This window comes from Rhodococcus koreensis (assembly GCF_017068375.1).
Taxonomy (GTDB): domain Bacteria; phylum Actinomycetota; class Actinomycetes; order Mycobacteriales; family Mycobacteriaceae; genus Rhodococcus_F; species Rhodococcus_F koreensis.
Genome location: NZ_CP070609.1, coordinates 1,023,498 through 1,080,000, shown reverse-complemented (window position 1 = coordinate 1,080,000; position 56,503 = coordinate 1,023,498). Strand labels below are relative to the sequence as shown.

Sequence of the window (56,503 nt, the reverse complement as noted above, 5' to 3'; positions counted from 1 at the left end):
GTTAACCCGTGTGGGGTAGCCGTAGCGAAAGCGAGTCCGAATAGGGCGTTTTAGTGGCATGTTCTAGACCCGAAGCGGAGTGATCTACCCATGGCCAGGTTGAAGCGACGGTAAGACGTCGTGGAGGACCGAACCCACTTAGGTTGAAAACTGAGGGGATGAGCTGTGGGTAGGGGTGAAAGGCCAATCAAACTCCGTGATAGCTGGTTCTCCCCGAAATGCATTTAGGTGCAGCGTCGCGTGTTTCTCACCGGAGGTAGAGCTACTGGATGGTCTAGGGGGCCCACAAGCTTACCGAAATCAGCCAAACTCCGAATGCCGGTGAGTGAGAGCGCGGCAGTGAGACTGCGGGCGATAAGGTTCGTAGTCGAGAGGGAAACAGCCCAGATCGCCAGCTAAGGTCCCTAAGCGTGTACTAAGTGGAAAAGGATGTGGGGTCGCGAAGACAACCAGGAGGTTGGCTTAGAAGCAGCCACCCTTGAAAGAGTGCGTAATAGCTCACTGGTCAAGTGATCCTGCGCCGACAATGTAGCGGGGCTCAAGTACACCACCGAAGCTGCGGCATTCACACAATGCACCCCTGCGATTCTGCGGAGTCGTGGGCAGTGGTGTGGATGGGTAGGGGAGCGTCGTGTGGCCATGGAAGCGGCGGGGTGACCCAGCCGTGGAGGCCACACGAGTGAGAATGCAGGCATGAGTAGCGAAAGACGAGTGAGAAACTCGTCCGCCGAATGACCAAGGGTTCCTGGGCCAGGTTAATCCGCCCAGGGTGAGTCGGGACCTAAGACGAGGCCGACAGGCGTAGCCGATGGACAACGGGTTGATATTCCCGTACCCGTGTGAACGCGCCCCTGGTGAATCAGTGATACTAACCATCCTGAAGCGTCCTTACGTCCCTTCGGGGGCCCTGGATGTGGATGCATGGGACCTGATCTGGTAGTAGCCAAGCGATGGGGTGACGCAGGAAGGTAGCTGAGCCAGTCAGTGGTAATACTGGTGTAAGCCTGTAGGGCGAATGGTAGGCAAATCCGCCATTCACACAGCCTGAGAGGTGACGCATAGCCGAATGAGGCGAATTCAGTGATCCTATGCTGCCGAGAAAAGCCTCTAGCGAGCTTTCACACGGCCCGTACCCCAAACCGACACAGGTGGTCAGGTAGAGAATACTAAGGCGATCGAGATAACTATGGTTAAGGAACTCGGCAAAATGCCCCCGTAACTTCGGGAGAAGGGGGGCCTCGTCCGGTGATCACTCTTGCAGTGTGAGCTGGGTGGGGCCGCAGAGACCAGTGAGAAGCGACTGTTTACTAAAAACACAGGTCCGTGCGAAGTCGTAAGACGATGTATACGGACTGACGCCTGCCCGGTGCTGGAAGGTTAAGAGGACCGGTTAGCTCTTCGGAGCGAAGCTGAGAATTTAAGCCCCAGTAAACGGCGGTGGTAACTATAACCATCCTAAGGTAGCGAAATTCCTTGTCGGGTAAGTTCCGACCTGCACGAATGGCGTAACGACTTCTCAGCTGTCTCAACCATAGACTCGGCGAAATTGCATTACGAGTAAAGATGCTCGTTACGCGCGGCAGGACGAAAAGACCCCGGGACCTTCACTACAGCTTGGTATTGGTGTTCGGTTCGGTTTGTGTAGGATAGGTGGGAGACTGTGAAGCGCTCACGCCAGTGAGTGTGGAGTCGTTGTTGAAATACCACTCTGATCGTATTGGACCTCTAACCTCGGACCATGATCTGGTTCAGGGACAGTGCCTGGTGGGTAGTTTAACTGGGGCGGTTGCCTCCCAAAATGTAACGGAGGCGCCCAAAGGTTCCCTCAGCCTGGTTGGCAATCAGGTGTCGAGTGCAAGTGCACAAGGGAGCTTGACTGTGAGACTGACAGGTCGAGCAGGGACGAAAGTCGGGACTAGTGATCCGGCACCGGCAAGTGGAAGCGGTGTCGCTCAACGGATAAAAGGTACCCCGGGGATAACAGGCTGATCTTCCCCAAGAGTCCATATCGACGGGATGGTTTGGCACCTCGATGTCGGCTCGTCGCATCCTGGGGCTGGAGTAGGTCCCAAGGGTTGGGCTGTTCGCCCATTAAAGCGGCACGCGAGCTGGGTTTAGAACGTCGTGAGACAGTTCGGTCTCTATCCGCCGCGCGCGTTAGAAACTTGAGGAAGGCTGTCCCTAGTACGAGAGGACCGGGACGGACGAACCTCTGGTGTGCCAGTTGTTCCACCAGGAGCACCGCTGGTTAGCTACGTTCGGAAGGGATAACCGCTGAAAGCATCTAAGCGGGAAGCCTGTTCCAAGATGAGGTTTCTCACCCCCTCGAGGGGGTAAGGCCCCCGGCAGACCACCGGGTTGATAGGCCAGAACTGGAAGTCCGGTAACGGATGCAGGTGACTGGTACTAATAGGCCGAGGACTTACCACAAAGAAGCTACGCGTCCACTGTGCAGTATCTGAAACAACACACGTTTCGGAACTGAAGAAGAAGAACCACCACCACCATCGGTCCAACGATGTGTGGTTGTGTCTTCGCTGATGTTCCGTGTGACAGTTTCATAGAGTTACGGCGGCCATAGCGGAGGGGAAACGCCCGGTCCCATTCCGAACCCGGAAGCTAAGCCCTCCAGCGCCGATGGTACTGCACCCGACAGGGTGTGGGAGAGTAGGACACCGCCGAACATCCGTTACCGAAAGGGGACCCAATATACTGGGTCCCCTTTCGTGGTTTGTGTGAAAGGAATGACTGTGTCGGAGAGTGACGACGGACGTCGGTCCTTCCGCGGAGGCAATGCCTCCAACAGCAATCGTGGCGGTGCGTCCAGCGGCGACCGTGGCGGCGCCGGCGGTTCGGGTCGTGGTGGCTCGTCCGGTGGTCCCCGTCGCGATTCGCGCGACAACCGTGGCGGTGCCGGCGGCGATCGTCGCGGTGGCGGACCCCGTCGTGGCGGTGAGGGCGGCTTCGCGCCTCGCGGACGTGAAGGTGACCGTCCGCAGCGGCAGCAGGCCCGTCCGGACGAACCGGATCTGCCCGAGAACGTCGAGGCCGGTGAGCTCGATCCCGCGGTACGTCGCGATCTGCTGAGCTTGGACAAGACGAACGCGAACACGGTTGCGCGCCACCTGGTGATGGCCGGCAAACTCGTCGACGATGATCCGCGACTTGCGCTCGCGCATGCGCGAGCGGCGCGCCAGCGTGCGGGCCGCATCGCCATCGTCCGTGAGGCCGCGGGTATCACCGCGTACCACGCCGGCGAATGGGCGGAGGCGCTGTCGGAGTTGCGCGCTGCTCGTCGCATGGCAGGCGGTCCCGGACTGCTCGCGGTGATGGCGGACTGCGAACGTGGACTGGGTCGCCCGGAGCGTGCGATCGAACTCGGGCGAAGCGAGGAAGCTGCTGCGCTGTCCGGTGACGAGGCTGCCGAACTGCGCATGGTGGTCGCCGGAGCGCGCATGGACCTCGGTCAGTTCGATCAGGCCGTGGTCACGCTGCAGACCCCCGATCTCGACGCCGCGCGGACCGGTCCCGGTGCCGCCCGTCTGTTCTACGCGTATGCCGATGCGCTGGTGGCGGCCGGTCGCATCGAGGACGGACTCAAGTGGTTCCTCAACGCCGCTGCGGCGGATCTCGAGGGTGACACCGACGCGGAGGAGCGTGTGGCCGAGCTGACCGGAGACGATCAGTGACGACCCTGCGAGAGGATTACGACGCTCTGCTGCTCGACCTGGACGGCACGCTGTACCAGGGGCCGCAGGAAATCCCCGGTGCGCGTGAGGCTTTGGCGACCGGGACGCAGCCCTGCTACTACGTGACCAACAACGCCAGTCGCAGTCCCGGCGACGTCGCGGAGCACCTGACCGAACTCGGCTTCGCCGCCGACGAGTCGACGGTGGTGACGAGTTCGCAGTCCGCGGCCAGGCTCCTCGCGGAGAACGTGGCACCGGGCTCGGCGGTGCTGGTCGTGGGCACGGAAGCGCTCGCCGACGAGGTCCGGAACGTCGGACTGCGTCCGGTGCGGTCGTTCGAGGACGCACCCGCCGCCGTCGTCCAGGGACATTCGCCGACCACGGACTGGGCGATCCTCGCCGAGGCGACCCTCGCGATCCGTGCGGGCGCCGTCTGGGTGGCGGCGAACCTGGACTCGACCCTCCCCACCGAGCGGGGTCTCGTCCTCGGCAACGGTTCGATGGTCGCGGCCCTGCGCGCGGCGACATCCCGCGAACCACTCGTGGCGGGCAAGCCGGCAGCACCGCTGATGGAAGACGCGATGCGCCGCAGCGGTTGTGTGCGGCCCCTGGTGGTCGGCGACAGGCTGGACACCGACATCGAAGGCGCCAGCAACGTCGGTCTCGACTCGCTACTGGTCCTCACCGGCGTGAGCACCGCGATCGACGTCCTGCGTGCCGCCCCGGAGCAGCGCCCCACCTACCTGGCATCCGCACTGGACGCACTCAACCGGCCCGCCGACGAGTCGCTGGTCGGTGAGGACAGCCGGTGGTCCGTCGAGTTCGACGGCACCGATCTGGTGATCGAACCGACCGCGGATTCGGCCGAGCCGGTGGATTCGACTGAGTTGCTGCGAGTGGTGGCCGTCGGTGCGTGGAAATTCCCCGACTTCGTGCGGATCACATCGACGACGCCCGCGGTGAGCGCGGTCGTGTCCGGCTGGGGTGCCTGAAAGCCGCCCGACCCGCGTTGTTCGTCACGCGATTCGCTGTATGCGTATCGGAACGCGATGGACTAGCGTTGTGCCCGATGAGCACGCCAATACCGCGCCCGGGAGCCCATCTACCTGGGCCTCCTCAGAGTGTCGACCCCGAGAAGATCCACACGGAGGTCGACGGATTGTTGTCGCGGCTCGGAGCCGTCGAACCTGATCCCGACGACGAGCACGGCGTCGGGGTCATTCCACGCAAAGCCCACCTTCTCGAGAAGGCGCACGACGTGCTGGTGGAGGCCCTGGCCACCGTGGACAAGATCTGACGTGGCCCGTCGAGCACGGGTGGATGCCGAACTCGTTCGGCGGGGGCTGGCCCGGTCCCGAGAACACGCGCAAGAACTCATCGCCTCCGGCCGAGTGCTGATCTCGGGTGCGGCAGCGACCAAACCGGCCACCGCCATCGAAGCGGGAACCCCGTTGCGGGTCGTCGAGGTCGACAACGAAGTGTCCTGGGCATCCCGTGGCGCGCACAAACTCCTCGGCGCTCTCGAGGCGTTCGGCCCCCGCGGACTCGAAGTCGACGGCAAGCGTTGCCTCGACGCCGGCGCATCGACCGGCGGCTTCACCGATGTGCTGCTGCACCACGGCGCGCGGGAGGTCGTGGCGGTGGACGTCGGGTACGGACAGTTGGTGTGGCGGCTGCAGTCCGACGACCGCGTGCACGTCGTGGACCGCACCAACGTGCGATCCATCGATGCCGAGCAGATCGGCGGCCCGGTCGAACTGGTGGTCGCGGACCTGTCGTTCATCTCCCTGAAGCTGGTTCTCCCGGCGTTCGTCGCCTGCGTGGGCGAGGGCGCAGACCTGATTCCGATGGTGAAGCCGCAGTTCGAGGTCGGCAAGGATCACGTGGGCTCCGGTGGGGTGGTGCGTGACCCGGAGTTGCGGGTCGCCGCGATACTGGATGTCGCGAAGACGGCGGCCTCGCTCGGACTACGTACCGTCGGTGCGGTGGCCAGCCCGCTGCCGGGACCGTCGGGGAACGTCGAATACTTCCTGTGGCTCCGCGCGGATGTCACACCCGGGACGGATGATGTACCGGTCGAGTCGGTAGAAGAGTTGATCCGCACCGCGGTGCAGGAGGGACCACAGTGAGCGGGGGAAGCAGCGGCGCCCAGCAACGCGAGCGGGAGATCCTGCTCGTGGCGCACCCGGGTCGCGCGGAGATCACGGAGACGGCGCGGCGCGTCGGCAAGATCTTCGAGCGGGCCGGGATCGGACTGCGCGTCCTCGTCGACGAGGTCGACAGCACTCGCATCGAACCGATGGACGGCATGGCGGCCGACGAATTCCTGGTTCCCGGGCTCGAAGTCACCATCGTGCAGGCAGGCCCCGACGCGGCCCTCGGGTGCGAGATGGTGCTCGTCCTCGGTGGGGACGGGACGTTCCTCCGGGCGGCGGAACTCGCCCAGGCCGCGTCCATTCCGGTCCTCGGCATCAATCTGGGCCGGATCGGGTTCCTCGCGGAAACGGAGGCCGAGCACCTCGACGAGGCGCTCGGACAGGTGGTGCGCCGGGAATACCGCATCGAACACCGCATGACGCTGGACGTGCTCGTCCGGGTGGACGACGAGATCATCGAACGAGGCTGGGCGCTCAACGAGGCGAGCATCGAGAACCGGTCCCGGCTCGGTGTCCTCGAGGTGGTGCTCGAGGTGGACGGGCGGCCGGTGTCGGCGTTCGGCTGCGACGGCGTGCTCATCTCCACACCCACCGGGTCGACGGCATACGCGTTCTCCGCGGGTGGCCCTGTGGTGTGGCCGGAGCTCGAGGCGCTGCTGGTCGTCCCGAGCAACGCGCATGCCTTGTTCGCGCGCCCCCTCGTGACGAGCCCGGAATCGCTGATCGCGGTGGAGACGGTGGCAGGCAGCCACGACGGCCTGGTGTTCTGCGACGGTCGCCGGACCCTCGAATTGCCTGCGGGCGCCCGCGTCGAAGTGGTGCGTGGCAAGGAACCCGTTCGCTGGGTACGACTGGATTCGGCGCCGTTCGCGGACCGGATGGTGCGAAAGTTCGAGCTGCCCGTCACCGGGTGGCGAGGAAGGAAGCCCTAGACGTGCTGGCAGAGATCAGGATCGACAACCTCGGTGTGATCTCCGAGGCGTCGGCGCAATTCCACGAAGGTTTGACGGTGCTCACGGGTGAGACCGGTGCGGGCAAGACGATGGTGGTGACGAGCCTGCACCTGCTCAGCGGTGCGCGAGCAGACGCGGGACGGGTTCGCCTCGGTGCGCCCCGCGCCGTCGTCGAGGGCCGGTTCATGACCGACGAAGGCTCGGAGCACGTCGAACGCGCCGTGTCCCGGCTGCTCGAATCGACCGGTGCCGAGCGCGACGAGGACGGCACCATCATCGCGGTCCGCACCGTCGGCAGCGACGGCCGGTCCCGTGCCCACCTGGGTGGGCGCAGCGTTCCGGCGGGCGTGTTGTCCGAGTTCACCGATCCGCTGCTCACCGTGCACGGGCAGAACGACCAGCTGCGGCTGCTCCGCCCGGACCAGCAGTGCGCCGCACTCGACCGATTCGCGGACAAGACGGTCGGTCCGCTGGTCGCGCGGTACCGCAAGCACCGCGACGAGTGGATGACCGCGCGATCCGAACTCATCGAACGGACCGGTCGTACGCGGGAACTCGCGCAGGAAGCCGACCAACTGACATTCGCCCTCAACGAGATCGACGGCGTCGCCCCGGCCCCGGGCGAGGACGAGTCGATCGTCTCCGAGGTCCGCAGGCTCAGCGAACTCGACTCGCTGCGGTCGGCGGCGGAGGAAGCACACGCCGCGCTCGCAGGCGGCGACGACATGGACGGCGACGGTGTGGCCGCGCCCGCGCTGGACCTGCTGTCCGAGGCGCGGGCCCGGATCGAATCGGCCACCGACCCCGAACTCGACGGACTCGGACCCCGCCTCGCCGAGGTGATCGCGGTGGTCACCGACGTCTCCGCCGACCTCACCACATACCTCGCCGGACTGCCCGCGGACCCGGGGGCACTGGACTCCCTGCTGTCCCGGCAGGCGGAGCTGAAGAACCTCATCCGCAAGTACGCCGCCGACGTCGACGGCGTCCTGGAATGGGCCGACAACGCCCGTGCGCGGCTCGAGAAGATCGACGTGTCCTCCGACGCGCTGGCCGCGCTGACGAAACAGGTGGAGGAGTCGGCGGCGTCGACCGCGGAGGCCGCGTCCAAACTGACCGCCGCCCGCGTCAAGGCCGCGACCAAACTCGCCAAGGCCGTCAGCTCCGAACTCGCCGGTCTGGCAATGGGCCGGGCGGCGCTCGAGGTGACAGTCCGGCCCCGAATCGCCGGACCCCAGGACACGGCCCCGCTCACCGTCGACGGCACCGAACTCCATGCGGGATCGTCCGGCGTCGACGAAGTGGAGTTCCGGCTGTCGGCGCACAGCGGCGCGCAGTCGCTGCCCATCAGCAAGAGCGCGTCCGGCGGTGAGCTCTCACGCGTGATGCTCGCCCTCGAGGTGGTGCTCGCCGGGTCCGACTCGGGCGCGACGATGGTGTTCGACGAGGTCGACGCCGGTGTCGGCGGACGGGCAGCGGTCGAGATCGGCAGGCGGCTGGCCCGGCTGGCCCGCACGCACCAGGTCATCGTCGTCACGCACCTGCCGCAGGTCGCGGCGTTCGCGGACACCCACCTAGTGGTCGACAAGGTCGACGACGAGGACGGCGTCGTCAGCAGTGGCGTGCACACACTCACCGACGACGAACGGGTCGTGGAACTGGCCCGGATGCTCGCCGGCCTCGACGACACCGAGACCGGACGCGCCCACGCGGAGGAGCTGTTGGCGACCGCCAGCGCCGAGCGTTCCGCCTGACCCGGCCCGGCGGGCCGTCCGTGGTAATGGTGTGACTGATGTGGTAAACGGTTCGGCGCGCCTCCACAGGTCGGTCCGGCTTCCGGTCCATCATCGAATCCATGAAGATGCCGGCACTGCTGTCACGTAACACCGAAACTTTGCCTGGGGTCAGCGGCATCGCCAGGGTGGATCGCAACACGGCCAAGTTGCTGCGCCGCGTCGGACCCGGTGACATCGTTGTTCTCGACGAGCTCGACCTCGATCGTGGAACCGCGGATGCCCTGGTGAAGGCGGGCGTCCTCGCAGTGATCAACGCGTCACCCTCGATCTCGGGGCGCTATCCCAATCTCGGCCCGGAGGTGATCGTCGCCAACGGGATCCTCCTGGTGGATTCGGCGGGCGCCGAGGTCTTCAAGAGCATCAAGGACGGCAGCAAGGTCCGGGTGAACGGGGGAGGTGTCTACTCCGGGGAACGGCGCATCGCCAAGGGCGACGAACAGACCGAGGCGGAGATCTCCGACCGGATGATCGAGGCGAAGACCGGTCTGGTCGACCACCTCGAGGCGTTCTCCGGCAACACCATCGAGTTCATCCGCACCGAGAGTCCGTTGCTGATCGACGGTGTCGGGGTCCCCGACGTCGACGTCGACATGAAGGAACGGCACGTCGTGATCGTGTCCGACGGCCCGGACCACGCGTCCGACCTGAAGAACCTCAAGCCGTTCATCAAGGAGTACTCGCCGATCCTCATCGGTGTCGGGGCAGGTGCCGACGTCCTGAAGTCGGCGGGCTATCGCCCGGATCTCATCGTCGGCGACCCCGAGGACATCACGAGCGCCACGTTGAAGTCGGGCGCCGAGGTGGTTCTCCCCGCCGATCAGGACGGCCACGCACCCGGTCTGTCGCGCATCCAGGACCTCGGCATCGGAGCGATGACGTTCCCCGCGTCCGGATCCCCGTCCGACCTGGCGCTGCTGCTGGCCGATCATCACGGCGCGTCGCTGATCGTCACGGTCGGGAGCACCGTCTCCCTCGACGAGTTCTTCGACCGCGGCCGCCGCGACAGCAATCCGTCGGCGTTCATGACCCGCCTGAAGGTCGGGCCGAAACTGGTGGACGCGAAGGCTGTCGCGACCCTGTACCGCAGCCGGGTGTCGGGCGGCGCGATCGCGCTGCTCGTCCTCGCCGCGCTCGTGGCGGTGATCGTGGCTCTGGTCGTGTCCAACGTGGGTGGTGAGGCACTCGATTGGGCTGTCGCGACGTGGAACAGCTTCGCGTTGTGGGTGCAGGGGTTCTTCAAGTGATTTCTCTGCGTCAACATGCCATTTCCATAGCGGCGATCTTTCTGGCTCTGGCAATCGGCGTGGTGATGGGCTCCGGCCTGTTGTCGAGTGGTCTCGTGTCGGGGCTGCGCGACGACAAGGCCGACTTGCAGACCGACATGGAGAACGCGACAGAACGCAACAACCAACTGACCGAGCAGTTGAACTCGGCCGACGGATTCGATTCCGCGGTGGGCGGCCGCGTGGTCGCCGACTCGCTCGCGCAGCGCACCGTGATGGTCGTGACGACCCCCGATGCCGACCCCGCCGACCTCGACGGGGTCAACCGGATGATCGCGCAAGCAGGAGGTTCGGTGACCGGGCGGGTGTCGTTGACCGACTCGTTCGTCGACGCCACCGGCGGCGACCGGTTGCGGACGGTCGTCAACAATGTGATCCCCGCGGGCGTCACGTTGAAGACCGGGGCCGTCGACCAGGGCAGCCTCGCAGGCGACCTGCTGGGTTCGGTCCTCATGCTCGGCAAGGAGACGGGTCAGCCGCAGAGTTCCGCCCAGGAGATGGCGCTTGCCCTCGAGACCCTGCGCGGCGCCGGATTCGTCAGCTACGACGACGGGGCCGTCCAGCCTGCGCAGGTCGCGGTGGTGCTGACCGGAGATCGGGACGTGGAGGACGGCGTCAGCGGCAACCGCGGTGCGGTCGTGGCCCGGTTCGCGGGCGCGCTGGACGCGCGCGGTGCCGGGGCGGTGCTCGCCGGACGTCCGGCCTCCGCCCAGGGCAACGGCGCGGTCGCCGTGGCACGCGCCGACGCCGCCCTCTCTGCGGCGCTCACGACGATCGACAACATCGACCGGGAAGCGGGCAAGATCACCGTTCCGCTGGCGCTGCAGGAGCAACTGAACGGCGGCGCAGGCCGGTACGGCACGGGACCCGGCACCACCGGAGTCACCGTGGGGGCCACCCCGGCGTAGCGCGCGTCACATCGGGGCGGGCAATCGCGGCGCGTTGTTTCCGGGACGTCCGCCGAGGTGTTACCGTGAAGTCCCGTGGGTCGGCAGGCCCCAGCATTGCTCGAACAGACCAAGCCCTGCACAGTCGTCACGGGAGCCCCTTTGCCACAGTCACGCACTCATTCGCGTACCGCCACCAAGCACATCTTCGTGAGCGGCGGCGTCGCCTCCTCACTCGGCAAGGGCCTCACAGCCTCGAGCCTCGGGCAATTGCTGACCGCGCGGGGAATGCGCGTGACCATGCAGAAACTGGATCCGTACCTCAACGTCGATCCGGGCACGATGAACCCCTTCCAGCACGGTGAGGTCTTCGTCACCGAGGACGGCGCCGAGACCGACCTCGACGTCGGCCACTACGAGCGCTTCCTCGACCGCGACCTGTCCGGTCAGGCGAATGTGACCACCGGCCAGGTGTATTCGACGGTCATCGCCAAGGAGCGGCGCGGCGAATACCTCGGCGACACCGTCCAGGTCATTCCGCACATCACGGACGAGATCAAGAGCCGGATCCTCGCGATGAGCGGGCCGGATCTGCAGGGACACCGCCCCGACGTCGTCATCACGGAGATCGGCGGCACCGTCGGCGACATCGAGTCGCAGCCGTTCCTCGAGGCCGCCCGTCAGGTGCGCCACGACGTCGGCCGGGACAACGTCTTCTTCCTCCACGTCTCCCTGGTCCCGTACCTGGCGCCGTCGGGTGAGCTCAAGACGAAGCCCACCCAGCACTCGGTCGCCGCGCTGCGGAACATCGGCATCCAGCCCGACGCGCTGATCCTGCGCTGCGATCGCGAGGTCCCCCCGGCGCTGAAGAACAAGATCGCTCTCATGTGCGACGTCGACGTCGACGGCTGCATCTCGACCCCCGACGCGCCGTCGATCTACGACATCCCGAAGGTGCTGCACAGCGAGGGCCTCGACGCGTACGTCGTCCGTCAGCTGGGACTGCCGTTCCGCGACGTGGACTGGACCGTATGGGGAAACCTGCTCGAGCGCGTCCACCAGCCGCGCGAGACCGTGCGGATCGCCCTGGTCGGAAAATACGTCGACCTGCCGGACGCGTACCTGTCCGTCACCGAGGCGCTGCGTGCAGGCGGGTTCGCGAACCGCTCGAAGGTGGAGATCTCGTGGGTGCCGTCCGACGCATGTGAGACCGAGGCGGGCGCGCAGGCCGCGCTCGGCGACGTCGACGGCGTGCTGATCCCCGGTGGCTTCGGCATCCGCGGCATCGAGGGCAAACTCGGCGCGATCCGGTACGCCCGCCACCGGAAGATCCCCCTGCTCGGACTGTGCCTGGGTCTGCAGTGCGTCGTGATCGAGGCCGCGCGCAGCGTGGGTCTGGACGACGCCAACTCCGCCGAGTTCGAACCCGAGACCACCCACCCCGTGATCTCCACGATGGCCGACCAGGAAGACGTCATCGCCGGTGAGGCCGACCTCGGTGGCACGATGCGCCTCGGCGCGTACCCCGCAGTCCTGGCGAAGGGGTCCGTCGTGGCGCGGGCGTACGGCAGCGAAGAGGTGTCGGAGCGGCACCGTCACCGCTACGAGGTCAACAACGCGTACCGGGACCGGATCGCCAAGAGCGGACTCCGGTTCAGCGGCACCTCTCCCGACGGTCACCTCGTCGAGTTCGTCGAGTACCCGGCCGACCAGCACCCGTTCTTCGTCGCCACGCAGGCCCACCCCGAGCTGAAGAGCCGTCCGACGCGCCCGCATCCTCTGTTCGCGGCGTTCGTCGACGCGGCGCTGAGGCACAAGCTCGAGGAGCGCCTCCCCGTCGACGTGCACGGTGAGGAGCGTGCGGCGGCCGCCGACGCCGAGATCGCCGATTCCGCCGACCGCGACGAGGTCGCGTCGGTCGACAGCGCGGGATAGGGCGAGACGGACCATGCCCGACATCGGCCGGCACGAATTCGAGACCCTCGACTCGCGCGCCGTCTACAGCGGCGCGATCCTCGCCCTGCGGGTGGATCACGTCGCAATGCCGGACGGCCGGACCGCCGAACGTGAGGTGGTCGAGCACCACGGCGCCGTCGCAGTCGTGGTGCTCGACGAGGAGGACCGGGTCGTCCTGATCCACCAGTACCGGCACCCGGTGGGGCGCCGGTTGTGGGAGATCCCGGCGGGTCTGCTGGACGAGCCGGGGGAGGACCCCGTCGACGCCGCGCGACGCGAACTGGCGGAAGAGACCGGCCTCGCGGCCCGGCGCTGGTCCGTCCTCGTGGATGTCGTTCTCTCACCGGGGTTCACGGACGAGTCGGTGCGCGTGTTCCTCGCCGAGGACCTGTACGAGGTGGACCGGCCCGACCCGGAGGACGAGGAAGCCGACCTCGAGATCGAGCGGATTCCGTTCGACGAGGTCGTGTCGATGGTGCTGAACGGGACCATCGTCAACGCCACGGCCGCATCCGGCGTCATGGCCCTCGCCGCCGCCCGGTCCCGGCCGGGCGGTCTCGGCGAACTCCGCGACGTGAGCGCCCCCTGGGTCGATCGCCCCGAACGGTTCAGCGAGCGGAAGCGCACACGTGCCGCTGGGGACGAAGCCGCGCGGACATGACGTGGTGATCGCCCTGCGGACGGGTGATCCGAACCGTGAACTGCCGCCGCTGGCGGCGAGTTCGGTGGCCCGGGCGCTGTTCGACGGGGGCCCGCTCCGAGGCCGGCGACCCACCTGCTCGACGGCGGCACCGACGTCCGCGTCGTCGAGGAGTTGCTGGGACACGCGTCGATGACGACCACGCAGATATATACGCTGCTGACAGTGGGTGCGCTGCGCGAGGTCTGGGCGGGAGCACATCCCCGGGCGCGGTAGCGGAAAGCGTGTCGAGGGGAAAATTCACGGTACGAGGCGGTAGCGTTCGTATAACGATGTGGGATCGACAGCGATCATCGAGAGAACAGGGGATCATCGGACCGTGGTGACACCGCAGCCGCCAGCGGCGGAGTCAGAGCACTCGCAACCGGAGGGCGACATGTTCGACGTGCGGCAAACCGACACCGCAGACTTGTTCGACGACGCTGCCGTGGTCGTGGAGGAGGAACTCGGCCCCACGGGTCGGCCGACGCGTGAGGTGCCGGAACCCGCCCCGTTGCCCTCGCACGGTCCGGCCAAGATCGTCGCGATGTGCAACCAGAAGGGCGGCGTCGGCAAGACGACGTCGACGATCAATCTGGGTGCGTCGCTGGCCGAATACGGCCGGCGGGTCCTGCTCGTCGACCTCGATCCCCAGGGGGCGCTGTCCGCGGGCCTCGGAGTCGCGCACAACGACCTCGAACTGACCGTCCACAATCTGCTCGTCGAACCGCGCGTCTCCATCGACGACGTCCTGATGCGGACGCGCGTCGAGGGCCTCGACCTTCTGCCGAGCAACATCGACCTGTCGGCGGCGGAGATCCAGCTCGTCACCGAGGTAGGCCGTGAGCAGACGCTCGGTCGCGTGCTGCATCCCGTGCTCGACCGCTACGACTACGTCCTCATCGACTGCCAGCCGTCCCTCGGTCTGCTCACGGTCAACGCGCTGGCCTGCGCGGACTCGGTGATCATCCCGATGGAATGCGAGTACTTCAGCCTGCGCGGCCTGGCGCTGCTCAACGACACGGTCGAGAAGGTCCACGACAGGCTCAACCCGCGTCTCGAACTCGCCGGCATCGTCGTGACGATGTTCGACTCGCGTACCCTGCACGCGCGCGAGGTGATGGCTCGCGTGGTGGAGGTGTTCGGGGATCTGGTCTACGACACTGTGATCAACCGGACCGTGCGATTCCCCGAGACCTCCGTCGCCGGGGAACCGATCACCACCTGGGCGCCCAAGTCGACCGGCGCCGAGGCGTACCGTGCGCTGGCACGCGAGGTCATTCACCGGTCCGGCCGGTAAGTGGTGAATACGCAAGACATTCCGGCACCACCGCAGACCGAGGGTTCGAACACCGAGGACCCGCAGGCGCCCGCCGTCAAGCCCGGCTTCCGGGTGACGCTGCGCAACTTCGAGGGACCGTTCGATCTGCTCCTCACCCTGATCAACCAGCGACAGCTGGACGTCACGGAAGTCGCGCTGCACCAGGTGACGGACGACTTCATCGCCTACACCCGCACGCTCGGCGCGGAGATGGGACTCGACCAGACGACGGAATTCCTGGTCGTCGCCGCGACGCTGCTCGATCTGAAGGCGGCGCGTCTGCTCCCGGCGGGGCAGGTGGAGGACGCCGAGGACCTGGCGCTTCTCGAGGCGCGCGACCTGCTGTTCGCCCGGCTGCTGCAGTACCGCGCGTACAAGCAGGTTGCGCAACTGTTCGGTGAGCTCGAGGCGGCCGCGCTGCGCCGGTATCCGCGGTCGGCGGCACTGGAGGACCAGTTCACCCAGTTGCTGCCGGAAGTGTTGCTCGGCGTCGACCCGCAGCGGTTCGCGGAGATCGCCGCGACCGTGTTCACACCCCGCCCGAAGCCCACTGTGGGACTCGACCACCTGCACGACATGCACGCGGTGTCGGTCCCCGACCAGGCGGCGCGGATGCTGGAACTGCTCCGCGAGCGAGGCGCCGGGGAGTGGGCGACCTTCGGCGACCTCGTCTCGGAGTGCGAACTCACCGCCCTGATCGTGGCAAGATTCCTCGCGCTGCTCGAGCTGTACCGCGAGCAGTCGGTGTTGTTCGAACAGCCCGAGCCACTCGGGGAATTGCTGGTGAGCTGGACCGGGGAACGCACAGACGCCCCGGTGACCGAGGAGGATTACGGATGAGTTCGGCCCCGCTCGACGAGCCGGACGACGAGGGCGCCGTCGACGCGGAACCCGAGCTGTCGGACACGGAACCCGAGTTGTCGGACACGGAACCCGAGTTGTCGGACACCGAACTCGCTGCGGTTCTCGAGTCGTTGCTGCTGATCGTCGACTCTCCGGCCGGTGCGGAGCAGCTCGCGTCCGCGACGGGTGCTTCTGTGAATCGCATCACGGAGACGCTGAACCGCATGTCCGCCGAGCTCACCGCCCGGGGAAGCGGGATGGACCTCCGATATGCCGGTGACGGTTGGCGTCTCTACACCCGCACCGCGTACGCGCCCTACGTGGAACGGCTCCTGCTCGACGGAGCCCGCTCCAAACTGACGAGGGCGGCGTTGGAAACTCTGGCCGTGGTGGCATACCGTCAACCGTTGACCCGCGCACGGATCAGTGCGGTGCGCGGCGTCAACGTGGATGGTGTGGTGCGCACACTTCTCGCTCGCGGGTTGATCGCCGAAGCCGGCGTCGATCCCGATACCAACGCCACGCAGTACTCGACGACGGAACTCTTCCTGGAACGGCTCGGCTTGGCGTCTCTGGCCGATCTTCCCGCGCTGGCTCCGTTGTTGCCGGATGTGGATCTGATAGATGACATCAGTGACAGTCTGGAATCTGACCCACGATTTGCGAGAATGAATAAAGCTACGGCTTCCACAGAAGAGTTGGACACCGGGCTGGACACCGAAGACTGACAGGGATAGTACAAAAGTGAAGAAACCCGCTCGCCGAGATGGCACACCGGATCGCAACAACAAGAAGCAGCGCCCCACCAGGTCGGAGGCCGGAGGGCGCACCAGGTCGGAGGCCGGAGGGCGTCCGGACAGGGCCGAGGCCGGTCATCGATCAGGCCGGCCCGACGCCGCGAAGGGCAAACCTGGCAGGCCCGACCCTGCCGCGAAGAACAAGCGTGGCAAGCCCAAGTCGGCCAAGCCGCAGCGCGCGCAGGCCCAGGCCCAGGCCCCCAAGATCAGCAACGCCAAGCCGGCCCGGCACCAGTACGCCGACGCCGATCGGCCCGTCGGCCCGCCGCAGGGCGACGGCATGCGCCTGCAGAAGGTTCTCGCTCAGGCCGGTGTCGCGTCGCGTCGTGCGGCCGAGGAACTGATCTCGCAGGGTCGTGTCGAGGTCGACGGCCGCATCGTCATCGAACAGGGACTGCGCATCGACCCCGAGAACGCGGTGGTGCGCGTGGACGGTGTCCGCGTCGTCGTCCAGAAGGACCTGGTCCACCTCGCCCTCAACAAGCCCCGCGGCTGGCAGTCGACGATGTCGGACGACCTGGGCCGCCCGTGCGTCGGCGACATCGTCTCCGAGCGGGTCGCCGCCGGTCAGCGGTTGTTCCACGTCGGTCGGCTCGATGCCGACACCGAGGGACTGCTGCTGCTCACCAACGACGGTGACCTGGCGCATCGGCTGATGCACCCGTCGTTCGAGGTGTCGAAGACGTACCTAGCGACCGTGTCGGGTGCTCTCGAGCGCGGCGTCGGTAAGAAGCTGAAGGAGGGTGTCGAACTCGAGGACGGACCGGCGAAGGTCGACACGTTCACGCTCCTCGACATCAACGAGGGCAAGTCGCTCGTCCGGGTCACGCTGCACGAAGGCCGTAAGCACATCGTTCGTCGCCTGTTCGACGCCGTGGGGCACCCCGTCATCCGGCTCGTCCGGACGGACATCGGCGCGGTCGCGCTCGGCGACCAGCGGCCCGGCACATTGCGCGTCCTGGGTCGTGGCGAGGTCGGCGGTCTCTACGGGGCGGTGGGCCTGTGAGTGCCTCGTCGCTGGTCGTCGCGATGGACGGCCCGTCCGGAACCGGGAAGTCGAGCGTTTCGCGGATGCTGGCGCAGCGACTCGACGCCCGGTACCTCGACACCGGAGCCATGTATCGCATCGCGACGCTGCATGTGCTGCGCAAGGGCGTGGACGTCACCGATCCCGCCGCGATCGCCGACGCGACCGTCGGTCTGCCGTGGTCGATCGGAACCGACCCGGCGGGCGAGCAGGTCCTGCTCGACGGCGAGGACGTGGGGGAGGAGATCCGCGGCGACGCGGTGACCAAGGCCGTCTCGGCTGTCTCCGCCGTTCCCGCGGTGCGCGAACTGCTCGTCGCGGCGCAGCGTCGTCTCACGGGCGAGACCGAACGGATCGTCGTCGAGGGCCGGGACATCGGCACCGTCGTGCTTCCCGATGCCGACGTGAAGATCTACCTGACCGCCTCGGCGGAAGCCCGGGCCCAGCGCAGGAATGCGCAGAATCTCGCGGAAGGACGAGGCGACGACTACGCGGCCGTGCTGGCCGATGTGCAGCGCCGTGACCACCTCGACTCCACGCGCGCCGTGTCGCCGCTGCGGCCGGCCGACGATTCCGTGCTGGTCGACACCAGCGAACTCGGAATCGACGACGTGATCGGCAGGTTGCTGCTGGTGGTAAGCGAAAGAAGTGGAGCAGGGCAGTGACCGAACAATTCACCACCGAGTTCGCAGGCGACGGAACCTGGAGTGAGGAATCCGACTGGGAGGTCCTCGACCTCGAAGACGGCGGCGACGGGGAGGCCCACGTCCCGGTTCCCACCCTCGCCGTGGTCGGACGCCCGAACGTCGGTAAGTCGACGCTCGTCAACCGGATCATCGGCCGCCGCGAGGCCGTCGTCGAGGACATTCCCGGTGTGACCCGGGACCGTGTCTCGTACGAGGCGAACTGGAGCGGACGCCGGTTCATGGTGCAGGACACCGGCGGCTGGGAACCCGACGCCAAGGGCCTGCAGCAGTCGGTGGCCCGGCAGGCGGAGCTGGCGATGCAGACCGCGGACGCGATCCTGCTCGTGGTCGATGCCGTCGTCGGCGCCACCGCGACCGACGAGGCCGTGGCCAAGGTGCTGCGCCGGTCCAAGACGCCGGTTCTGCTGGTCGCCAACAAGGTGGACGACGGCCGCACCGAATCCGAGGTGGCCGCACTGTGGTCGCTGGGGCTCGGGCAGCCGCACTCGGTGAGTGCGACGCACGGCCGCGGTACGGGCGATCTCCTCGACGAGGTGCTCGCCGCCCTCCCGGAGACCCCGCGCGAGGGCATCCCCGGCGGCGGACCGCGTCGTGTGGCCCTGGTCGGGAAGCCGAACGTCGGGAAGTCGAGCCTGCTGAACAAGCTGTCGGGCGACGAGCGTTCGGTGGTCCACAACGTCGCGGGCACCACCGTCGACCCGGTCGACTCGATCGTGGAACTCGGCGGCAGGCCGTGGCGTTTCGTCGACACCGCCGGTCTGCGCAAGCGGGTCAGCCACGCCAGCGGCGCCGAGTTCTACGCGTCGCTGCGGACGAAGAGCGCCATCGAGGCCGCCGAGGTCGCGATTCTGCTGATCGACGCATCCGAGCCGATCTCGGAGCAGGACCTGCGCGTGCTGAGCATGGTGGCCGACGCCGGCCGGGCTCTCGTCATCGCGTTCAACAAGTGGGATCTCGTCGACGAGGACCGGCGACTTCAGCTCGACCGCGAAGTCGATCGGGACCTGGTGCGGGTGCCGTGGGCGCAGCGCGTCAACATCTCGGCGCAGACGGGACGCGCGGTACAGAAGCTGGTGCCCGCCCTCGACACGGCGCTGGAATCGTGGGACAAGCGCATTCCGACGGGCCGGCTCAACACGTGGCTCAAGGAAGTCGTCGCCGCGACGCCGCCGCCGATGCGCGGTGGCCGGCTGCCTCGCGTGATGTTCGCCACGCAGGCCGGGACGCGTCCGCCGACGTTCGTGCTGTTCACGACCGGGTTCCTCGAGGCTGGCTACCGCCGGTTCCTGGAGCGGCGCCTGCGTGAGGAGTTCAATTTCGACGGCAGCCCCGTCCGCATCTCGGTGCGGGTGCGGGAAAAGCGTGAGCGGCGAAGTCGTTGATCCGACAGAATGTGCTCTGACCAGGCGATTAGCGTTACGGACTGCCACTGATGTAATCTCATCGAGCACCTGAACGAGGGTGTGGACGGGCTGTGGCGCAGCTTGGTAGCGCACTTGACTGGGGGTCAAGTGGTCGCAGGTTCAAATCCTGTCAGCCCGACCAGATGATCGGCGAAGGCGGTTTCCCGGAAACGGGGAGCCGCCTTTTCTGTGTCTCGGGCGCGGGACTCACGCCGTGACGATGACGGGGTCGCCGATCTTGGCATTGTCGTAGAACCACCGCGCATTCTCGGTGCTGAGATTGATGCAGCCGTGGCTGACGTTCTCGAAGCCCTGCGAACCCACCGACCACGGTGCGGCGTGCACGAAGATCCCGCCCCACGTGATGCGGGTGGCGTATTCGACGTAGAGGCGGTAGCCCTCCTCGTCGTCGATCGGGACACCGTACGTCGACGAATCCATGATCATGTCGCGGAACTGCTCGATGACGGGGAACGTCCCGAGTGGTGTCTCGTATCCGGGTTTGCCCATCGACGCAGGCATGGTCTGCACGATCTGGTCGTTGATGCTGACCGTGAACTGGTGCGTCGTCGTGTTCGCGACGGCGACGAGTGCGTCACCGACCTGGAACTGCGACTTTGCTCCCGCCGCTTCGACGGTCACCCCGGTGTGCGCCGGCCAGAAGTGGTCCGGGCTCCATTGCAGGGTGCGGTCGTCGATCCAGGAGAACTGCCCGGGCACCGGTGTCGACGGAGTGATCCGGACACCACGCTCGGCGAGCGCGCGATCGGCTACCGGAGACGTGAACCGGACGACGACGGGATGTGCGATGCCGACGACCTGACCGCTTGCGGGGGAGAGTGCCGGCGCGAGGATCTTTCCGGTGACGGCCGGGGGCGCCGCCGCCGCGGCGGCGCTCACTCCGCACACGGCGAGTGCCGCGAGTACCGAGACGAGGAACAGACGTCCGACCTGCTGAGCTTTCCACATGCCGTCCAGCCCTTCAGAGACTGTGAGCGTCATTTCAGTTAACCACGGCGATATCCGACAGCGGAACCGGGGAAACTGGGTGCATTACGCGCATCAGAGGGCCACGGGCGACGCGTCGTCGTCACATCGGCCGCGTTTCGCCGGTCACATAGGTGACAGACGGCGACGGAGGGATGTGACCGATGAACGAGAACGACGTGCTGGCGCAGCAGTTCGAGACGCATCGCCGGCACCTGCGGGCGGTGGCCTACCGGATGCTCGGCTCGCTCACCGAGGCCGAGGACGCGGTGCAGGAATCCTGGCTGCGGCTGAGCCGCACGGACACCGATTCCGTGGAGAACCTGGGCGGCTGGCTGACGACGGTGGTGGCCCGCGTGTGCCTGAACATGCTGCAGTCACGCAGGTCGCGGCGGGAAGAGCCCCTGGATGGACAGGTGCCCGACCCGATCGTGACGCTGACGGACGGAAGCTCCCCGGAGCAGGAGGCGGTGCTCGCCGATTCGGTGGGTCTCGCTCTGCTCGTGGTCCTGGGCACGCTCGCCCCTGCGGAGCGGCTGGCGTTCGTGCTGCACGACATGTTCGCCGTGCCGTTCGAGGACATCGCCCCGATCGTCGAGCGATCCCCGGCGGCCGCCCGGCAGCTGGCCAGCCGTGCACGCCGCCGACTGCAGGGCGCGCCCGTTCCCGACACGGATCCCGTCCGGCAGCGCGCAGTGGTCGACGCCTTCCTGGCGGCAGCGCGGGGCGGCGACTTCGACGCCCTCGTGGCGGTACTGGATCCGGACGTGGTGCTGCGGGCCGACACGGGCGCGTTGCCTGCGGGCGCCTCCACGATGGTGCGCGGCGCGGAGACCGTCGCGGGCCGGGTGCTCGGGTTCGCGCGGCTGGCCCGGTTCGCGCACCCGGCACTCGTCAACGGTGCCGCCGGTGTGGTCGCGATCTCCGAGGGGCAGCTGCTGTCGGTCCTGGGTGTCACGATCCGGCAGGGCGTGATCGTGGAGATCGACATCCTCGCCGACCGCGAGCGCCTCGCCGGGCTCGTCGTCGAGAATCTCGACTGACGAGCCCGGTCGGGGTCACTCCGTGCGTCGCTCACCGTCTCCGTGGGCGTTGCCGGTGCGTAAGGCGATCAGGGCTGCGGCAGCAAGGAAGATGCTGCCGGTCAGCAGCGCTCGCTGGAACCCGAAGGTGAGCGCCTCGGGCACAGGCGAATTCGCCGCGAGCAGACGCTGGGAATACGAGGTGGCGATCGCGGCGAAGATCGCCAGACCGAGCGCGCTGCCGACTTGCTGCGAAGCGTTCAGCAACGCCGCCGCGAGCCCGGCCTCGTCGGCAGGCACCCCCGCGTTGGCTGCGGTGGTGACGCCGACGAAGACGGCGCCGAGGCCCAGCGACACGATCATCAGCCCCGGGAACAGATCGGCGAGATAGGAGCCGTCGACCGGGATCCGGGACAGGTAGAACAGGCCCGCCGCCGCCACCAGCGCGCCCACGACGGTGACCGGGCGGGTTCCGATTCGCGTGAGCACCTGGGAGGAGAGTCCGGCTGCGACGCCGACGCCCAGACAGAGCGGAAGGTACGCCGCCCCGGTCTGCATGGGGGAGTAGCCCAGAACATTCTGCATGTAGAGGGTGAGGAAGAAGAACATCGCGAGCAGACCGGCGAACGCGATCAGCCCGGTGACATTTGCCGCCGCCAGGCCCTTGATGCGGAAGATCGACAGCGGCAGCAGTGGATCGGGGCTGCGCTGCTCGTTCACCACGAACGCGGCGATCAGGACGAACGCTCCGGCCAGCGCGCCGATCGTGCGGGCCGATCCCCACCCCTGGTCGGGCGCCTCGACCAGGGCGTAGACGAACATCAGCATGCCGCCGGTACCGAGCACGCCACCCACTAGGTCGAAGTCCGCGAGCCTGGCGCGGCGGCGGTCGTCGGGAATCAGCGCGTAGACCGCGGGAAGTACGAGAGCACATGCCACCGGGTTGACGAACAGCACCCATCGCCAGCCCGGGCCCTCGGTGAGCACACCACCGAGAAACACGCCGACGGCGGACGCGAGACCGCCCACGCCGGCCCAGACACCGAGTGCGGTATGGCGTTCGGGCCCTTCCTCGAATGTCGTCGTCAGGATCGACAGCGCGGCCGGAAGCATCAGCGCCGCACCCACACCCTGTGCCAGCCGGGCGCCGATCAGGATCTCCGCGTTGCCCGCGAAACCACCGGACAGCGAGGACAATCCGATGACGACGGTGCCGGTTACGAGTATGCGACGGCGGCCGAGGAGGTCGGCGAGGCGACCGCCGAGCAGCATGAACCCGCCGTAGGTGACGAGATAGCCGCTGGGCACCCACTGCAGTTGCTGCACCGAGAAGTCCAGGTCGCCGCGTATGTCGGGCAGCGCGATGTTGACGATGGATGCGTCGACGAAGTCGAGAAAGGCCACGGCGCACAACAACGTCAGGGTGAGTCTGCCGCGGGCGGTGGAGAGAAGCGGGGGTGCCGCAGTCGATTGTCGCGATCCGGACGTGCCGGTGATCGAGGTGTCCATGTCGAAGCCTTCCTGTGCTCTCGGGTTTCGTGCGGGCGGTGCGGCGCCGTCGGCCGTCACTTCTATGACCGACGGCCCGGCGGCGATGTGACCGCGCGCAGGCCGCGGCGCGAGTACTGTCGGAACCCGGCAGGTCACGGAAACGGGAGGCTGGCATGGCTGGACGGTTCGAAGGCACTGTGGTGATCGATCGCCCCATCGAGGAAGTGTTCGAGTACCTCGCCGCCGGGGTCAACGACCGGGAGTTCAGCCCGCGGGTCCAGGAGATCGTGAAGAAGACGGACGGTCCTCCCGGAGTCGGCACCGTCTTCGTCAGCACCGTCAAGGACGCGGGGATGACCACGAAGCGTGAGTTCGAACTCACCGAATTCGAGGCGCCGCGGAAGATTCGCTGGGCGGAGCGATCGAAGAATTCCGTGATCGCGAAAGAGGGCGGTTACGACCTCGAACCGTCGGGCGCGGGCACCAAGGTGACGATCTTCAATGTGCTGGAGGGTCACGGAATCGGGAAACTGATCGCGCCCCTCGCGCTTCGAGCAGCCCGCAAGGACGCGCCCGCATTCGCACAGCGAATCAAGGCTGCCGCGGAGAAGTGACTGGATCTACCGTGCCGGAATGACGAGCGCCAGTATCTGATCGACGCCCTCGGCGAGGGCGTCCGCCGCCGAGTCGTCGCCGGACAGATACCGGGCGAGACTCTGCTGGAACAGCCCGTCGAACACGGCGTACATGGTGGGCGGGGCGATCGTGATCGTGCGTCCCGCCAGTTCCGCATACCGGGACACGATGCGCCAGATCATGTTTTCGAGACTCTTGTCGATCGCGGCGACGTCTGCGCGGAACGACTCCTCGAACAGCGACTGCGAGCGGAGGTCGTACCAGAGGCGATGCATCGAGGCCTCGCCGCGGAGCGAATCCACCAGTACCCGGCCGAATCCCGCCTTCAACTCCTCGGGCGTCTGCGCCGTGGCGACCACGCCGTCGTAGCGCGTGACGCAGCGCGCCTTGTAATGGCGGACGCAGTGCGTGATCAGATCGACCTTGTCGCTGAAGTAGTAGTGCAGAACGCCGTGCGAGAACTCGGAGTTCTGGGCGATCTCCCGAAGGCTGGTGCGGGCGTAGCCGAGTTCCGAGAGGGTCTGCAACGCGGCTTCGGCGAGTTGATCCCGGCGCTCGGCGAATTTGTCGACCTGGCGGCGCGAGACCCGGTCGGCGTTCTTCTCGGCGACGGGTGTCACGGCATTCTTCCTGTTCGGCTCGCGGAGTCCAGCACGGTGAGCATCAGTCTAGCCCGCGTTCCTTGACGACTGTGTAACAAAAGCTTGACAATCGTCAAGAGAATTCTTGACAGTCGTCCAAAGTCGAATACGCTGTGATCCACACCACAATGCGAACAGTGTCTCGTGACGTGGTTTCCGCGAATCGTCTCGGTGCGAAGGCAGGTCGGAATGAGCGTGCGTGATCTTGCAGGACGAAAAGCGCTGGTCACCGGTGGTGCGAAGGGTCTGGGGGCCGGAATGGCCGCCGCTCTCGCCGAAGCCGGTGCGGCGGTCGTGATCGGCGACGTCCTCGAGGAAGAGGGACGCGCGACCGCCGACTCGCTCGGGAAGTCCGGTGTCGACACCGGATTCGTGACCCTCGACGTCACCGACGACGGCAACTGGGAGCGCGCCGTCGCTGCCACCGTGGAGCAACTCGGCGGACTCGACCTCCTCGTCAACAACGCCGGCATCGAGATCTCGTCACTCGTGGTCGACATCGATCCCGCCGACGTCCGCCGGATGTGCGACGTGAACATCCTCGGTGTCGCGCTCGGCCTGAAGCACGGTCTGCGCGCGATGCGTCCCGGCGGTGCCGCGGGCGCGGGAGGGTCGATCGTCAACGTCTCCTCGGTGGCCGCCACCATCCCGTTCCCCGGCATCGCCGGCTATTCCGCCACCAAGTCCGCCGTCGACCGGCTCACCCGGGTCGCGGCGCAGGAAGCGGGAAAACTGGGGTACGGCGTCCGCGTGAACTGTGTGTACCCCGGGCTGGTCGCCACGGAGATGGGACTCGGGCTGGCCGCCGACATGGAGCGGCTCGGATTGTGGCCCAGCGCCGACGCCGCGGTCGCCGACGTGATCGGCCTGACCCCGCTCGGGCGGCTCGGTGAGGTCGCGGACATCGCCGACACCGTCGTCTTCCTGGCTTCCGACGCCGCCCGCTTCGTCACCGGAATCGGCCTGCCGGTCGACGGTGGCATGGGCATGTAATTCGACCGCTCCGGCTCTCCCCGCATTCACCGAAAGGCACGTCATGACCGACAAGAAGCCCGTCATCGTCTACGGAGTCTCCGGTTACACCGGACGGCTCGTGTGTGAATACCTGCGCGAGTTCAACATTCCGTTCATCGCCGCCGGCCGGGACAAGAAGCGAATTCAGGAAGTGGTCGACCGGATCCCCGGCCTGGACACCGTCGACCACGAGGTCGTCGAGGTGGAACATACCGTTCCGGCGCTGACGGAGCTGTTCAGCGGCGCGCGGGTGGTCAGCAACATGGTCGGCCCGTTCATCAAGCACGGCGCCGTCGTCGTCGAGGCGGCCCTCGCCGCGGGATGCCACTACACCGACACGACCGGGGAGCAGGACTGGGTTCTGGACGTGCAGGCGAAGTTCGGCGACCAGTTCGCGGAGAAGGGGCTGCTGCTGTCTCCCGGCGTCGCCCAGATGTACACCACCGGCGAGATCGCGGCGAACATCGCGCTCGAGACGCCGGGGCTGGACACACTCGACATTCTGGTGCTGTGGAAGGGTTTTCCCACCTACGCGTCCACGCAGACGATCTTCACGATCCTCAAGGCCGACTGGTACTACCTGGAGCAGAACCGGTACGTGAAGTGGGACCCAGGTACCACTTTCGACGTCGTGGTGCCGGGACAGCACCAGATGGCCCTCGCGCTGCCGTGGGGCGGCACCTGCCACCCCGTGTGGTTCAAGGACGATCCGCGGGTGGCGAACGTGAAGGCGGCCGGCGGCGTGTTCGACCGCTCCGTGATGGAGGGCGTCGTCGCGACCCAGAAGATGGTCGAGGAGCAGATCAAGACCCTCCCCGCGGACGAGCAGGACGCGGCGCTCGCGGAGATCGCCGGCTCCGTGCAGGCAGGGATGCCGCCCAGGGAGAACCCCCGCGTCAACACGTCGCTCGACTCCGTGTACGCGTCGGGTCCGCTCGGCCGGGCGCACTGCGTCATCCACGGAAACTGCAACTACAAGCAGACGGGACTCCTGCAGGCGTACGCCGCGCACTCCCTGTTGCAGCAGTCCCCGAAGCGAACCGGCCTCGCATCGGCGTGTCAGGCATTCGGGCATCGCGAACTCCTCGGAGCCCTGCGCAGTTTCGGCCTCGTGATGGAGCCGGTGCTCACCGTGCAGAGCTGATCGTCCCGGCCGCGACCGTCAGGAGGACAGCACCATGCGATTGACCGACTACCTCGACAAGGGCGCCTCGCTCGGACCGTCGTCGCCGTGCCTGACGATGGGCGAGCGGACGCTGACGTACGCGGACGTCCAGGACCTCAGCCGGCGGGTCGCCGCGGCGCTGGCACGGTCGGGGATCGCCGCGGGCGACAAGGTGGCCGTCCTGTCCGGCAACGACCCGACCGCATTCTCCTGCGTGTTCGGGATCAGCCGGGCCGGGGCGGTGTGGTGCCCGATCAACCCGCGGAACGAAGCCGCGGAAAACAGGGACCTGCTCGACCTCTTCGACTGTCGCTGCCTGATCTTCCAGAAAGCGTTCGCGCCCTTGGTCGATCGGATCCGGCAGCAGTTACCGCTGCTCACGACGCTCGTGTGTCTCGACGGCGACGAGGCGTACGCCGACTCGTTCGACACCTGGCTGGGTGCCGAACGCCTCGACGCCGAGCCCGTAGACGACCTCGCGCTGATCGTCGGTACCGGCGGGACGACGGGACGTCCGAAGGGGGTGATGCTCACCGGCCGGAACATCGAGACGATGTCGGCGCTGACCCTGATGAGTTACCCGTTCGACGGCAGACCGGTGTACCTCGCCCTCGCGCCGCTGACCCACGCGGCGGGTGTCCTGTGCTTTCCGATCCTCACTCTCGGCGGGCAGGTGGTCATCCTGCCCGCGCCCGACCTCGGGCAGTTCCTCGCGCACATCGAGCGGGACCGCGTCACCCACACGTTCCTCCCGCCGACCCTGATCTACATGCTGCTCGACCACGCCGACCTGGAGACGACGGACCTCGGTTCGCTGCAATGCTTCTGGTACGGCGCGGCGCCGATCTCGCCGACGCGGCTGAGCGAGGCGCTGACCCGGATCGGGCCGGTGATGGCCCAGCTGTTCGGGCAGAGCGAGGCGCCGATGATGATCGCGACGATGGCGCCGAAAGACCACTTCGACGAGAACGGCTCGGTGGCCACCGCCCGGTTGAGTTCCGCGGGCCGACCCTCCCCGCTGGTCACGGTCGCGATCATGGACGGGCAGGGAACCCTGCTGCCGGCCGGGGAACGAGGCGAAGTGGTCGTGCGCAGCTCACTCGTCATGACGGGGTACTACAAGAATCCCGTTGCGACGCAGGAGGCGTCGGCACACGGCTGGCATCACACAGGCGACATCGGGTACCTCGACGAGGACAACTTCCTGTACATCGTCGACCGCGCCAAGGACATGATCATCACCGGCGGATTCAACGTCTATTCCGTCGAAGTGGAACAGGCGCTCATGGCGTACCCGGGCATCCAGGACTGCGGGGTGATCGGGCTCCCCGACGAGAAATGGGGCGAACGCGTCGTCGCCGTCGTCCAGACGCGAACCGGAAAGCCTATTGAGGCCGACGCGCTCACGGCGTTCGTGAAGGCGCGCATCGGCAGCGTGAAGACGCCGAAGGAGATCCTGGTCTGGCCCGATCTGCCTCGTTCGAAACTCGGGAAGGTCCTGAAGAACGAGATCAAACAGCAGTTGCTCGGCTGACGGCGGACGCCCGGCACGCGAGCCTCGAAACGCGGGGGACCGGAACGTGGGTTTCGCGGCGAGTGGCGATACTGTCGGGTGATGGTGAATGGGCACGTACTCAGCAGGGAACGGCTCGCCGACGCGCTGGCCCGCTTCGAACCACGGATCGTGGACCCGGCGAACCGGCGGTCCGCGGCGGTCGTGATCGCGGTGATGAACGACGGTGCGGACGGTCAGGCCGTTCCGCTGACCAGGCGCCCGAGCAAGATGCGCGCGCATCCCGGGCAGTTCGCGTTGCCCGGTGGCGGGGTGGACCCGGGGGAGACCGGCGAGGACGCTGCCCGGCGCGAACTGCACGAGGAACTCGGCCTCGACGTGGAGCCGTCCGCGGTGCTCGGCAGGCTCGACGACTACGTCACCCGCTCCGGGTACGTCATCACGCCCTTCGTCGTGTGGTCGGAGCAGTCGATCACCTCGCTCGTCCCCAATCACGAGGAAGTGGCGGAAGTGTTCGCGGTGGGCGTTGCCGAGATCGACGCCGAGCCACGATTCGTGGAGATCCCCGAATCGTCGAAACCGGTGATCCAGTGGCCGTTCCGGCGTCACCTCGTGCACGCCCCGACGGGCGCGGTCGTGTACCAGTTCCGGGAGGTCGCACTGCACGACCGGCACACCCGGATCGACGGTTTCGACCAACCCGTCTTCGCCTGGCGGTAGGCGGCCACGTTCACCGGGATACGCGACTAATCTCACAGTCCGTGACCTTCTTCGAGTCTCTCGCCCGCAAACTCGACCGCACCGGTGTCGACCCCGTCGTCTGGCACGCCCCGCCGCCCCCTCCGCTCACGGGAGTGCTCGCTCCCAACGGAGTGCTCGACGGCGTGCACCGCTGGGCCCTGCCCACCGGAGAGGGACCGGAGGACGTGGCCGTCGATCACGACGGCCGGGTGGTCACCGGAGGCAACGACGGCCGGATCTGGCGGTTCGACAGCCGCGGCGACGCCACCGAACTCGCGAACACGGGTGGGCGGCCCCTCGGGGTCGAGGTCCTCGACGACGGCCGGTACCTGATCTGCGACGCCGAGCGCGGCGTGCTGAGGGTGGACGAGAAGGGGCGCGTCGACGTGCTCGCCGACACCGCGGTCGGGCGCCCGCTCGTGGCGTGCAACAACTCCGCTGTCGGCCGCGACGGCGTCGTGTACTTCACCGACTCCTCCGCGCACTTCACGATCGCCGACCACCGCTACGACCTCCTCGAACACCGGGGGACCGGTCGCCTGCTGCGGCTCGACCCGCGGACCGGGGAGACCGACCTCCTCGCGGAGGGACTGCAGTTCGCCAACGGCGTGGGATTGGCCTCGGACGAATCGTTCGTCCTCGTCGCCGAGACCGGCTCGTACCAGATCTCCCGCGTCGACCTGACTGGACCATCGCAGGGCCGGACGTCCGTGTGGGCCGAGAATCTGCCCGGCATCCCGGACAACATGACGTCGCAGACCGACGACGGGCTGTTCTGGGTGGCGCTCTACAGCCCGCGGATGCGGCTGCTGGATCTGCTCGCGCCGTACCCCGCGCTGCGCATCGTCGCGGCGAACCTGCCCGAAGCCGTCCAGCCGAACCCGGTGCACGCGGGCTGGGTGGTTGCCCTCGATCAGCGTGGCGAGATCGTGCACAGCCTGCGCGGCGGCAAGGGCAGTTACGCACCCGTCACCGGTGTGCGGGAGCACGACGGGTGGCTGTACCTGGGAAGTCTGACCGCGGACGCCGTCGCGCGGGTTCCGCTCCCGCCACGACCGGACATCGCTGCGGGCGAGTGAGAAGGGCCTGACCTGCTCCGATGGATTCTCCGGGGGACGATCGGCGGACCACCGCCGCGGTTGTGGAAGAGTGGCGAGAGCGGTGCGACGAGCGCCCGAGAACAGGTCCGCACTCGACGCTGGGGAGATATTGGTGAATTCGGTGGACCGAGACACTGTGCGGTCGGACCGGATCGTGACCGTCCCGAATCTCCTGAGCGTGGTGCGCCTGCTCGGAGTGCCGCTGTTCGTGTACCTGCTTCTCGTCACGCACTCCGACGGGTGGGCCCTCGCGATCCTCATGATCAGCGGCTTCACCGACTGGCTCGACGGCAAGCTGGCCCGGATCCTCGACCAGTCGTCGAAGCTGGGTGCGCTGCTCGACCCGTTCGTCGATCGCCTCTACGTCGTCACGACGCTGGTGACGTTCGTCGTGCGCGGATTCATCCCGTGGTGGGTGGCGGCGATCCTGATCGGCCGCGACGCCGTTCTCGCGCTGACACTGCTGATCTACCGGCGGCGCGGACTGCCACCCCCCGACGTGATGTACCTCGGCAAGGGGGCCACGTTCCTGCTCATGTTCGCACTGCCGATAACCCTCGCGGCGCAGGGCGACTGGAGCATCGCCGCCGTGGCGGAGCCGCTCGGCGCTGCACTGCTGATCTGGGGCACGGTGCTGTACGTGTGGACCGGGCTGCTCTACACCGTCAACGCGCTGACCGTCGCGCGCACCGTTCCCGCGCGAGGATCGGGCGGCGACGAACGCGAGGTCCGCTGATGACACGCACCGAGTCCGGCGTCCGCAGGAATCCGGTGCCGTCCCTGCTGCAGTCTCTGATGAACGATCATCTGGACCCCGGCTACGAGGGCGCGGCCGAGGATCGCGAGCACGGACATTCGCGGCAGACGCGGGTCGGCCGGCAGGTGTGGATCGCGATCGGCGCACTGCTCGTGGGCCTGGTGCTGTCGGTCGCCTACCGCCAGGCCACCGAACGCATCCCGGGCACCGAGCAGGTGCGGACCGAACTCCTGAGCAAGGTGCAGGACGCGGAGGACCGGGCGGGCGCCCTCGCGGCAACCCGGGACACGTTGTCGGCACAGGCCGACGACGCCCGCGCCGCCGCGCTGGCCGGCGACGCCCGCGGTGACGCACTGCTCGACGAGCTACACGGGCTCGAGGGGGACGCCGGGGTCGAGGCCGTGCACGGTCCCGGACTGACCGTGACGCTCACCGACCCCGCAGCCAAACCCAACCTGTCCGACTCGTCCCAGCGCAGTGTCGGGGGGAAGGCGGTGGTGCTCGATCGCGACCTGCAGTCGGTGGTCAACTCGCTGTGGGCGGGCGGCGCCGAGGCCATTGCGGTCGGCGACGTGCGGATCGGCCCGTCGGTGACGATCCGGCAGGCGGGTGGCGCGATGCTCGTGGACAATCAGCCGGTGTTCTCGCCGTACGTGGTCTCCGCCATCGGCCCGCAAGGGCCGATGCAGACCGGATTCGTGGTGAGCGACGCCTACCTGCGGATGTCGAGCGTGGCGCAGTTGTACGGCATCGGATTCGCGGTCGCGGAGGCCGACGATCTCCACTTGCCCGCCGCCCCGGCGCGGGAAGTGCGGGCAGCCCGGGAAGCAGGAACACGATGACAACGGCGGAGTCGGATGGAGGCGTCACACGAATGAAGGCAGCACTGAAGGGCGGATCCGCGATCTACGGGGTGCTCGCCCTGGTCGTGGGAATCGTGCTGGGGGTGGTGTTCAGCCCGCAAGTGCCCGACGCAGTGCAGCCCTACCTGCCCATCGCCGTCGTCGCCGCGCTCGACGCGGTGTTCGGCGGATTGCGCGCATACCTCGACGAGATCTTCGACTCGAAGGTGTTCGTCGTCTCGTTCGTCTTCAACGTCCTCGTGGCGGCGCTGATCGTGTGGCTCGGCGACCAACTCGGTGTCGGAACCCAGCTGTCCACCGCGATCGTCGTCGTCCTCGGCATCCGCATCTTCGGCAACGCGGCCGCACTGCGGCGTCGTCTGTTCGGGGCGTGATCGCGACGTGAGCGGGCACGAGGGCAGACACGAACTGCACGGCAACGAACCCACGACGTCGCGGCGCTCACACGTCGTCTTCGCGCTGCTGGCCGCGCTCCTGCTCGGCGGGCTGGGAATCGCGATCGTGACGCAGGTGAAGAACACCGGGTCCGGTGACACGCTCGACTCGGCGAGCCCCGCGGATCTGCTGGTCGTCCTGGACACGCTGAATCAGCGGGAGGCGGCCCTGCGGCAGGAGATCGCATCGCTGGAACAGACCTTGGCAACCTTGCAACAGAGTGGCAGTTCCGGGGCGGCACTCGACGAGGCGCAGGCCCGGTTGACGGCCCTGTCGATCCAGGTCGGGAGCGCACCGGCCACCGGCCCCGGCGTGACGATGCGCATCACCGACCCCAACAAGGGCGTCGGATCCGAGGTCCTGCTCGACCTCGTCCAGGAACTGCGCGCCGCGGGCGCCGAGGCCGTGCAGATCCAGGGGGCCGACGGCCCGCCCATCCGGATCGGCGTCGACTCCTGGGTGTCCGGTTCGGCAGGCGGCGTGTCGGTGGACGGCCGCAAGGTGAACGCCCCCTACGGAGTTGTCGCCATCGGTGATCCGCCGACTCTGGCGGCGGCCCTGAACATTCCCGGCGGGGTGGTCGACACGGTCGCGCGCAGCGGTGGGCAGTTGACGATCGAACAATCGCAGCAGGTCACGATCTCCGCCTTGCGGGAGGCGAAACCTCGCCAATACGCTCAGCCCGGAAATTGATCTTCGCATCCGCCCGCGGATTGCCATCGAAAGGACGCCACTGTGAGTGAGCTCGAAATCCCCGCCGATCGTCGGTACACCGCCGAACACGAGTGGGTCGAGCGGACGGGGCCCACGACGGTACGCGTCGGCATCACCGATTTCGCGCAGTCCCAGCTCGGCGACGTCGTGTTCGTCCAGCTTCCGGCGGTCGACGAGGACGTGGCGGCGGGAGAGTCGTTCGGCGAGGTGGAATCCACCAAGAGCGTCTCCGACATCTTCGCCCCGCTGACGGCGAAAGTCGTTGCCGCCAACGCTGATCTGGACGGCAACCCGGAACTCGTGAACTCCGCGCCCTACGGGCAGGGGTGGCTGGTGGAACTCGGCGTCGACGACGAGGCGGCCCTCGACGCCGCACTGGCCGAAATGCTGGACGCCGCCGGGTATGCAGACATCACGGCAGGATAATTTCCCGCCGAACACGCGAAGCGGAAATCGGATAGTTTTGGAAGGTGCCGACAGCCCGGAAAACGGGGTTGCCGGGGAAATCCGCTGTCGGAATACCGGTTCGTAATGTACTGGCGGCCTGTCTCACTACACGCACCGGCGTGCGCAGGGTACGGTCAATGTTGAACGCATGTGCCGTGTCGGGGCGCAGGTCCGTAGTTTGAATGTGATCGTGGGAGTTTGCACAGAAGTTAATGTGCACGGGAACCGAATTATGTAGTACCGAGTGGCATTGCGTAGTCCAGCGAATCTTGCTGGATGATCGAACTAGGAGGAGAAACGGTGAGCGAGAACGGCAACGACGCGGTCTATGGGGAGACGCCGGCGGAAACCACGTCGGTCTTCCGCGCGGACTTTCTCAATGAGCTCGACAACTCCTCGGCAACCCAGGCTCCGGAAGCTCCGGTGTCGGGTGTGGAGGGACTGCCCGCGGGCTCTGCTCTGCTCGTCGTCAAGCGTGGACCGAACGCAGGGTCGCGCTTCCTGCTCGACCAGCCGACGACGTCCGCGGGACGGCATCCCGACAGCGACATCTTCCTCGACGACGTGACGGTCAGCCGTCGTCATGCGGAGTTCCGTCAGGAGGACGACGAGTTCCAGGTGGTCGACGTCGGCAGCCTCAACGGCACCTACGTCAACCGCGAGCCGGTCGACTCGGCAGTCCTCGCGAACGGCGACGAGGTGCAGATCGGCAAGTTCCGGCTGGTCTTCCTGACCGGACCCCGGACCACGGCCGGTGGCTCGCAGATCGGTGAGACGTCAGCTGGTGCGGGTAGCCAATGACCGCGGTGCGGCAGCAGCAGGCGCACTCGGGGATGTCGATCGGCTCCGTGCTGGATCGACTGCGCCCCGATTTTCCTGATGTGACGATCTCGAAGATCCGATTCCTCGAAGCAGAGGGTCTCATCAGCCCGCAGCGCACTCCCTCGGGGTATCGGCGATTCTCGATCGCCGACACTGAACGACTGCGCTACGTCCTGACTGCGCAGCGCGATCAGTATCTGCCGCTGAAGGTCATCAAGGAGCAGCTCGAGGCCATCGACAGAGGTGTGGCCACGGTCGGCGCAGGCGATTCTTCGCCGCGCCGGCCGCGCGCGCTCACGGTGGCCCCGGGCGAGGTGTCCCCGGAGGAATTCCGCACCGACCGCGAGGTGCGGATCAGCCGCGACGATCTGATCTCCCGGGCAGGGATCGACGAGAAGTTCCTCGTCGAGCTGACGCGAGGCGGCCTGGTCGTTCCCGGGCCTGCGGGGTTCTTCGACGAGGACGCGGTGACGCTGGCGCGCACCGCGAGAGCGATGTCCGAGTTCGGACTCGAGGTGCGGCACCTGAGGGCGTTCAAGCTGGCCGCCGACCGCGAGGCCGGGTTGGTCGCGCAGATCGCCGGGCCCGTGGCCAAGGGCCGCGACGCGGGCGCGCGTGATCGCGCCGAGGAGATGGTGCGCGAACTGGCCGCGTTGTCTCTGACGTTGCACACCTGCCTGGTGAAGTCGGCAGTCCGAGGTGCGCTCGATCGGTGAGGTGAGTTCGCCGGCGGTCCCACCTCGGGAACTTCCCAACGACGCTGCGCTCGAACGGCTGTACGGTCGAAGAGCAGACACGAATCGAATAGAATCCTGGTACGGCATTGTGTGCCGCGGACGGACCATTGCAGGGTGGAGGCAGACGCGATGAGCGAAATGCACGTGATCGGAGTTCGTGTCGAGCAGCCCCAGAATCAACCTGTCCTGCTGCTGCGGGAAACCGACGGCGAACGGTACCTGCCCATCTGGATCGGACAGACCGAGGCCACGGCCATCGCACTCGAGCAGCAGGGTGTCGAGCCGGCGCGTCCGCTGACCCACGACCTGATCAAGAACCTGATCGAAGCGTTCGGTCGCACCCTGAAGGAAGTTCGCATCGTCGACCTCCGCGAGGGCACGTTCTACGCCGACCTGGTGTTCGACCAGAACACCCGGGTGTCGGCCCGCCCGTCCGACTCCATCGCGATCGCACTGCGCATCGGGGTCCCGATCTTCGCCGAGGAATCGGTTCTCACGGAGGCCGGTCTGGTCATGCCCGACGAGCGTGAGGACGAGGTCGAGAAGTTCAAGGAATTCCTCGAGTCCGTGTCGCCGGACGATTTCAAGGCCACCGACGGCTAGGTTTCCCCAGCGGAATAGCCGCCGGCGCAGTAATGGTTGAGGTTCTTCCGGCGCGTTGCGTTGACCCGGTCTCCTCGGAGTCATAGCGTTCGGTGCAGTGATTTTCTGCCCTGCAGATTGTATCGGGCGTACGCTGAGTAGGTTCAGGGTACGGACTAGCTCGATGTCACTGGTGGCGCTTGCGCCGGTCGATGTGCTGCGGATTGCCGTGGACACTGGCGACGAGCGTCACAGGCGCACTGATCGTCGGGTTCAGTGCAACATGCGAGAGGGAGTAGTCAGTGGGAGATCGGCCGCAGGAGAATGCGCTGAATCTTGCGCCCGGCGACAACGTTGCCGAGCCCGAGTTCAGCTCCGAGGAGATCCAGCCGGGCCTCTTCCCGGACGATTCCGTGCCCGACGACCTCGTCGGATACCGCGTCCCCATCGCCTGCCAGATCGCGGGAATCACCTACCGTCAGCTCGATTACTGGGCTCGCACATCTCTCGTGGTGCCGTCCATCCGTGGCGCGGCCGGGTCGGGCAGCCAACGGCTGTACTCGTTCAAAGACATCCTCGTCCTCAAGATCGTCAAGCGCCTGCTCGACACCGGAATATCCTTGCAGAACATTCGCGTGGCCGTCGACCACCTCCGTAAGCGCGGGGTGCGAGACTTGGCCAAAATCACACTTTTCTCGGACGGGACCACGGTCTACGAGTGCACGTCGGCCGAGGAAGTCGTCGATCTGCTTCAGGGCGGGCAGGGTGTGTTCGGTATCGCGGTCAGTGGTGCAATGCGCGAACTGACCGGCACCATCGCCGATTTCCCGGCGGAGCGCGCCGACGGCGGCGAGAGCGAGCAGAGCCCCGAGGACGAGCTGGCGTCGCGGCGCAAGAACCGCGCGAACCGCAAGACCGGCTAGACCGCAACCCCAGAGCACGGCGCTGGTGGCGCCGCTGCCTGTGCTCGTGGCATAGACTGGCGGTGCGTCGACGCCGTGCGGGAGAGTTCCGGGCACTGCATGCACAGCAGCATCGTGCGTGCGGGAGTTCGGGCGCCGAAGGAGCAACACCTCCCCGTCAATCTCTCAGGCAAACAGGACCGTGCGGGCTCCGACGCCTCTGGAAAGCGGTGGGAGCACCCACCCGCCCACGGGGAAAGGGCCGTGTTCGCACGCGAACGACGGTACCGAATCTCTCAGGCGCTCGACCCGAGCAGGCGACAGAGGGGGAGGGGCGTTCCGCAGAGCGGGGCGTGTCCTGATCCTCCGAACTGCTTGGGAGTTGTCGTGATCGACGCTGGAAGCCGTACATTCGCCGATCGTCATGTCGGCCCGAACGCTGCGGAACTCGCGCACATTCTCGAACTGGTCGGAGCCGATTCGCTCGACGATCTCGCGTCGAAGGCCGTTCCCGCCGTCATCCTGGACGGGGTCACGGGCGGCATCGCCGACGGCCTCGACGCCCTGCCCGCACCGGTCTCCGAGCACGAGGCGCTCGCCGAACTGTCCGCACTCGCCGCGCAGAACACCGTGGCGACGTCGATGATCGGGCTCGGCTACTACGACACCCTCACCCCGCCGGTTCTGATTCGAAACATCATCGAGAACCCGGCCTGGTACACGGCCTACACGCCGTACCAGCCCGAAATCAGCCAGGGCCGCCTCGAGGCCCTCCTCAACTTCCAGACGATGGTCGCCGACCTGACCGGCATGGAGGTCGCCAACTCGTCGATGCTCGACGAGGCCACCGCCGCCGCCGAGGCGATGACCCTGCTGCGCCGGGCGAGCAAGAGCAAGTCTCCGCGGTTCGTCGTCGACGCCGACCTGTTCCCGCAGACGCTGGCCGTCGTCGAGACCCGGGCCGAGCCGCTCGGCATCGAAATCGTGGTGGCCGACCTGTCCGCCGGCCTGCCGGACGGCGACTTCTTCGGCGTCCTCGGGCAGATGCCCGGCGCGACCGGTCGCATCGCCGACTACACCGACGTGATCGCCGCGGCCCACGAGCGCGGCGCACTGGTCGCGGTCGGGGCGGATCTGCTGGCGCTGACTCTCCTCACCCCGCCCGGCGAGATCGGGGCCGACGCCTGCTTCGGCACCACCCAGCGGTTCGGTGTCCCCATGGGCTTCGGTGGCCCGCACGCCGGCTACCTGGCCGTGCACACCAAGCACGCACGCCAGCTTCCCGGCCGCCTGGTGGGCGTGTCCGTCGACGCCGACGGCGACAAGGCGTACCGGCTGGCGCTGCAGACCCGCGAGCAGCACATTCGCCGTGAGAAGGCGACCTCGAACATCTGCACCGCGCAGGTGCTCCTCGCGATTCTCGCGGCCATGTATGCCAGCTACCACGGCGCCGAGGGCCTGAAGGCGATCGCCCTGCGCGTGGCGAACACGGCACACTCCCTGGCCGCCGCACTCCGCAGGACCGGGGCCGTCGTCGTGCACGAGCACTTCTTCGACACGATCCTCGTGCGCGTCGACGGCCGGGCGGCGGACGTGGTGGCGAAGGCGAAGGACGCCGGCATCAACCTGCGGCTCGTCGGCGCCGATCATGTCGCCGTCGCCTGCGACGAGGCCACCACAGACGACGACATCGCCCACGTGCTGGCGGCGTTCGGCGGCGACGGCGCCGTGGCCCCCGAGGCGGGCACGTCCGTCCCGGACGCGCAGCTCCGCGGATCCGACTACCTGCAGCACGAGGCGTTCACCCGATACCGCACCGAGACCGCGATGCTGCGCTACCTGCGTGCGTTGTCCGACAAGGACATCGCACTCGACCGCAGCATGATCCCGCTCGGCTCCTGCACGATGAAGCTCAATGCCACCGCCGAGATGGAAGCGATCACCTGGCCCGCGTTCGCCGGACTGCACCCGTTCGCGCCCACCGGAGACACCCCGGGCATTCTCCGCATCATCAAGGACCTCGAGAACTGGCTCGTCGCCGTCACCGGCTACGACGCCGTCAGCCTGCAGCCGAATGCCGGCAGCCAGGGCGAGTACGCCGGGCTGCTCGCGATCCGCAACTACCACCTCGGCCGCGGCGACGATCACCGTGACACCTGCCTCATCCCGTCGAGTGCCCACGGCACCAACGCCGCATCGGCGGTCATGGCCGGGATGCGCGTCGAGGTCGTCGCGTGCCGCCCGAACGGTGACGTAGACCTCGACGACCTGCGGGCGAAGATCGCCGACCACGCCGAGCGCCTCGCGGCGATCATGATCACCTACCCGTCCACCCACGGGGTGTACGAGCACGAGATCGCCGACATCTGCGCCGCCGTCCACGACGCAGGCGGCCAGGTGTACGTCGACGGCGCCAACCTCAACGCCCTGGTCGGTCTGGCCCGGCCCGGCCGGTTCGGCGGCGACGTCAGCCACCTCAACCTGCACAAGACGTTCTGCATCCCGCACGGCGGCGGCGGCCCCGGTGTCGGTCCGATCGGTGTGCGGTCGCACCTCACACCGTTCCTGCCCGGACATCCGCTCGCGCCGGAACTCGGCACCGCGGGCCCGATCTCCGCGGCCCCCTACGGCAGCGCGTCGATCCTGCCCATCACGTGGGCGTACATCCGGATGATGGGCGCCGTCGGACTGCGCCGCGCCAGCCTGACCGCCATCGCGTCGGCCAACTACATCGCGCGCCGCCTGGACGAGTACTTCCCCGTCCTCTACACCGGCGAGGGCGGAATGGTGGCCCACGAGTGCATCCTCGACCTCCGGCCGATCACCAAGGACACCGGTGTGACCGTGGACGACGTCGCAAAGCGCCTCGCCGACTACGGTTTCCACGCCCCGACGATGAGCTTCCCGGTGGCGGGCACGCTGATGGTGGAGCCCACCGAGAGCGAGAACCTCGAAGAGATCGACGCCTTCTGCGAGGCGATGATCGCGATCCGCGCCGAGATCGACCGCGTGGGCTCGGGGGAGTGGACGGTGGACGACAACCCGCTGCGCGGTGCCCCGCACACGGCAGGCTGCCTGGCGGCGGAGTGGAACCACCCCTACACCCGTGAGACGGCGGTGTTCCCCCGCGGCAAGGCCCGGCCGAAGGTGTGGCCTGCGGTGCGGCGCATCGACGGCGCGCACGGCGACCGCAACCTCGTGTGCTCCTGCCCGCCGATCTCCGCGTTCGAAGGCGACTGACACGGGCGGCCCGTCCCGCTTCGACGGGGCGGGCCCTCCGCAGTCAGTCCGCGCGCACCAGTTCGAGGATCGTGATCTCCGGTGGGGCGCCCACCCGCACGGGCGGGCCCCACGCGCCGACGCCGCGGGTCGTGTACAGGACGGTGTTCCCGATGCGGTCGAGTCCCGCCACCGACGGCTGCTGCAACGGCACCAGATAATTCAGCGGCCACATCTGGCCGCCGTGCGTGTGCCCCGACAGTTGCAGGTCCACACCGAGATCCGACGCTTCCAGGGCCTGCCGCGGTTCGTGCGCGAGGAGCACGACGAACGTCGACGGATCGCGTCCCGCGAGCGCGGCGGGAAGGTCCGGTTCGTACGGCGCCGGCGACGAATAGTCGTGGATGCCCGCGATGTCGATGGCGGCGCCGCCCCGCGTGATGGTCGCGTGCTCGTTGCGCAGCGTCCGGATGCCCAGTCGGTCCCACACATCGAGCCACCGGCCACCGTCGTCGGCGTAGAACTCGTGGTTGCCGCTGACTCCGAACACCCCGAGCGGGGCGTCGAGGTCGCCGAGCGGCTGTAGGTCGGGCGCAACCTTCGCGACGGTCCCGTCGACCAGGTCGCCCGCGATCGCGACGAGATCCGGCCGCTCCGCGTTCACCAGATCGACCACACGGCGCGTGAAATCGACCCCTCGCGCCGGGCCGACGTGCAGGTCGGAGACGAGCGCCACGCGCACACCCTCGAACTCGGCGGGGAGGCGCTGCAGCGGAACCCGGACCCGCACGATCCGTGGACGAGCGGCCTCCCGCACCCCGTAGCCGGCAGCGCCGACGGCACCCACCACCACGACCGCGGTGGCGATGCGCAGACCACGTCGACGCGACAGATCGACCTGTTCGTCGCGCCCGCTGCCGCGCAGGCGAGCGAACAGCCGCGTGAGCAGCGACACCAGGGCGACCAGGAGAAGTCCGAGCACCAGATAGAACATCGCACCGAGCCACACCCAGCCCACCCAGCCCGGTGGACGCGCCCACCCCGGGTCGAAGGCTTCGCCGCTGCCCACGCCGATCACGGCGAGAACCCACAAGGCGACGAGGGTCACGTCGACGACCACCGACCAGGGGCGCCCCACACCGGTGGCCCGGACCAGCCGCCGATGAAGCCACCAGGTGACGAGCGCGAGGAAGACCGCGAAGACCAGGAGTCTCGTCACGACAGCAGCTTGCTGATCGCGGTCGGCAACGCCGCTCCGTCCGAAGACGTGACCTTCTCCAGGGACCCGCCGGTGCGATCGGCGAGTGCCTGCAACGTGTTGAGGTCCGGATTCTCGCCGATCGTCACCACGTCGATGCGGACCGGCTTCGACGTGCTCGAGGCTGCGGCGATGGCGGACAACAGATCCGCGCGCGCGACGGAGTCGTCGTTGGCACCGTCGGTGACGAGCAGCACCGAATTGGTGCGGCCCGGCGTGTATCCGTCGACCGCACTCTTGTACGCGGCCTCGAGCGACGTGTAGGTCGAGGATCCGGTGGCGGGTATCGCCTTGGCGAGCCGGGCGTCGAGGGCCTGCCTGCGGGTGCCCTCGGTGAATCCGCCCGCAGACAGCGGACCGGTGGCGACCACGGTCGTGTACGGCCGGGACCCGTCGAGGGTGGTGCTGTACTCCCACAACCCGAGGCTCGACGAGTCCGGAGAACGATCCACCTGGCCGGCCAGCGCCGTCGTCGTGTTCGCCAGTCGCGTCGCCGTCCCCTCGCGTTCGCCCATCGAACTGGAGACGTCGAGCAGGATGGTGGACGTGCGCGGCGAGATCGGATTCCGGATCACCTGCATCAACTCGGCCGCAGCGGCGGCGTCCGCAGGAACCAGGGTGGATTCGAAACCGGGGAAGGCCAGCGTGGTGTCGTCGGGGCGGGCGAGCCCCTCGACCCGGAAACCCGCGTCGGCCAGGACCTGCGCCTGTTCGGGTCGACGGACGAATTCCGCGAACTGCGCGGCGGCGCGGCTCTGCGTCTCGTCGACGGACGGGCCCGCGAGGACGGCCGCCGGGTGATCTGCCACGGGTGTCGGGCCTTTCGGCATCGTCGCGGTGATGTCTGCTCCGGGTGCGTCGCGCAGGGCCTGATAGACCTGCTGTTCGGTGGTCGCGACCGCATGGATGGCGGAGGAAGCGGGGTCTCCCTGCGCAGCCAGCGCGGTGAGCGCCTCCCGCGTCGTCGCGGGTTTCGTCCCCGTCGACGCCTCGTAGCCGAGCGCCAGATCGGTGAGTGCCGACGTGACGGGAACGGAACGCGCCTGCTCTTCCGTCACCGGGCCGGTGCTGCTTCCGGTGACGGCGGCAGCGACCGCTTCGACGGCCATCTCTGTACTCTCGGCGCCCGGACCGACGGGAAGCGCCAAGCCCAGGCTGCCCCAGCCCGGCAGACCGAGAGTCGCGAGGGAATCGCGGCCCGTCTGCAGGGACGGCAACTCCTTCCAGTCGAGCGCCGCCGTGCCCGGCGCGTTCGCGAACGCGGTCCGGACGGCGAGGACCATCGGGCTGGTCGCCAGCGGACGTGCCTCACCGCTGATGACCCCGGTCGCCGACACCTGCTTGACGGAATGCGAGCTGGACGGAATCCACAGCGCGGGGCGGGGGCCGAATGTCGCTGCGTCCCACGGGCCGTCGGGGCCCGCGGACAGGGCGTCGCGCACGGTGTCGGACGCGACGGCAGTGACCGTCACCGACACGCACTGGTCGCGTATCACCGGGGCCGTCTCGGTGTAGCGCTCGGCGAGAGTCTGCAGCTGGGGTGCGATGTCGGGATCCGCCGCGACCGCGAGCACCGATTCGCCTTCGACGCAGGCGCCGGCGGCCGCCACTCCCTGATCGTTGATCCGGTCACGCAGTTGGAACCAGCCCAGCACGCCGAGCACGAGCACGACGACGAGACCGAGCACGATCAAAGGCCCCTTGCTGATACCCCTGGCGCGCGATTCGCCGCGATGCTGCCCCACGTGCTTTCCAGCCCCTGTTCGACGAGTTCGACGTTGACCCTCGCAGTGTAGTGATGCGCGGTGTCAACCCCCGATACGTGAGCGGCGAAGTGTGTGGGGGGACGCTTTGCCGCTCACGTGGGGGTCAGGCGTTGGCGGCTTTGTATTCGCGGCGGCGGCGGTGCAGGATCGGTTCGGTGTAGCCCGACGGCTGCGCGGTGCCGTCGAGGATGAGTTCCTTGGCGGCCTGGAACGCGATGTTGGTGTCGAAGTCCGGGGCCAGCGGCCGGTAGGTGGGGTCGTCCTGGTTCTGCCGGTCCACCACCGGCGCCATCCGTTGCAGCGAGGCCACGACCTGGTCGGCGGTGACGACGCCGTGCCGGATCCAGTTCGCCAGCAGTTGGCTGGAGATGCGGAGGGTGGCGCGGTCCTCCATCAGGGCGACGTCGTGGATGTCGGGGACCTTGGAGCAGCCGACGCCGGCGTCGATCCACCGGACCACGTAGCCGAGGATGGACTGGCAGTTGTTGTCGAGTTCCTGCTGCTTCTGCTCCGCGGTCCAGTCGGTGTCCGGGGCCAGGGGGATGGTGAGGATCTGCTCGAGGGTGGCCCGCGGGGCCCCCTTCAACCGGTCCTGGACGGCGAACACGTCGACCTGGTGGTAGTGGGTGGCGTGCAGGGTGGCCCCGGTCGGCGACGGCACCCACGCGGTGTTCGCGCCGGCCTTCGGGTGGCCGATCTTCTGCTCGAGCATCTCGGCCATCAGTTCGGTCATCGCCCACATGCCCTTGCCGATCTGCGCCTTGCCCTGCAGGCCGGCGGCCAAACCGGTGTCGACGTTCCAGTCCTCGTAGGCGGTGATCCAGGTCTGCTGCTTCATCTCGGCCTTGCGGATCATCGGCCCGGCCTCCATCGAGGTGTGGATCTCGTCGCCGGTGCGGTCGAGGAACCCGGTGTTGATGAACACCACCCGCTCGCGGGCCTCGTGGATGCAGGCGGCGAGGTTGACGGTGGTGCGCCGCTCCTCGTCCATGATCCCCACCTTCAACGTGTTGGCGGGCAGGTTCAGGACCTGTTCGACGCGGCCGAACAGGTCGGTGGTGAACGCGACCTCGTCGGGGCCGTGCTGTTTGGGTTTGACGATGTAGATCGACCCGGTGCGGGAGTTGACCAGCGGCCCCGACGCCTCCGAGCGGGACAGCCCGTGGACGGCGCAGAGGGAGGTGAGCAGGGCGTCGAGGATGCCCTCGGGGATTTCGGTGCCGTCCGGGTGCAGGATCGCCGGGGTGGTCATCAGGTGCCCGACGTTGCGGACGAACAGCAGCGACCGCCCGTGCAGGGTGAGGTGCGTGCCGTCGGGGGCGGTGTAGGTGCGGTCCGGGTTCAGCCGGCGGGTGAACGACTTCCCGCCCTTGGTCATCTCCTCGGTCAGATCACCGCGGTTGAGGCCGAGCCAGTTGCGGTAGCCGATGACCTTGTCGTCGGCGTCGACGGCGGCGACGGAGTCCTCGAAGTCCATGATGGTGGTGACCGCGGACTCGAGCACCACGTCCTTGATCCCGGCGGCGTCGGTGGACCCGATCGGGGAGGTGGGGTCGATCTGGATTTCGGCGTGCAGGCCGTGGTTGCGCAGCAGGATCGACGACGGGGTGGCCGGGTCGCCGAGGTAGCCGACGAACTTGCCCGGTTCGGCCAGCCCGGTGATCGTGCCGTCCGCCAACTCCACCCGCAGGGTGTCCCCGTCGACGGTGTAGCGGACGGTGTCGGCGTGCGAGCCCTCGGTGAGGGGGGCGGCGGTGTCGAGGAACGTGCGGGCCCAGGCGATGACCCGGTCGCCGCGGACCGTGTTGTAGGAGTCGCCCGGCTCGGCGCCGCCGTCCTCGGGGATGGCGTTGGTGCCGTACAGGGCGTCGTACAGCGACCCCCAGCGGGCGTTGGAGGCGTTCAGGGCGAAGCGGGCGTTGAGGACCGGGACCACCAGCTGCGGGCCGGCGGTCGAGGTGATCTCGGCGTCCACGTTCGCCGTGGACACCGCGAACGGGGCCGGCGCCGGCACCAGGTAGCCGATCGAGGTCAGGAACTGCTGGTACTCGGCCGGGTCGGGGGTGCCGGTGTGGTCGCGGTGCCACCGGTCGATCCGCGCCTGCAGATCGTCGCGGGTGGCGAGCAGGGCCCGGTTCTTCGGTGCCAGGTCCTCGATCACCTTCACCGCACCCGACCAGAACCCGTCGACGTCGATCCCGGTCCCCGGCAACGCCTCCTCGTTCACGAAGTCGTAGAGCACCTTCGCGACCTGCAGACCGCCGACCTCAACACGCTCAGTCATGAAAAGCCTCACTGTTCCGCTATCGGAGCACCGGACGGGTGCCATGAACCGCGACCAATGTTACCCGCTGGTAAGGATGCGGTGTGGCAGATGTCCGGCGGCTTCTCGATCCGGGCGGAGGTGTGAGGTGAGCTCAGGCCTTGTCGCCGGTGGACGGCTCCAGGGACTGCGCTTCCGGCTCACCGAGCGTGTCGATCTCGGTGTCGATCCGGTGCAGATCGCCCGCGGCCTCCGCGGCGCTGAGACGCGAGCGGCGCCACGCAACCACGAGCAGTCCGGCCCACCCCGCCACGAGGGCGATGTAGCCGAGGGCGGCGGGGACGCCGGTCACGTCGAACGTCTTGAACAGCTTCTGCGCGTTGGTGATGATGATGATGCCGCCGACACCGGTGCCCAGAAGGGTCGCAGGCACCCGGCTGACGAGCCACGCGGCGACCGGTGCGGCGATGATTCCGCCGAGCGCCAGACCCGCGATGATGGGGATGTTGTCGAAGAAGTCGCTGCCGAGCCCGAAGATGAATCCGATGCTGGCCGCGGCGGACACCAGGAACTCCGACGCGCTGACCGAGCCGATGACCGTGCGCGGCGCGGTCTTGCCTCGCGAGAGCAGCGTGCTGGTGGTGATCGGCCCCCAGCCGCCGCCACCGCTCGCGTCGATGAATCCACCGAACAGTCCGAGCGGTGAGAGGAACTTCGCCGTGTGCGGCGACGTCCGCGCGTCGTTGACGGCGGGAGGACGGATCGAGAAGCGGAGGAGGACGTACACGCCGATCGCGAGCAGGATCGTAGACGTCACGGGGACGGCGGCGGCCGTCGACAACTGCGACAGCACCGTCGCGCCGAGGAACGCGCCGATGGCGCCGGGGACGCCCAGGCGGAGCACGAGGGGCCAGTCGATGTTGCGGAACCGCCAGTGCGACGCCCCGGAGGCGAGCGTCGTGCCGACCTCGGCGAAGTGCACCGCCGCGCTGGCGTGGGCGGGCCCGACGCCGCTGAACACGAGCAGGGTGGTCGCAGTCACGCCGAACGCCATGCCGAGGGCGCCGTCGACCAGCTGGGCACCCACGCCGACCAGCGTGAAAATCAAGAGCTTGAACATCGAGACTCCGACCGAGAGAGCGAACCGTCAGGGCAGCAAAGACCAGCGAGCAGGCTGGTCAGCAACATCCCTGGTCGAAGGCATGGCCTCGGCGGGAGGGCCAGAAGGGCATGAGGGCGAGCGAGGCCGCGGGGCCTGCCTGCGCGCTCGTGCCGTTCACTCGAACTCCCGTGTCTCGCGTCGTGTGCACAGCCATCCGCGCACAAGGATCGACATTAGCGGGAGGGGTGGGCGCGTGTCATCTTCACACGCGCCCACCCGTTCACAGCTTTCGCGCGGAGATCTCCATGCCCGCGTCGCGCAGCCGTGCGACCAGCACGTCGCCGAGTGCCGTCGCCGGAGTGAGGACACCTGCCGCGTCCGGGAGCGCGTCGCCGCCGAGGGCGAGACTCAACGCGGATTCGCCGAGCATCACCGCGGTGGCGCGGTAGCCGGGGTCGCCCTTCGCCTTCACCCGCGACGTGTAGTGCGCGCCCGTGGTGGTGGTCGTGTACAGGTCGACGGTGAAGTGGCCGTTGCGTTGCGCCTCCTCGCTGGGACCGTCGCCCGGTGAGGGCAGAACGCGGTCGAGGACGTACCGGGTGGGAGGGAGGGCCATGCCGGCGATCAACGCGCCGAGGCCGACCGTCACCGCACCCGCGATCACCGGCGTGATCGGGGAACTGCCGACACTCATGACCTCGCGGTACTTGAATTCCCGGCCGTACGCCCAATCGCGGAGCGCGTTGCTGCGCCGCACGACCCGCGTGTTGTAGGGGCCCATGAAGAACGGCGCCTTCCAGCCCTTGACCCCGGGCGCGATGGTCTTGCCGTCGACCACACCCATGTCGGACTGCTTGCCGAGATCCGGTTCCTTCGACCGGTCGGGGCTCAGCGAGTACGGCGAGGCCGCGAGACGGCGCGACGCCGCGTCCTTCTTGGACACGTCCACCTGGGTGCGGAGCGAATCGATCGTGCCGCCGCTGACGCCGCCGCGCAGCGACGTGACCACCAGGGTGGTGTCGGTGAGTTCACCCGCGCCGTCCTCACGGACCTTCGCGTGCAGGACGTGCACCCCGAGGTCGGACGGAATGGAGTCGAAACCGCAGGAATGGACGATCCGGGCGCCGGTCTCGCGGGCCCGTTCGTGGTTGGCGTCGATGCTCTCGCGGGCGAACAGCACCTCTCCGGTGAGGTCGACGTAGTCGGTGCCCGCCTCGGCGCAGGCCGCCGCGAGTGCGTGTCCGTATTTGGCGTAGGGGCCGACCGTCGTCGCGACCACGCGGGTGCGTCCCGCCAGGGCGGCGAGCGACGCGGCGTCGTCGGAATTCGCGACGATGAGGGGCCAGTCCGCCGCGCGCGGACCGAGCGCGGACCGCACCGCTTCCAGTTTGGCGGCCGTCCGCCCCGCGAGCGCGATCCGGACACCGTCCGGGGCGTGCTGTGCGAGATAGTCGGCGAGGAGTTTGCCGACGAAGCCGGTGGCCCCGTACACGACGAGATCCAATTCACGTGTGCTGTCTGTCATGACACGACCCTACTCGTCGGTAGGGAAGGGTGAGGTCAGAGTCCGGCGCCGCCGGGGCGGGTCGGTGTGAGGGGTGCACGGGTGCGGACCCGCAGGACGACATAACCGGCCCACGACGTGACGACGCCCAGCGCCACGAGGGTTTGGATCGCTCCCGCGGCGGATTCCGGGTAGACCACGCCGGTGAGGTAGTGGGCGATGAACCCGGACGAGGGGAGCGGGTCCTGCCCGGCGCGGACGCGGGCCCAACTCTCCAGATGCGTCAGCGGGCAGTCGATGCCGACGATCAGGCCGGTGAACCCCCAGGCAACCGCCGCCAGGTGGAGGGCGATGGTCCGCGGCCACCGCCAGGCGAGAAAACCACCGCACACGACGTAGAGGATGAAGATCAGGTGTGCGACGACCGTCGCGTCGGCGACGACTTCGTAGAAGACCACGCTCCCCATCGATGCACCCCTGACCTCCGAAGCGTCCCCCTACGCCATCGTAGGCGCGGGCTGCCGGGTCCACGGGGGAACGGGCTCGGAACGAAATCAGGCGGGGCCGCGCGCCTCTTCCTTGACCACCAGGATCGGAATATCGACCTCGAGCAGGAGGCGTTGCAGCCATCGTTCCAGGAGGAACTTGCCGACCGGGGACATGCGCCGGGTGCCCACGACGAGCAGGTCCGCGCCGCTGCTGTCGACCAGCGTGCGCAGTGCGCTCACCTGATCGCCGTCGTGTTCGCTGGTGCGCAGTTCCCACGACGACTCGCCGACCCCGCCGCTCTCGAGCGTCGCCTGGATCTCGGCGCGCAGAGCGGACCGGTCGGACTCCGCATCCTGTCCGGGGTCGTCGTCGAGGACGTGGAGGACGAGTAGCTGTTCCCGTCGTTGCACAGCCTCGCGGGCGGCGTGGACGATGGCCGCCCGGCCTTCCGGGCTGTCTCGGTGGACAACGGCTATCGCCATGAAGCGCCTCCATATTCAGGGATCGGTACCACGTCCATTATCCCCACGCCGGACAGTGCTCCGGCTGTGTCGATGCTCTCGAAACGGGGGTTTGTGTGGTGCTCGATCACCAGGGTGAGGGCTCGTAGTCCTTCAGGAAGCAGCCGTGCAGATCGACGCCCTGCTCGCCCTGGACGATGGGGTCGTAGACGCGGGCGGCGCCGTCGACGAGGTCGAGGGGGGCGTGGAAACCCTCGTCTGCCAGGCGCATCTTGGTGTAGTGCGGTCGCTCGTCGGTGATCCACCCGGTGTCCACCGCGGTCATGAGGATGCCGTCCTCGAGCATCTCCTTCGCGCTGGTGCGGGTGAGCATGTTCAGCGCGGCCTTCGCCATGTTGGTGTGCGGATGCCCGGGACCCTTGTACGCGCGGCTGAACTGGCCTTCCATCGCGGAGACGTTCACCACGTACTTGCGGCGCGCACCTGCCGCCGCCATCGCGGGCCGCAGCCGGGACACGAGGATGAACGGGGCGACCGAGTTGCACAACTGCACCTCGAGCAGCTCGATCGGGTCGACTTCCTCGACCGTCTGGACCCAGCTGTTCGAGTGCGCCAGATCGGGCAGCAGACCGCCGGCGTCGATCGCGAGACCCTGATCGATCCGATCGGGAGACGCCGACTTCGCGACCAGCGCGAGCGAACTCACCGCGTCGGGGGACAGCGCGGCGCCCGCCATCACGGACACGTCGGACAGCGACCCGGCGAGCGCCGCCGGGTGGGCGTCGCTCGTCTTGCCGAACGTCAGGACGTCGGGAAGGTCGCCGGAGGGAAGCGCACCGGATTCGGCGTCCGCCAGCGCGCTGTAGGCGCCGGGCGAGCGTCGCACCGTCTGCGCGGCATTGTTGATCAGGATGTCCAGCGGGCCCTGCGCGGCGACGGAGTCGGCGAGCGCGACGACCTGCGCCGGGTCACGCAGATCGATACCGACCACCCGCAGCCGGTGGATCCACTCGCTGCTGTCCTCCATCGCCTTGAAGCGGCGGATGGCGTCGTTGGGGAAACGGGTCGTGATGGTGGTGTGGGCGCCGTCGCGGAGCAACCGCAGCGCGATGTACATGCCGATCTTGGCGCGACCACCGGTCAGCAGCGCCCGGCGTCCGGTGAGGTCGGCGCGCGCGTCCCTCTTGGCGCGGCTCTTCGTCGCGCACTCGGGGCACAACTGGTGGTAGAACGCATCGACCCGGGTGTAGCGCTGCTTGCAGATGTAGCACGGGCGGGGCCGGATCAGGGTGCCCGCGGACGCGCCGTCGGCGTTCGACGTCAGCAGGATGCCCGCGGTCTCGTCGTCGATCCGGTCGGGGGAACCCGTCGCGGTGGCGGCGACGATCTTACGGTCGGCCTCGGAGACGGCGTCGCGGGCCGCGATCCGCCTGCGCTTCTTCAACTTCTTGAAAAGGTGACCGACAGCACGCTGGACCGTGACGGAATCGGGATCCGCGTCGTCGAGGTCTGCCGCCAGATCGAGAACTTTCAGGCAGATCTCGAGATCCGCCGGATCGATCGTCGTCGTTGTTTCACCCATCGAACTTCGCCCTCTCACGAAGAAAGCCCCGGTTCAGTGAACCGGGGCCTTTTCGTCTGTCTCAACTCAGAGTGTCCGAGGGGGGACTTGAACCCCCACGTCCGTTAATAGGACACTAGCACCTCAAGCTAGCGCGTCTGCCATTCCGCCACTCGGACTTGCCTGCCCCCATTTCCTGGGTGCTGCAAAAGATTAACCGATGAACCGCCACGGCCCAAATCGCCCCTCTCACCTGAGCGTTTCCGCCTGCCCGATGGTAGGAAAGTGGAGTGCCAACTACACAGGAAACCCCAGGCCAGGGTCGCGCCGAAGCCGAAGTCGTGGATCTCGTCAGTTCACTGATCCGCTTCGACACGTCCAACACCGGAGAGCTCGCGACGACGAAGGGCGAGCGCGAGTGTGCGGAGTGGGTGGCGTCCCAGCTGCAGGAAGTGGGCTATGAGACCGAATACGTGGAGTCGGGCGCACCGGGTCGCGGCAACGTGTTCGCGCGGCTGAAGGGTTCGGACCCCGACCGCGGCGCGCTGTTGCTGCACGGTCACCTCGACGTCGTACCCGCCGAACCGGCCGATTGGCGCGTCCACCCGTTCTCCGGAGCCGTCGAGGACGGGTACGTGTGGGGTCGCGGCGCCGTCGACATGAAGGACATGGTCGGGATGATCCTGGCGGTCGCCCGCCAGTTCAAGGCGGAGGGCATCGTTCCGCCCCGCGACCTCGTGTTCGCGTTCGTCGCCGACGAGGAGGCCGGTGGCAAGTACGGCTGCCAGTGGCTGGTCGAGAATCGTCCCGATCTGTTCGAGGGGGTTACGGAGGCCGTCGGCGAGGTCGGCGGCTTCTCCCTGACCGTTGCCCGCCCGGACGGCACGGACCGCAGGCTCTATCTCGTCGAGACGGCGGAGAAGGGTCTCGGATGGATGCGGCTGACCGCGAAGGGCCGGGCCGGACACGGTTCGTTCCTGCACGGCGACAACGCCGTCACCATCCTGGCGCAGGCGGTCGCCCGGCTGGGGGCACACACGTTCCCGCTGGTCATCTCCGATTCTGTGGCCGAATTTCTCGAAGCGGCAGGCGAGGAGACCGGACTCGACTTCGACCCGACGTCGCCCGACCTCGACGGCACCCTCGCGAAACTCGGCTCCATCGCCAACATCCTCGGTGCCACGCTCCGTGACACCGCGAACCCGACCATGCTGTCCGCCGGCTACAAGGCCAACGTCATCCCGCAGACCGCGGAGGCCGTCGTCGACTGCCGGATCCTGCCCGGCAGGCAGGCCGAGTTCGAGGCGACGATCGACGAACTCATCGGACCGGACGTCCAGCGCGAATGGATCACGAAGCTCGACTCCTACGAGACCACGTTCGACGGGCATCTGGTCGACGCCATGAACGACGCCATCCTTGCCCACGACCCCGGCGCCCGCACCGTGCCGTACATGCTGTCGGGCGGAACCGACGCCAAGGCGTTCGCGAAGCTCGGCATCCGGTGCTTCGGATTCGCACCGCTGCAGTTGCCTGCGGACCTGGATTTCGGTGCGCTGTTCCACGGCGTCGACGAACGGGTACCCGTGGACGCACTACTGTTCGGTACACGCGTGCTGGAACATTTTCTGCTCCACAGCTGATCGAAAACCGATACGCGACAAGAGAGGAACCGCATGTCACACGATCCGTACGAGGCACTTCCCGACCTGCCGAGTTTCGAGCTGACCTCCACCGACGTCACCGACGGGCAGCCGCTGAACAAGGAACAGGTCAGCGGAATCTTCGGCGCCGGCGGCCACGACAACTCACCGCAGCTGTCGTGGTCGGGGTTCCCCGCCGAGACCAAGAGCTTCGCGGTGACGGTGTACGACCCCGACGCGCCGACGGTGTCCGGGTTCTGGCACTGGGCGGTCGCGAACATCCCGGCCGACACGACCACGCTGGTGAGCGGCGCAGGCGACGACGAGGGAACCGGGCTCCCGACCGGTGCGATCACGCTGAAGAACGACGCCGGACTGAGTCGTTTCCTCGGCGCCGCCCCGCCGGCAGGTCACGGGCCGCACCGCTACATCATTGTGGTCCACGCGGTCGACGTGGAGACCCTCGACGGCGTCACGGCCGAGTCGACGCCCGCGTTCCTGGGGTTCAACCTGTTCTCCCACGCGATCGCCCGCGCGAAGATCCAGGGGACGTACGAGCAGTAACTCCGGTAGTTCCGGAAACACCGGTGGCCGGCGAATCCTCGGGATTCTCCGGCCACCGGTCTCGGTGCGGGTTGCGTCAGCGCACGGCGCCGGCGCCGACCGCATCGGCGATCGAGGAGTAGCCGGCCTCGCGCACCTTCCGGGCCAGGCCCTTGTGGATGCGGCGAGCCCAGAACGGGCCGCCGTAGATGAAGCCGGTGTACCCCTGCACGAGGGACGCCCCGGCCAGGATGCGTTCCCACGCCTGGTCGAGCGTCTCGATGCCGCCGACGGAGATCAGCACCAGGCGATCCCCGACCCGTGCGTGCAGGCGGTTCAGGACCTCGAGGGATCGTTCGGCGACCGGAGGGCCGGACAACCCGCCCGCGCCGATCGCCGTCACCTCGTCGTCCGGGGTGTTCAGGCCGTCTCGCCGGATGGTGGTGTTGGTCGCGACGATGCCGGCGAGGCCGAGTTCGAGGGCGAGATCCGCGACCGCGTCGACGTCGTCGTCGGACAGGTCCGGGGCGATCTTCACCAGCACGGGCACGGTCACGGTGTCGAGTACCGCACGCAGCAGCGGCCGGAGGGATTCGACGGCCTGCAGGTCGCGCAGTCCCGGGGTGTTCGGTGAGCTGACGTTGACCACCATGAAATCGGCGAGCGGGCCGAGCAGTTGCGCGCTCGCTGTGTAATCGGCAGGGGCGTCCGCGGCGTCCACGATTTTGGTCTTGCCGATGTTCGCGCCGATCGGGACGCCGGCCCGGCGCTGACGCAGGTGATTGGCCGCGTTGCCTGCGCCGTGGTTGTTGAACCCCATCCGGTTGATCAGGGCACGGTCCGCGGGCAGCCGGAACAGGCGGGGAGCCGGGTTGCCGGGCTGCGCCTGGGCGGTGACGGTGCCCACTTCGGCGAACCCGAATCCGAGAGGACCCCACGCGTCGACACCGGTGGCGTCCTTGTCGAACCCGGCGGCCAGCCCGAGCGGCGCCGGGAAGTCGAGTCCGAACACTGTGTTCCGCAGTATCGGATCGTCCACCACGAGAACCCTGGCGACGAGTTGGCGCAGCGGCGAGAACCGCGTGACCAGGCGCATCGCAGCGAAGGCCAGGTGATGAATTCGCTCCGGAGGAAGGCAGAACATCACCCGTAAGAGCAGGTGGTACAAGGAGGTCTCCCTAGATTGCGGGGTCGGGGACATGGTGAGCGGTCTTCCTTCGTTTGAGCAGAACTCGGCGGCTTCCGTCGGAGTACAGACGGACCCGCGACAGCTCCCAGCCGCCGAATTCCGCCTGGATGGCCAAGCGCATCGATGCGCTGACGCGGGTGACGTCGGGCGGCAGCCGAAGCGGCACGTACTCGTAGTCCTCGGATTCGATCTCCCACCCGGAGGGGAGTCGACGTGAATGCGATGCCATCTACGAACTCCTCGTCGGGATCTGCTGCAAGCCGTCTCCCGTCGCGGAACCGATCAGGAGGTCACCGTTCACGGTATCCACACTGACAGAGTTCGGCTGCCGGACGGTGGGATACCGGGCCGTTTCCACGCCGACACCGCTGGACAGGTCGAATCCGACCACCTCGTTGGTTCCGGTCAGCGTGACCCACGCCCGGTCGGCGGAGTCGTCGTAGGCGACGGCGTACGGCGCAAGTCCGGCTGGGAACCGCTGACGGAGCATCAGTGTGTCGGTGGTGTAGGCGAGCAGTTCGTCGCCGGTGGTGTCGGTGACGAGGATGCGCCCGTAGTGGTCGGTGGTGAGTTGCGTCGCACCTTCACCGGCGCGCAGCGCGACGCCGAGCGCGGAACCCGGGACGTCGACGGCGGTGACGGACGTCTGACCGCGGTCGAGGGCGGTCAGCGAGTCGCCGACGACGGCCAGCCCGTCGACGGAGGTGAGGCCGTCGATCACCTGTGACTCGTTCGTCTCGGTGTTCACGATGTGAATCTCGCCATTGCCCAGGCCCATCGCCAGCCGGCCGTCGGGCAACTGCGCGACCGAACGGACGTCGCCGTCGGCGGGGACGAACGTCACCTCGCCCGTGCGCAGGTCGAGCCGTCCTACCTGCGTGTTCATCGCGAGAAGGGCCACGCCGCCGGGAGCGAGGGAGACCTGGGCGACGGCCCCGTCGAGCGGAATCGTGCGCGGAGCCGCCGTGAAATCGCCGGCCGGGAACAGCAGGATCTCGTTGCCTTCGCCGCCGAGGACGACGGTCGTGCGGGTCTCGGGGTCGAAGGTGGTCGAATCGATCGGCACGCCGACGGGGTGGACGACACCCGCGGGCGCGGTGCTCTGCGCCGGGGACTGCGCGGCAGTCGCGGGCGCGATCGTGATCGCCTGATCCTCGTCGGAGTTCGACGAACAACCCGTGACCAGTAGAAATGCCGCTCCGATACACGAGGCGACGACGCGCGCTCCCGGTCTACCCATGTGCTGCTCCTCGGGGTTCTCTCAACGACCTACACCTGCACAACTGTCCACTAGCATCCCTGATCCGCGAAACGCCCACGAATTCGGTCGGTGCCGAGCGGGTGCCGAGGCGATACCGTGAGAAACATCGACCCCGCGCCCGGTGGTTTCCCGACCGCCGGCCCAGGTCATCGAGGAGCAGACCGTGGAAACACCCGAAACGCCGACGTTCACCGTCGAAGACATCTCGGTCGGACCGCACGCGCACGGCTTCGGCCGGACCGCCGAAGGCAACTCCTACGCATTCCGCGTGCGCAAGAGCACGATGCACGTCGAGGTCTACCGCGCCGACGTGGAAACCGAGGTCCCGGACCCGGACGACATCGTGGCGTCGGCGCGGCGCTCGGTCCGGGAGATCGACCTGACCGACGAGCGCAGCATCGTCGCCGTCGTGCGGGACGCCGTGTCCGATCCCGATTCCCTGGTGGTGGGGACGGAGGACGGCATCACCGTGCGTGCGGTCCTCAGCCGCCTGGGCGCGGTCATCGACGGACTGTGACCGCCGGCCGCTAGCGGTGGTCGCGGCGGGGGAGGACGAGGGTCGCGCCGGTCACCGGGTGCGCGATGACCTCGACGGGGTGCCCGTACACCCGGGTCAGCAGGTCCTCGGACAGGACGTCGCGGGGAGGCCCGTCGGCCGCGACGCGGCCCTGCTCGAGGACCACGATCCGGTCCGCGTACGCGGCGGCGAGTGCGAGGTCGTGGAGCACGACCACCACCGCGGTGCCCCGTTCCGCGCGGGAGCGGGCGAGACGCATCACCGTCTCCTGATGGCCGAGGTCGAGGGCGGCGGTGGGCTCGTCCAGCAGGATCGTCTCGGTCCGCTGCGCCAGCACCCGGGCCAGCGCCACGCGGGCGCGTTCGCCACCCGACAGCGCGGTGAACGGCCGGTCGGCGAACGCCACCACGTCGCAGATCCGCATGGCCTCGGCGATCGCGGCGGCGTCGTCGTCGGTGCGGGGTGTGCGCGCCCACGGGGACCGGCCCATCGTGATCACCTGACGTGCGGTGAACGAGAATCCGACCGTGTTCTGCTGGGGGAGGACCGCCCGTCGCTGGGCCATCTCGAGCGCCGTCCACTCGCCGAGGTCCCGGTCGTCGAGGTGCACGCTGCCCGCGTGGACGTCCTGATCACCCGACAGCGCCGCGAGAAGCGTCGACTTGCCCGCCCCGTTGGGGCCGACGAGAACGAGGACCTCCCCGATCCGCACGTCCACGGACACGTCGTCGAGGACGGGTCTGCCGCCGCGGGTGACGGCGATGCCGTCCGCGCGCAGCGTCACGGCCCCCGAGGGTCGCGGCGGGGGCACCGGATCGGTCCGCCGGAACAGGTTCTGCTCGAGGGCCTCGCCGACGCGGGTGCGGAACGACGGATTCATGCCCATCCGCCCTGACTGGCCCGGGTGCGGCGCAGCAACCAGAAGAAGAAGGGCCCGCCGACGAGGGCCGTGAGCATGCCGAGGGGGAGGTCCGCGTTGGCCACGAGCGACCGGGCGCCCAGGTCGGCGAGCAGCAGCACGAGGGAACCGCACAGCGCGCTCGCCGGAATCAGGGCTCGGTGGCCCGGACCGACGGCGATCCGCATCAGGTGCGGGACCACCAGCCCGACGAACAGGATGATGCCGGTGAAGGCCACGCTGGACGAGACGAGCAGGGCGACGATCAGCACCGCGATCTGACGCAGCCGTTCGACGTCGAGGCCGAGGTGACGTGCCGCGTTCTCGCCGAGCGAGAGCAGGTCGAGTTTCCCGGCGATCGTCATCGTGGCGGCGATCCCGGCGACCGTCATCGGCGCCACCACCGCGACCGCGCTCCAGGTGGCCCCGTTGAGGCTGCCCAGTTGCCAGAAGACGATCTGATCGCGCGCCGCAGGGGACGCGACGAACGTGAAGAAGGCGATGAGTCCGCCGGCGAACGCGTTGACCGCGACACCGGTCAGGACGAGGGTGACGACCTCGGTGCGGCCCTCGTGCCGGGCGAGGAGATACACGGCGACGGTCGTGACCAGTCCGGCGACGAAGGCGGCCGCGGCCACCGTCCACCCGGCCGCGAACGCGCCGCCGACGACGATCGCGGCGCTGGCGCCGACCGCGGCGCCCGCGGACACCCCGATGACGCCGGGTTCGGCGAGCGGGTTGGCGAACACACCCTGCAGCAGCG

The 56,503-nt window shown here is 67.9% G+C and carries 52 protein-coding genes, 2 tRNA genes, 2 rRNA genes, 1 pseudogene and 1 riboswitch (2 of these 58 only partly in view); of the genes and pseudogenes, 40 read left to right on the top strand and 17 right to left on the bottom strand.

Translation table 11 applies throughout. The annotated features are described in order from the left end of the window. The 20 genes and pseudogenes from JWS14_RS04910 to JWS14_RS04815 form a co-directional block, all read left to right on the top strand. A 23S ribosomal RNA gene (locus JWS14_RS04910) occupies window positions 1–2,430 on the top strand (it extends 703 nt beyond the left edge of the window). Window positions 2,431–2,567: 137 nt separating this feature from the next. Next, a 5S ribosomal RNA gene (gene rrf / locus JWS14_RS04905) occupies window positions 2,568–2,684 on the top strand. Window positions 2,685–2,744: 60 nt separating this feature from the next. Then, on the top strand, window positions 2,745–3,689 hold the full coding sequence (locus JWS14_RS04900) for a tetratricopeptide repeat protein (protein WP_072941904.1): 945 nt from the start codon (window positions 2,745–2,747) through the stop codon (window positions 3,687–3,689). Continuing rightward, the gene (locus JWS14_RS04895) at window positions 3,686–4,681 is read left to right on the top strand and encodes an HAD-IIA family hydrolase (protein ID WP_206012626.1); all 996 of its coding nucleotides are present in this window, start codon (window positions 3,686–3,688) and stop codon (window positions 4,679–4,681) included. The genes JWS14_RS04900 and JWS14_RS04895 overlap by 4 nt, the downstream gene beginning before the upstream one ends. Before the next feature lie 77 nt (window positions 4,682–4,758). Next, entirely contained in the window at window positions 4,759–4,986 is a 228-nt protein-coding gene (locus tag JWS14_RS04890) for a hypothetical protein (protein ID WP_043943807.1), read from the top strand. A gap of 1 nt (window position 4,987) precedes the next feature. Next, window positions 4,988–5,818 carry a TlyA family RNA methyltransferase gene (locus JWS14_RS04885; protein WP_206012625.1) on the top strand — a complete coding sequence of 277 codons (831 nt, stop codon included), beginning with the start codon at window positions 4,988–4,990 and terminating at the stop codon, window positions 5,816–5,818. Next, entirely contained in the window at window positions 5,815–6,777 is a 963-nt protein-coding gene (locus JWS14_RS04880) for an NAD kinase (protein WP_072941897.1), read from the top strand. The genes JWS14_RS04885 and JWS14_RS04880 overlap by 4 nt, the downstream gene beginning before the upstream one ends. Window positions 6,778–6,779: 2 nt before the next feature. Next, window positions 6,780–8,552: a DNA repair protein RecN gene (gene recN, locus JWS14_RS04875; protein WP_072941895.1), complete on the top strand. Its 1,773-nt coding sequence runs from the start codon at window positions 6,780–6,782 to the stop codon at window positions 8,550–8,552. Window positions 8,553–8,653: 101 nt separating this feature from the next. Then, window positions 8,654–9,838 carry a putative cytokinetic ring protein SteA gene (gene steA / locus JWS14_RS04870; RefSeq protein ID WP_095863647.1) on the top strand — a complete coding sequence of 395 codons (1,185 nt, stop codon included), beginning with the start codon at window positions 8,654–8,656 and terminating at the stop codon, window positions 9,836–9,838. After that, a complete protein-coding gene (locus JWS14_RS04865; protein ID WP_206012624.1) occupies window positions 9,835–10,785 on the top strand; it encodes a copper transporter in 951 nt (316 codons plus the stop codon). The genes steA and JWS14_RS04865 overlap by 4 nt, the downstream gene beginning before the upstream one ends. 141 nt (window positions 10,786–10,926) lie before the next feature. Beyond that, a complete protein-coding gene (locus JWS14_RS04860) occupies window positions 10,927–12,699 on the top strand; it encodes a CTP synthase (protein WP_206012623.1) in 1,773 nt (590 codons plus the stop codon). A gap of 13 nt (window positions 12,700–12,712) precedes the next feature. After that, window positions 12,713–13,381 carry an NUDIX domain-containing protein gene (locus JWS14_RS04855; RefSeq protein ID WP_206012622.1) on the top strand — a complete coding sequence of 223 codons (669 nt, stop codon included), beginning with the start codon at window positions 12,713–12,715 and terminating at the stop codon, window positions 13,379–13,381. A 105-nt stretch (window positions 13,382–13,486) separates the two neighbouring features. Further along, window positions 13,487–13,636 (top strand): annotated as a pseudogene (locus JWS14_RS04850) (tyrosine-type recombinase/integrase); the annotation flags it as partial. Between the two features lie 58 nt (window positions 13,637–13,694). Continuing rightward, entirely contained in the window at window positions 13,695–14,699 is a 1,005-nt protein-coding gene (locus tag JWS14_RS04845) for a ParA family protein (RefSeq protein WP_072941884.1), read from the top strand. Continuing rightward, entirely contained in the window at window positions 14,700–15,560 is an 861-nt protein-coding gene (locus tag JWS14_RS04840) for a segregation and condensation protein A (RefSeq protein ID WP_206012621.1), read from the top strand. Beyond that, window positions 15,557–16,291, top strand: a complete 735-nt coding sequence (gene scpB / locus JWS14_RS04835) for an SMC-Scp complex subunit ScpB (protein WP_206012620.1) — start codon at window positions 15,557–15,559, stop codon at window positions 16,289–16,291. The genes JWS14_RS04840 and scpB overlap by 4 nt, the downstream gene beginning before the upstream one ends. A gap of 16 nt (window positions 16,292–16,307) precedes the next feature. Continuing rightward, window positions 16,308–17,366 carry a pseudouridine synthase gene (locus JWS14_RS04830; protein WP_206012619.1) on the top strand — a complete coding sequence of 353 codons (1,059 nt, stop codon included), beginning with the start codon at window positions 16,308–16,310 and terminating at the stop codon, window positions 17,364–17,366. Further along, window positions 17,363–18,052, top strand: a complete 690-nt coding sequence (cmk, locus tag JWS14_RS04825) for a (d)CMP kinase (RefSeq protein ID WP_206012618.1) — start codon at window positions 17,363–17,365, stop codon at window positions 18,050–18,052. Before JWS14_RS04830 ends, cmk begins: the two co-directional genes overlap by 4 nt. Further along, window positions 18,049–19,476 carry a ribosome biogenesis GTPase Der gene (gene der / locus JWS14_RS04820; protein WP_012687907.1) on the top strand — a complete coding sequence of 476 codons (1,428 nt, stop codon included), beginning with the start codon at window positions 18,049–18,051 and terminating at the stop codon, window positions 19,474–19,476. Before cmk ends, der begins: the two co-directional genes overlap by 4 nt. Before the next feature lie 86 nt (window positions 19,477–19,562). Then, window positions 19,563–19,639: transfer RNA gene (locus JWS14_RS04815), tRNA-Pro, on the top strand. 65 nt (window positions 19,640–19,704) lie between these two features. Here JWS14_RS04815 and JWS14_RS04810 read toward each other — a convergent pair. After that, complete coding sequence (locus tag JWS14_RS04810; RefSeq protein WP_206015925.1) at window positions 19,705–20,466, bottom strand: L,D-transpeptidase; 762 nt, start codon at window positions 20,464–20,466, stop codon at window positions 19,705–19,707. 182 nt (window positions 20,467–20,648) lie between these two features. Between JWS14_RS04810 and JWS14_RS04805 the strand changes: the two genes are divergently transcribed. Beyond that, window positions 20,649–21,527 (top strand): sigma-70 family RNA polymerase sigma factor, encoded by an 879-nt coding sequence (locus tag JWS14_RS04805; protein WP_206012617.1) that lies wholly within the window; start codon window positions 20,649–20,651, stop codon window positions 21,525–21,527. A gap of 15 nt (window positions 21,528–21,542) precedes the next feature. Here JWS14_RS04805 and JWS14_RS04800 read toward each other — a convergent pair whose 3' ends face one another. Further along, window positions 21,543–23,015: an MFS transporter gene (locus JWS14_RS04800; RefSeq protein WP_206012616.1), complete on the bottom strand. Its 1,473-nt coding sequence runs from the start codon at window positions 23,013–23,015 to the stop codon at window positions 21,543–21,545. Window positions 23,016–23,170: 155 nt separating this feature from the next. On the opposite strand from JWS14_RS04800, the gene JWS14_RS04795 reads away from it, so the two are divergent. Beyond that, a complete protein-coding gene (locus tag JWS14_RS04795) occupies window positions 23,171–23,611 on the top strand; it encodes an SRPBCC family protein (RefSeq protein ID WP_072941864.1) in 441 nt (146 codons plus the stop codon). A 6-nt stretch (window positions 23,612–23,617) separates the two neighbouring features. Here the strand turns inward: JWS14_RS04795 and JWS14_RS04790 are convergent, their stop codons facing one another. Continuing rightward, complete coding sequence (locus JWS14_RS04790) at window positions 23,618–24,253, bottom strand: TetR/AcrR family transcriptional regulator (RefSeq protein WP_072941861.1); 636 nt, start codon at window positions 24,251–24,253, stop codon at window positions 23,618–23,620. Window positions 24,254–24,463: 210 nt separating this feature from the next. Between JWS14_RS04790 and JWS14_RS04785 the strand changes: the two genes are divergently transcribed. The 15 genes from JWS14_RS04785 (at window position 24,464) to gcvP (ending at window position 39,306) form a co-directional block, all read left to right on the top strand. Continuing rightward, window positions 24,464–25,267, top strand: coding sequence for an SDR family NAD(P)-dependent oxidoreductase (locus JWS14_RS04785; protein WP_095863994.1), 804 nt, complete (start codon window positions 24,464–24,466; stop codon window positions 25,265–25,267). Window positions 25,268–25,310: 43 nt separating this feature from the next. Further along, window positions 25,311–26,432 (top strand): DUF5938 domain-containing protein, encoded by a 1,122-nt coding sequence (locus JWS14_RS04780; RefSeq protein WP_206012615.1) that lies wholly within the window; start codon window positions 25,311–25,313, stop codon window positions 26,430–26,432. A gap of 34 nt (window positions 26,433–26,466) precedes the next feature. After that, the gene (locus JWS14_RS04775; RefSeq protein WP_072941854.1) at window positions 26,467–27,987 is read left to right on the top strand and encodes an acyl-CoA synthetase; all 1,521 of its coding nucleotides are present in this window, start codon (window positions 26,467–26,469) and stop codon (window positions 27,985–27,987) included. An 81-nt stretch (window positions 27,988–28,068) separates the two neighbouring features. Beyond that, the gene (locus JWS14_RS04770; protein WP_206012614.1) at window positions 28,069–28,686 is read left to right on the top strand and encodes an NUDIX hydrolase; all 618 of its coding nucleotides are present in this window, start codon (window positions 28,069–28,071) and stop codon (window positions 28,684–28,686) included. Between the two features lie 41 nt (window positions 28,687–28,727). After that, entirely contained in the window at window positions 28,728–29,786 is a 1,059-nt protein-coding gene (locus JWS14_RS04765; protein WP_072941849.1) for an SMP-30/gluconolactonase/LRE family protein, read from the top strand. Window positions 29,787–29,919: 133 nt separating this feature from the next. Then, the gene (locus JWS14_RS04760) at window positions 29,920–30,543 is read left to right on the top strand and encodes a CDP-alcohol phosphatidyltransferase family protein (protein WP_072941847.1); all 624 of its coding nucleotides are present in this window, start codon (window positions 29,920–29,922) and stop codon (window positions 30,541–30,543) included. Next, on the top strand, window positions 30,543–31,406 hold the full coding sequence (locus tag JWS14_RS04755; RefSeq protein ID WP_072941844.1) for a DUF881 domain-containing protein: 864 nt from the start codon (window positions 30,543–30,545) through the stop codon (window positions 31,404–31,406). Before JWS14_RS04760 ends, JWS14_RS04755 begins: the two co-directional genes overlap by 1 nt. A 32-nt stretch (window positions 31,407–31,438) precedes the next feature. Beyond that, window positions 31,439–31,801: a small basic family protein gene (locus tag JWS14_RS04750; protein ID WP_072941841.1), complete on the top strand. Its 363-nt coding sequence runs from the start codon at window positions 31,439–31,441 to the stop codon at window positions 31,799–31,801. Between the two features lie 7 nt (window positions 31,802–31,808). Continuing rightward, the gene (locus JWS14_RS04745) at window positions 31,809–32,555 is read left to right on the top strand and encodes a DUF881 domain-containing protein (RefSeq protein WP_072941838.1); all 747 of its coding nucleotides are present in this window, start codon (window positions 31,809–31,811) and stop codon (window positions 32,553–32,555) included. Between the two features lie 42 nt (window positions 32,556–32,597). After that, entirely contained in the window at window positions 32,598–33,002 is a 405-nt protein-coding gene (gene gcvH, locus JWS14_RS04740) for a glycine cleavage system protein GcvH (RefSeq protein ID WP_072941836.1), read from the top strand. A 321-nt stretch (window positions 33,003–33,323) separates the two neighbouring features. After that, window positions 33,324–33,824 (top strand): glycogen accumulation regulator GarA, encoded by a 501-nt coding sequence (gene garA / locus JWS14_RS04735; protein WP_009473579.1) that lies wholly within the window; start codon window positions 33,324–33,326, stop codon window positions 33,822–33,824. After that, the gene (ftsR, locus tag JWS14_RS04730) at window positions 33,821–34,561 is read left to right on the top strand and encodes a transcriptional regulator FtsR (protein WP_012687892.1); all 741 of its coding nucleotides are present in this window, start codon (window positions 33,821–33,823) and stop codon (window positions 34,559–34,561) included. Before garA ends, ftsR begins: the two co-directional genes overlap by 4 nt. Before the next feature lie 150 nt (window positions 34,562–34,711). After that, on the top strand, window positions 34,712–35,185 hold the full coding sequence (locus JWS14_RS04725) for a bifunctional nuclease family protein (RefSeq protein ID WP_072941833.1): 474 nt from the start codon (window positions 34,712–34,714) through the stop codon (window positions 35,183–35,185). 281 nt (window positions 35,186–35,466) lie between these two features. Next, window positions 35,467–36,087, top strand: coding sequence for a MerR family transcriptional regulator (locus tag JWS14_RS04720; protein WP_206012613.1), 621 nt, complete (start codon window positions 35,467–35,469; stop codon window positions 36,085–36,087). 68 nt (window positions 36,088–36,155) lie between these two features. Continuing rightward, a riboswitch (glycine riboswitch) is annotated at window positions 36,156–36,279 on the top strand. 174 nt (window positions 36,280–36,453) lie between these two features. Further along, entirely contained in the window at window positions 36,454–39,306 is a 2,853-nt protein-coding gene (gene gcvP / locus JWS14_RS04715; protein ID WP_206012612.1) for an aminomethyl-transferring glycine dehydrogenase, read from the top strand. Window positions 39,307–39,349: 43 nt separating this feature from the next. On the opposite strand, the gene JWS14_RS04710 is transcribed toward gcvP, so the two are convergent. The 9 genes from JWS14_RS04710 to JWS14_RS04670 form a co-directional block, all read right to left on the bottom strand. After that, window positions 39,350–40,504, bottom strand: a complete 1,155-nt coding sequence (locus tag JWS14_RS04710) for a metallophosphoesterase (protein ID WP_206012611.1) — start codon at window positions 40,502–40,504, stop codon at window positions 39,350–39,352. Continuing rightward, the gene (locus tag JWS14_RS04705; protein WP_206012610.1) at window positions 40,501–42,288 is read right to left on the bottom strand and encodes a substrate-binding domain-containing protein; all 1,788 of its coding nucleotides are present in this window, start codon (window positions 42,286–42,288) and stop codon (window positions 40,501–40,503) included. Before JWS14_RS04705 ends, JWS14_RS04710 begins: the two co-directional genes overlap by 4 nt. A 124-nt stretch (window positions 42,289–42,412) precedes the next feature. Beyond that, window positions 42,413–44,593 (bottom strand): malate synthase G, encoded by a 2,181-nt coding sequence (locus JWS14_RS04700; protein ID WP_206012609.1) that lies wholly within the window; start codon window positions 44,591–44,593, stop codon window positions 42,413–42,415. 133 nt (window positions 44,594–44,726) lie between these two features. Beyond that, the gene (locus JWS14_RS04695) at window positions 44,727–45,692 is read right to left on the bottom strand and encodes a sulfite exporter TauE/SafE family protein (protein WP_072941819.1); all 966 of its coding nucleotides are present in this window, start codon (window positions 45,690–45,692) and stop codon (window positions 44,727–44,729) included. A 262-nt stretch (window positions 45,693–45,954) separates the two neighbouring features. Then, window positions 45,955–47,199, bottom strand: a complete 1,245-nt coding sequence (locus tag JWS14_RS04690) for a saccharopine dehydrogenase family protein (protein ID WP_095863664.1) — start codon at window positions 47,197–47,199, stop codon at window positions 45,955–45,957. Between the two features lie 35 nt (window positions 47,200–47,234). After that, the gene (locus JWS14_RS04685; RefSeq protein ID WP_072941814.1) at window positions 47,235–47,645 is read right to left on the bottom strand and encodes a DUF2784 domain-containing protein; all 411 of its coding nucleotides are present in this window, start codon (window positions 47,643–47,645) and stop codon (window positions 47,235–47,237) included. A gap of 87 nt (window positions 47,646–47,732) precedes the next feature. Then, a complete protein-coding gene (locus tag JWS14_RS04680; RefSeq protein WP_072941812.1) occupies window positions 47,733–48,149 on the bottom strand; it encodes a universal stress protein in 417 nt (138 codons plus the stop codon). Between the two features lie 106 nt (window positions 48,150–48,255). Continuing rightward, a complete protein-coding gene (locus tag JWS14_RS04675; protein WP_072941810.1) occupies window positions 48,256–49,710 on the bottom strand; it encodes an SDR family oxidoreductase in 1,455 nt (484 codons plus the stop codon). 72 nt (window positions 49,711–49,782) lie between these two features. Beyond that, a tRNA-Leu gene (locus JWS14_RS04670) sits at window positions 49,783–49,868 on the bottom strand. 111 nt (window positions 49,869–49,979) lie between these two features. On the opposite strand from JWS14_RS04670, the gene JWS14_RS04665 reads away from it, so the two are divergent. Next, window positions 49,980–51,332: a M20/M25/M40 family metallo-hydrolase gene (locus JWS14_RS04665; RefSeq protein WP_095863666.1), complete on the top strand. Its 1,353-nt coding sequence runs from the start codon at window positions 49,980–49,982 to the stop codon at window positions 51,330–51,332. Window positions 51,333–51,365: 33 nt separating this feature from the next. Continuing rightward, a complete protein-coding gene (locus JWS14_RS04660; protein WP_072941804.1) occupies window positions 51,366–51,896 on the top strand; it encodes a YbhB/YbcL family Raf kinase inhibitor-like protein in 531 nt (176 codons plus the stop codon). 76 nt (window positions 51,897–51,972) lie between these two features. Here JWS14_RS04660 and JWS14_RS04655 read toward each other — a convergent pair whose 3' ends face one another. The 3 genes from JWS14_RS04655 to JWS14_RS04645 are packed head-to-tail and all read right to left on the bottom strand — an operon-like array spanning window position 51,973 to window position 54,304. Then, on the bottom strand, window positions 51,973–53,043 hold the full coding sequence (locus tag JWS14_RS04655; protein ID WP_206012608.1) for a quinone-dependent dihydroorotate dehydrogenase: 1,071 nt from the start codon (window positions 53,041–53,043) through the stop codon (window positions 51,973–51,975). Between the two features lie 10 nt (window positions 53,044–53,053). After that, entirely contained in the window at window positions 53,054–53,293 is a 240-nt protein-coding gene (locus JWS14_RS04650) for a DUF5703 family protein (protein WP_072941800.1), read from the bottom strand. Next, a complete protein-coding gene (locus JWS14_RS04645) occupies window positions 53,294–54,304 on the bottom strand; it encodes an NHL repeat-containing protein (protein WP_095863667.1) in 1,011 nt (336 codons plus the stop codon). A 184-nt stretch (window positions 54,305–54,488) separates the two neighbouring features. Here JWS14_RS04645 and JWS14_RS04640 point away from each other — a divergent pair, with 184 nt between their 5' ends. After that, window positions 54,489–54,842 (top strand): hypothetical protein, encoded by a 354-nt coding sequence (locus tag JWS14_RS04640; protein ID WP_072941965.1) that lies wholly within the window; start codon window positions 54,489–54,491, stop codon window positions 54,840–54,842. A gap of 10 nt (window positions 54,843–54,852) precedes the next feature. Here JWS14_RS04640 and JWS14_RS04635 read toward each other — a convergent pair whose 3' ends face one another. Then, the gene (locus JWS14_RS04635; RefSeq protein WP_072941963.1) at window positions 54,853–55,722 is read right to left on the bottom strand and encodes a heme ABC transporter ATP-binding protein; all 870 of its coding nucleotides are present in this window, start codon (window positions 55,720–55,722) and stop codon (window positions 54,853–54,855) included. Then, a protein-coding gene (locus JWS14_RS04630; RefSeq protein ID WP_072941795.1) for a FecCD family ABC transporter permease crosses the window boundary here: on the bottom strand, window positions 55,719–56,503 show its 3' portion. The gene runs 289 nt beyond the window's last position; the window shows 785 of its 1,074 coding nt (coding positions 290–1,074); its start codon lies off the right edge, out of view — the gene reads right to left on this strand; its stop codon occupies window positions 55,719–55,721. Before JWS14_RS04630 ends, JWS14_RS04635 begins: the two co-directional genes overlap by 4 nt.

What these genes read in the sequence shown, in the direction of transcription:
- JWS14_RS04755 (WP_072941844.1), top strand. Translation starts at nt 30,543, where the DNA reads ATGACACGCACCGAGTCCGGCGTCCGCAGGAATCCGGTGCCGTCCCTG.
- JWS14_RS04635 (WP_072941963.1), bottom strand. Translation starts at nt 55,722, where the DNA reads ATGAATCCGTCGTTCCGCACCCGCGTCGGCGAGGCCCTCGAGCAGAAC.
- JWS14_RS04780 (WP_206012615.1), top strand. Translation starts at nt 25,311, where the DNA reads ATGACCGACAAGAAGCCCGTCATCGTCTACGGAGTCTCCGGTTACACC.
- JWS14_RS04810 (WP_206015925.1), bottom strand. Translation starts at nt 20,466, where the DNA reads ATGTGGAAAGCTCAGCAGGTCGGACGTCTGTTCCTCGTCTCGGTACTC.
- scpB (WP_206012620.1), top strand. Translation starts at nt 15,557, where the DNA reads ATGAGTTCGGCCCCGCTCGACGAGCCGGACGACGAGGGCGCCGTCGAC.
- JWS14_RS04900 (WP_072941904.1), top strand. Translation starts at nt 2,745, where the DNA reads ATGACTGTGTCGGAGAGTGACGACGGACGTCGGTCCTTCCGCGGAGGC.
- JWS14_RS04800 (WP_206012616.1), bottom strand. Translation starts at nt 23,015, where the DNA reads ATGGACACCTCGATCACCGGCACGTCCGGATCGCGACAATCGACTGCG.
- JWS14_RS04890 (WP_043943807.1), top strand. Translation starts at nt 4,759, where the DNA reads ATGAGCACGCCAATACCGCGCCCGGGAGCCCATCTACCTGGGCCTCCT.
- JWS14_RS04855 (WP_206012622.1), top strand. Translation starts at nt 12,713, where the DNA reads ATGCCCGACATCGGCCGGCACGAATTCGAGACCCTCGACTCGCGCGCC.
- JWS14_RS04650 (WP_072941800.1), bottom strand. Translation starts at nt 53,293, where the DNA reads ATGGCATCGCATTCACGTCGACTCCCCTCCGGGTGGGAGATCGAATCC.
- steA (WP_095863647.1), top strand. Translation starts at nt 8,654, where the DNA reads ATGAAGATGCCGGCACTGCTGTCACGTAACACCGAAACTTTGCCTGGG.
- JWS14_RS04725 (WP_072941833.1), top strand. Translation starts at nt 34,712, where the DNA reads ATGAGCGAAATGCACGTGATCGGAGTTCGTGTCGAGCAGCCCCAGAAT.
- JWS14_RS04785 (WP_095863994.1), top strand. Translation starts at nt 24,464, where the DNA reads ATGAGCGTGCGTGATCTTGCAGGACGAAAAGCGCTGGTCACCGGTGGT.
- JWS14_RS04645 (WP_095863667.1), bottom strand. Translation starts at nt 54,304, where the DNA reads ATGGGTAGACCGGGAGCGCGCGTCGTCGCCTCGTGTATCGGAGCGGCA.
- JWS14_RS04660 (WP_072941804.1), top strand. Translation starts at nt 51,366, where the DNA reads ATGTCACACGATCCGTACGAGGCACTTCCCGACCTGCCGAGTTTCGAG.
- JWS14_RS04775 (WP_072941854.1), top strand. Translation starts at nt 26,467, where the DNA reads ATGCGATTGACCGACTACCTCGACAAGGGCGCCTCGCTCGGACCGTCG.
- JWS14_RS04680 (WP_072941812.1), bottom strand. Translation starts at nt 48,149, where the DNA reads ATGGCGATAGCCGTTGTCCACCGAGACAGCCCGGAAGGCCGGGCGGCC.
- JWS14_RS04770 (WP_206012614.1), top strand. Translation starts at nt 28,069, where the DNA reads ATGGTGAATGGGCACGTACTCAGCAGGGAACGGCTCGCCGACGCGCTG.
- JWS14_RS04750 (WP_072941841.1), top strand. Translation starts at nt 31,439, where the DNA reads ATGAAGGCAGCACTGAAGGGCGGATCCGCGATCTACGGGGTGCTCGCC.
- JWS14_RS04795 (WP_072941864.1), top strand. Translation starts at nt 23,171, where the DNA reads ATGGCTGGACGGTTCGAAGGCACTGTGGTGATCGATCGCCCCATCGAG.
- JWS14_RS04805 (WP_206012617.1), top strand. Translation starts at nt 20,649, where the DNA reads ATGAACGAGAACGACGTGCTGGCGCAGCAGTTCGAGACGCATCGCCGG.
- ftsR (WP_012687892.1), top strand. Translation starts at nt 33,821, where the DNA reads ATGACCGCGGTGCGGCAGCAGCAGGCGCACTCGGGGATGTCGATCGGC.
- JWS14_RS04700 (WP_206012609.1), bottom strand. Translation starts at nt 44,593, where the DNA reads ATGACTGAGCGTGTTGAGGTCGGCGGTCTGCAGGTCGCGAAGGTGCTC.
- JWS14_RS04690 (WP_095863664.1), bottom strand. Translation starts at nt 47,199, where the DNA reads ATGACAGACAGCACACGTGAATTGGATCTCGTCGTGTACGGGGCCACC.
- JWS14_RS04675 (WP_072941810.1), bottom strand. Translation starts at nt 49,710, where the DNA reads ATGGGTGAAACAACGACGACGATCGATCCGGCGGATCTCGAGATCTGC.
- JWS14_RS04695 (WP_072941819.1), bottom strand. Translation starts at nt 45,692, where the DNA reads ATGTTCAAGCTCTTGATTTTCACGCTGGTCGGCGTGGGTGCCCAGCTG.
- JWS14_RS04685 (WP_072941814.1), bottom strand. Translation starts at nt 47,645, where the DNA reads ATGGGGAGCGTGGTCTTCTACGAAGTCGTCGCCGACGCGACGGTCGTC.